This is a genomic window from Kitasatospora sp. NPDC059160 (genome assembly GCF_042755465.1).
Lineage (GTDB): Bacteria > Actinomycetota > Actinomycetes > Streptomycetales > Streptomycetaceae > Kitasatospora.
Genome location: NZ_JBHZCN010000015.1, coordinates 1 through 57671 on the forward strand (window position 1 = coordinate 1; position 57671 = coordinate 57671).

A 57671-nucleotide genomic window follows, 5' to 3' on the forward strand; every position below is an offset into this window, starting at 1 on the left:
ACGGCAAGATCGTCGACGAACTCCACAACCCCACCGCCGACACCGTCCTGGACCGCATGCGCCGCTTCGACGCCAAGGGCCGCACCAGCTGAGCCAGCGAGCCGACCGAAGCCCTCGAACCTCCCCAGGACACCTCATGTATCGCACCGCACTGCGCAATGTGCTGGCCCACAAGGGCCGACTGCTGATGACGGCGCTGGCCGTCATGCTCGGCACCGCCTTCGTCGCCGGCACCATGGTCTTCTCCGACACCTTCGGCAAGGCCCTGCGGGACAGCAACTCCAAGAGCTACTCGGACGTCGCCGTCCAGGTCGTGGACCGCGCGGCCGGCTCCGGCGCCTCGGCCAAGCAGAAGAGCGAGGCCGGCGCCGGCCTCACCGACGACACCGTCCAGCAGTTGGCCGGACTGCCCGGCACGGCGAGCGCGCGCGGCGTGGCCGGCGGCTTCACCGGGGTCGCCGACAAGAAGGGCAACCTGATCGGCCAGGTCTGGTCGGCCAAGGGCGCCAACTTCGCCCCGGGCCAGGACGGCCGGGACCCGCGCTACCCGATGACCGAGGGTCAGGGGCCGAAGAACGCCAAGGAGGTCGCCCTCGACCGCAGGACCGCCGACAAGGCGGGCTACAAGGTCGGCGACACCGTCCGGGTGGCCGCCAACGGTCCGGTGATCGAGGCGAAGCTCACCGGTGTCTTCACCACCGACGACCCGGTGGTCAACACCGGCGGCACCCTCACCCTGTTCGACCGGGCCACCGCCCAGCAGACGCTGCTGGAGCCGGGCCGCTACAGCAGCGTCGTGCTCACCGCCAAGCCCGGCACCTCCCAGGACGCGCTGCTCGCCCAGGTCGAGTCGAAGCTCCCGGCCGCCCAGCACTTCGACGTCGAGACGGGCGCCAAGCTGCAGGCGGACGAGCAGGCGCAGATCACCAAGGGCACCGACAGCATGCGCACCATGCTGCTGGTCTTCGCCTTCATCTCGCTCTTCGTCGGCATCTTCATCATCGCCAACACCTTCACCATGCTGGTCGCCCAGCGCACCAAGGAGCTCGCGCTGCTGCGGGCGATCGGCGCGAGCCGCAAGCAGGTGACCCGCTCGGTGCTGATCGAGGCGCTGCTGATCGGCACCGTCTCGGCGGCGGCCGGCCTGCTGGCCGGGGTCGGGATCGGCGCCGGGATGCAGTCGCTGATCGGCTCGCTGGACGAGAACATGCCGAGCGGCGCGCTGGTGATCAAGCCGATGACCGTCGTGGTGACCCTCGTGGTGGGCGTCCTGGTGACGGTCCTGTCCGCCCTGCTGCCGGCCGTGCGGGCCGCCCGGATCGCGCCGGTGGCGGCGATGAGCAGCGGCGACCAGCCGACCAGTCAGAAGAGCCTGGTGGTCCGCAACAGCATCGGTTCGGTGCTCGCCGGCGGCGGCCTGGCGCTGATCGCCTACGGCGCCTCCACCGGCAACGACAGCGGCCGGATGCCGGTCGGCGCGGGTGCCTTCCTGGCCCTGATCGGCGTGTTCGTGCTGCTTCCGCTGCTCTCGCGCCCGGTGGTCGCCCTGGTCGGCCCGCTGCTGCGGGGGCTGGGCGGCACTCCCGGCAAGCTCGCCCAGCAGAACGCGGTGCGCAACCCGCGCCGCACCGCGGCCACCGCCGCCGCGCTCACCATCGGACTGACCCTGGTCACCGGTCTGACCGTGATCGGCACCTCGGTCGGGGACACCATCGACCGGGCCGTCACCAAGTCGATGAAGGCCGACTACCTCGTCTCGGCCGCCAACCGGATGGGCCTCTCCGAGCAGGTGCCCGCCCAGATCGCCAAGGCCCCCGGGGTCGCCGCCTCCTCGCCGATGACCTCCACCGACTGGAAGCTCAACGGCACCTACAAGGAGATCACCGGCCTCGACCCGGCCGTCCTGGAGCAGGTCGTCGACATCAAGCTGAGCAGCGGTTCCACCGCCGGCCTCGGCCAGGGCCGGCTGCTGGTGGACCAGGACGTCGCCACCACGTTCAACGTCACCACCGGCTCGACGATGGCGGTCTCCTACCCGGACGGCTCCACCGGTCAGCTCACCGTCGGCGGCGTGTACGAGAAGGGCGGCATGCTCGGCCCGGTCCTGCTGGCCAACAGCGAGATCGCCAAGCACGAGCCGAAGCCGTACGTCCCCCAGGTCCTGGTCAAGGGCAAGGACGGCGCCACCGCCGGGCTCAAGCAGTCGATCAAGGACGCCACGGGCGCCAACCCGGTGATCGAGGTCAAGTCCAAGCAGGACGTCCGGGACCAGTTCAGCCAGGTCATCACCTTCGCGCTGAACCTGATGTACGGCCTGCTGGGCATGGCGGTCCTGATCGCCGTCCTGGGCGTGATCAACACGCTGGCCATGTCGGTCTTCGAGCGCAAGCGCGAGATCGGGATGCTGCGGGCGATCGGCCTGGACCGGAGCGGCATCAAGCGGATGGTCCGGCTGGAGTCGGTGGTGATCTCGCTCTTCGGCGCCGGGATCGGCCTGCTGCTCGGCTGCTTCATCGCCTGGGCGATCAACGGGACTCTCAAGTCCAGCCTGAGCGGGCTGACCACCGTCCTGCCGTACGGCCAGCTGGCGCTCTTCCTGGGCCTGGCCGGGCTGGTCGGCCTGGTGGCCGCGATCTGGCCGGCCCGCCGGGCCGCCAAGCTGGACATCCTGTCGAGCATCAAGACCGACTGACGCCCCGTCGGCCGGCTCCGCCCGCCCCCGGTCGCACCCGCGGCCGGGGGCGGGCGCACGCACCGCGGGGGAACGGCAGGAGCCCCTGCCGGAGGGTTCTCGGCAGGGGCTCCACTACTGCTGTACTCCGCCCGGTCGCACGGCCGGCTGAGCACCACGGAGGTCGTGGTCCGGCGACACTGCCGGGCGGAGGGCCTCCGACTCATACCCCGGCGCTCCCACACCGGGGTCCAGTCGCTTACTTGCTGGCGAGCTCCTTGTCGGCGGCCGGCTTGGCGGCCTCGACGGGCTTGGTGGGCGGCGTGACCTCCTGGATCGGAAGCTGCGGCTTCTCCATCTGGGAGAGGCCGACCGCCTCGCGCTTGAGGAACATCGCGAGGGTCCAGTCGGTGAAGACGCGGACCTTGCGGTTGAAGGTCGGGACCATCGCGCCGTGGTACAGGCGGTGGAACCACCAGGCCGGACGGCCCTTCAGCTTGTACTTGCCGAAGAGGATCGCCACGCCCTTGTGCAGGCCGAGACCGGCGACCGCACCCAGGTTCTTGTGCTTGTACTCCTTCTGCGGGAAGCCCCGCATGCCGGAGATCACGTTGTCACCGAGGACGACGGCCTGGCGGCAGGCGTGCTGGGCGTTCGGCGGGCACCAGGCGCCCTCGCCGGCGGCGAGGTCCGGGACCTGGGCGTTGTCGCCGGCGGACCAGACGTAGTCGAAGCCCTGGACCTGGAGGGTCGGCGCGGTGTCGACGTGGCCGCGCGGGCCCAGCGGCAGGCCGAAGTTGGCCAGCACCGGGTTCGGCTTCACGCCGGCCGTCCACACGATGGTGGCGGCGTCCATCTCCATGCCGTTCTTCAGCACGACGTGGCCGTCGACGCAGGAGTCCATCGAGGTCTCGATGTAGACCTCGATGTCGCGCTCCTCGAGCTTCTCCTTGGTCCACAGACCGAGGTCCGGGCCCATCTCGGGGAGGATGCGGTTGGCCGCCTCGACGACGACGAAGCGCATGTCGTCGCGGCTGACGGTCTTGTACAGCTTGGCCGCGTCGCGGGCCATGTCCTCGACCTCGGCGACCGTCTCGATGCCGGCGAAGCCGCCGCCGATGACGACGAAGGTCAGGGCCTTGCGGCGGACCTCCTCGTCCGAGGTGGACTCGGCCTTGTCGAGCTGGGCCATGACGTGGTTGCGGAGGCCGATGGCCTCCTCGACCGTCTTCATGCCGATGCCGTTCTCCGCCAGACCCGGGATCGGGAAGGTGCGGGAGACCGAGCCGGTCGCGACGACCAGGTACTCGAAGGGCAGCTCGTAGCTGTCGCCGGCCGCCGGCTGGATGGTCGCGACCTTGCGGGCGTGGTCGATGCCGGTGACGGACCCGGTCAGCACCTCCGCCTGCTTGAGGGTCTTGCGCAGCGGCGCGACGAGGTTGCGGGGCGCGACGTTGCCGCCGGCCGCCTCGGGGAGGAAGGGCAGGTACGTCATGTACGACCGCGGGTCGACGACCGTGACGGTCGCTTCGCCGTAGCGCATCTTCTTGAGGATGCGCATCGCGGCATACAGGCCGACGTAACCACCGCCGACAATGAGGATGCGAGGACGCTCCGTGGTGCTCATATCCGAAAGTATCCAGCACCGTCCGGAGCAGCCTTCGTGAGCCCGGTCACAAACTCATGGACACCCCGTGCTACACTGCGCGCCCGCAAAAACCGGCCCGGCGCACCGGCTCACGGGCCCCGGGGGCCCCTCGTGAACGTGCGCCGGAGCACTACCCGGCTGAGCAGCAACGATCCGTACAGCGCCCGGGTTCCCGCTCGTGATTTCGATTTTCAAACCCTGAACGAGGCCTGACCTGCGATCCAAGGGGCCGTACGACCGAAGGGCCTTCGGTCTCACAATTCGGGCGTAGCGGGCCACGGGGTGCGACGAAAGACTGGATCGCCATGTGAAGAAATTCACGAAGGTTCTCGCACGCACCCGGGCGCGCCCCGGCCCCGGCACCCCGAAAGGGGCGCCGGGGCCGGTGGAGTAAGGCCTGCGGACGGTCAGGAGGCCGTACTCCAGGCGATGCCGTCCAGGATGTCGTGCTCGCTCACGACCACCTCGGCGGCGCCGGTGCGGTCCATGATCTCCAGCAGTTCCAGCGCGCCCGCCGCGATCACGTCCACCCGGCCCGGGTGCATCGACGGGATGGCCGCGCGCTCGGCATGGGTGGCGGCCAGCAGCTCGCGGGCGATCTCGGCGACCCGCTCGCGGCTGATCCGGGAGTGGTGGATCCGCTCCGACTGGTAGGCGGGCAGGTCCTGGGCGATCGCGGACACCGTGGTGACCGTCCCGGCCAGGCCCACCAGGGTGGCCGCACCGGTCAGCGGGACGACCTCCTCGGCCTTGTCCAGCTCGGCCCGCACGTGCGCCCGGGCCTGCGCGATCTGCTCCGGCGAGGGCAGTTCCGCGCCGTCGAAGTGCCGCTCGGTCAGCCGCACGCAGCCGATGTCCACCGAGCGCGCCGCCTGGACCTGCGCCCCGCCGAGCACGAACTCGGTGGAGCCGCCGCCCAGGTCGAAGACCAGGTAGGGGGCGGGGAAGGGCCCGCCGGCCAGCTCCTTGGTGGCGCCGACGAAGGACAGGTGCGCCTCCTCCTCGCCGCTCACCACCTCCGGCTCGACGCCCAGGATGTCGCGCACGCCCTTGACGTACTCGTCGCTGTTCTCGGCGTCCCGGGAAGCGCTGGTGGCGACGAAGCGGGTGCGCTCCGGGCCGACGCCGAAGCCCGCGATGACCTCCCGGTACTCGCGGCAGGCGGCGAAGGTGCGCTCCAGCGCGTCCGGGTGCAGCCGGCCGGTGCGGTCCACGCCCTGGCCCAGCCGGTTGATGATCATGCGGCGGTCGAGGTCGGTGATCTCGCCGGTCTCCGGGTCCAGGTCGGCGACCAGCAGCCGGATCGAGTTGGTGCCGCAGTCGATCGCGGCCACACGGGTCGTGCTCACTCGGACTCCTGCTCCGCCGTCGCGTCCTGCCCCGCCGTGCCGTCCTCGGCGGCGCGCTTCTTCGCGGCCCGCTCGGCGGTCTTCTGCTGCTTGGCCGCGATCACGGCCTCGTGGTCCTGGTCCTTGGCGCGGTTGCGCAGCACCCGGTCACCGGCCGCCTCGACCTCCGCCGGGGAGACGCACGGGCCCTTGGCCCACCAGTCCTCCAGCATGCCGATCGCCTCGTCACCGAGCGGGTTGACGCCCTCTCCGGCCGCCAGCGAGTGGCCGACCAGCACGTGCAGGCACTTCACCCGGTCCGGCATGCCGCCGGCGCTCGGGAAGCCCTCCAGCACCTCGATCGCGTCGCGCCGGGCGATGTAGTCCTCGTGCGCCTTCTGGTAGGCGGCGGCCAGCTCCGGGTCCTCGGCGAGCCGGGCCGTCTGGTCCTTCATCACGCCCTCCGCCTCCAGGGTGCCGATCAGCGAGGCGGCCTTGGGGCAGGTCAGGTAGTACAGCGTCGGGAACGGCGTGCCGTCCGGCAGCCGGGGGGCCGTCTCCACGACGTCGGGGTTGCCGCAGGGGCAGCGGTGCGCCACACCGCGCAGGCCGCGCGGCACCCGGCCGAGCTGGGCGGCGATGGCCGCGACGTCGGCGTCGGAGACGGCGGGGTGGTTCTCAGTGGTCATGGGGGGTGGGGTCTCCAACGGAGGACGGGGGGAGCGGACGGGGTGCGGCGGGGGCCAGCGCGACGGTGTCGGCGGCGTCCACCGAGTCCCAGATGCTGGTGTACCAGGGCTTGTCGGCCTTCGCCGGGCCGGCGGCCGCGTCGGCGGCGGCGGTGGCCGAACCGGCCGGCGCGGAGGGCCGGGCGGCCGGCCCGGCCGGGTCCACCGCGATGTACGGGGTCTCCCCCGGCACCGCGTAGTGCAGCCGGGCGCGGGCCTGCGCCTTGACGTACTCCGGGTCCTGCCAGCGCGCCTTGTCCCGGCGCAGCTGGTCGACCTGCTGGCGCGCGTGGTCGGCCTTCGCCCGCTGGGCGGAGATCTCGGCGCGCTGGGAGATGAACTGCCGCGTGGGGTAGGCCAGGATCGCCACCAGCGAGCAGAGCACCAGGACGAGGACGGTCGCCCGGCTCGTGAACCGAGGCCGGGCCGCCAAGCCCGGGATCCTCCAGCCAGCCATCTCCCGTATCCCCTCCTGGTCGCGACGGTGCCCCGCCGTCCACCCTACGGGGTGAGCGGCGGGGCACCGGTCAGGCGTGCGCTACCGGGGGCCGCGGGCCCCCGGGATCAGGGCCGGACGCCGCCCGGCCCGGGCGCGCTCAGCCCTCGTGCTTGAACCGCGGGAAGGCGCCGCGGCCGGCGTACTCGGCGGCGTCGTCGAGGATCTCCTCGATGCGCAGCAGCTGGTTGTACTTGGCGACGCGCTCGGAGCGGGCCGGGGCACCGGTCTTGATCTGGCCGCAGTTGGTGGCGACGGCCAGGTCGGCGATGGTGACGTCCTCGGTCTCGCCGGAGCGGTGCGACATCATGCAGCGGTAGCCGTTGCGCTGGGCCAGCTCGACGGCGTCCAGGGTCTCGGTCAGCGAGCCGATCTGGTTCACCTTCACCAGCAGCGCGTTGGCGGTGCCGGTCTCGATGCCCTTGGCCAGGCGGGCCGGGTTGGTGACGAACAGGTCGTCGCCGACCAGCTGGACCTTGTCGCCCAGCTTGACGGTCATGGCCTTCCAGCCGTCCCAGTCCGACTCGTCCAGCGGGTCCTCGATGGAGACCAGCGGGTAGGAGGCGACCAGCTCGGCGTAGTACTCGATGAGCTCGGCGGCCGACAGGGCCTTGCCCTCGAACTGGTAGGCGCCGTCCTGGAAGAACTCGGAGGCGGCGACGTCCAGGGCCAGCGCGATGTCGCGGCCGGGCACGTAGCCGGCCTTCTGGATGGCCTCGGTGATGAGGTCCAGGGCCTCGCGGTTGCTGTCCAGGTTCGGCGCGAAGCCGCCCTCGTCGCCGAGGCCGGTGGACAGGCCGCGCTCCTTCAGCACGCCCTTGAGGGTGTGGTAGACCTCGACGCCCCAGCGGACGGCCTCGGAGAAGGACTCCGCGCCGATCGGAGCGATCATGAACTCCTGGATGTCGACGTTGGAGTCCGCGTGCGAGCCGCCGTTGAGGATGTTCATCATCGGGACCGGCAGGACGTGGGCGTTCGGGCCGCCCAGGTAGCGGAACAGCGGCAGGTCGCTGGCCTCGGAGGCGGCGTGCGCGACGGCCAGCGAGACGCCCAGGATGGCGTTGGCGCCGAGCGAGGACTTGTCCGGGGTGGCGTCCAGGTCGAGCATGGCCTGGTCGATCAGGCGCTGCTCGGTGGCGTCGTAGCCGACCAGCTCCGGGCCGATCTGCTCGATGACGGCCAGGACGGCCTTCTCCACGCCCTTGCCGAAGTAGCGGTTCTTGTCGCCGTCGCGCAGTTCGAGCGCCTCGAAGGCGCCGGTCGAGGCACCCGACGGAACAGCGGCACGACCCGTGCTGCCGTCGTCGAGGCCGACCTCGACCTCGACCGTGGGGTTGCCGCGGGAGTCGAGGATTTCACGGGCTACGACGACATCGATGGACGGCACGAAGCATCTCCTTGCGGAAGCAGGGTCCGGCTGCGGGTGGTGCTGTCGGCCGGACGATTGCGGAGTCGTTACGACCAGAGCCTAACCGCCCGGGCTCCCGGGGCCACCTCGGCCCGGGCTGCGTCTCACCGTGTGGCCCGGCTACCCACCGGTAGTTCACCTGCTCGTCCCGGTGCGTCCCACCGGGGCGTCCATCGGGGCGGGCGAACGCGGACGTAGGGGGCCGCCGGGCGCGGCCCCCTACGTGTCCAGCGTGTCGTTCTCCGTGGAACGGTCCGGCTCAGCCCAGGTGCAGGACCTGGCCGGGCACGATCATGTCCGGGTTGCCGCCGACCGTGGTGCGGTTGCCGTCGTAGAGCGCCTGCCAGCCGCCGGACACGCCCTGGGCGGTGGCGATGCCCGACAGGGTGTCACCGTCCCGGACGGTGTAGTCGTGGCCGGTCGTGGCGGCCGGGGCCTGCGCGGCCCGCGGGGCGGCGTGCTTGGGGGCGTACTGCTGCGCCGACGGGGCGGCGGGCTGCTCGGCCTGCTTCGGCGCGGCGTGCTTCGGCGCGTACTGCTGGACCGGCTTCGGCTGGGCGGGCTTGGCGGCGGCCTTGGGGGCCTGCTGCTTGGGTGCCTGCTTCTGGGCCTGCTGCTTCTGCGGCTTGGCGTCCGAGGAGGTGTCCACCTGGGCCGGGGCGCCGCCCTTGCTCAGGCCCGCCTTCTGGGAGCAGACCGGCCAGGCGCCGGGGCCCTGCGAGGCGAGGACCTTCTCGGCGACGGCGATCTGCTGCCCCTTGCTGGCCTGGTTGGCCTGCGCCGCGTACGCGGTGCCGCCGTACGCCTTCCAGGTGCTGGGGGTGAACTGGAGGCCGCCGGAGAAGCCGTTGCCGGTGTTGATGCTCCAGTTGCCGCCGCTCTCGCACTGGGCGACGGAGTCCCAGACGGAGGCCGGGGCGGCGGAGGCGCCGGTGGCGGAGAGGAGCGGCAGTGCGAGTCCGACGCCGGCCACACCGGCGACGGCGATGGCCTTCTCGGCCTGGGTGCGACGGCGATGACGGCCGGTTCCAACGAACAGCATGAAGGTCCCTCTCCGCACGCCTGCGAGGTGAGCTGTCGGGTTCGGACCGGGAGGTGGCCCGGCCGCCGTCTGCGGAATCGATTCCGCGCGGGCGGCTTCACCCCGAGCCGTGGAGGAACGGCAACAAACCTGGTTCCCCCGCCCCTGCCCAGGGTTCTGGTCGGTTTCCCGTGACGCGGCGGGCAGGATTCGGCGTCCGCGCACGAGGTCCGCAGCTGCGAACTCCACGGAGACTAGACAGATCCTCAGACGAATCACAAGCTCATATCACCGACATCACACAAGAATTACGGCCCGTGTTCGATCGCCTACCAACGGCGGGGCTTTGTCCGGTTTGATGAGCGTTCATACCACCGCCGGTGGCCGGTTCCGGATGCTTCGTCAGCGTGTCGTGGCCTCAGGACGACTGTGCGGCGACCGGGGCTCCGGACTGAATTCGACCGGAAGTTCGCGCAATCCACGCATGATCAGGCCACCCCGCCAGCGCAGATTCTCCGGGCTTTCGGCCAGCCGCAGATCCGGCAGCCGGGAAAGCAGCGTGGCCAGCGCGGACCGCCCCTCCAGCCGGGCCAGCGGGGCTCCGATGCAGTAGTGGATGCCGTGCCCGAACCCCAGGTGCGGGTTGTCGCTCCGGGCCAGGTCGAGGGTGTTCTCGTCGGAGAACCTGGCCGGATCGCGGTCCGCCGCCGCCAGCACCACCAGCACCGGGTCCCCGACCGGGATCTCCACCCCGCCGATGGTCAGCGGAGCGGTCGCGAACCGCCAGGTCGCCAACTCCACCGGCCCGTCGTAGCGCAGGAGTTCCTCGATCCCGGTCTCCAGCAGCGCGGTCTCGCCGCGGGCCACCGACTCCTGCAGCAGGGCCCGCTGCCCGGGATTGCGCAGCAGCGCGTACGTCCCGTTGCCGATCAGGTTCACCGTCGTCTCGAACCCGGCGAAGAGGAGGATGAAGGCCATCGCGGCGGCCTCGTTCTCGGTCAGGTGCTCGCCGTGGTCGCTCGCCCGGATCAGGCCGGAGATCAGGTCGTCCCCGAGGTCCGCCCGCTTGCGGTGGATCAGCTCCAGCAGGTACGCCCGCATCCGCTTCACCGCCCGCCCCACGCCGCCGCGTTGGCCGCCCCCGTGCCGGATCATCATTCCGGCCCAGTCCCGGAAGTCGTCCTGGTCCTCGGAGGGAACGCCGAGCATGTCGCAGATCGCGTAGATGGGGAGCGGGAACGCGAACTCGTGGATCAGGTCCGCCGAACCGCGCTGCGCGAAGCCGTCGATCAGCCGGTCGGTGAGCTGCTGCACCCGCGGCTCGAACTCCGCCACCCGGCGCGGCGTGAACGCCTTCGACACCAGGCGGCGCAGCCGGGTGTGGTCCGGCGGGTCGATGTTCAGCAGGTGGGTCATCAGGTCCGCCTGCCGCTCCCCCGGGATGCCCACCCGGCCGGTGCGGTGCGCCTGCCCGCTGTGGTGCGCCGGGTTCTTCGAGAGCCGGCCGTCCGCGAGCGCCTGCCGGGCGTCCGCGTAGCGCGTCACCAGCCAGGCCTCCACCCCGCTCGGCAGCGTGGTGCGGTGCACCGGGGCGTGCTCGCGCAGCCAGGCGTAGGCGGGGTACGGGTCTGCGGCGAACTCCCAGGTGAAGAGCTGCGGGTCGGGCTGGGCGGCGGGCTGGGCGCCCTCGGGCTGAGCTGGCATGGGTCGACCGTAACCGCTGGACCGGAGGGGCCCGGACCACCGGCGCACGCGCCCCCGCGGCCGGCCGGAGGCCACCGCCGCGCGAACCGTCCGTGACCGGCGCGCGAGCGGAACGCCGACACTCCGTGGACGGCCCGTGGACGGTGCGTGGACGGGCCTTGGCCAGCTCTTGGCCGGGCGGCAGGCGTGAGCCTGGTCACCTGAGGGGTAATCCCTGTTGCGGAGGGTCAGGACCTGCCTACGATCCTCCGAAGTACGCGCGGGCGCCGGTGCGGTGTCGCCCGCAGGGAGGAGCTGGACCAATGACGGTCAGCGGAGCAGTCGTCGTCATCGCGGTACTCGCGGGCGGTTCGGGGGCCGACCTCGCCCGCCGGTTCACCGCGGCCGGCACCGCCGGGATGCTGATCGCCGACACCCACGTCGGCATCGCCGAGGACCTCGCCTCCGAACTCGACCGGCCGGGCTGCCCCGTGGTCGGCGTCTCCGGCGACATCCGCCGGCCCAGCGACGTCGCCGCGCTGGTCGACACCGCCGAGAAGCACTTCGGTCCGATCGACCTCTTCTGCGTGGCGGGGCCGAGGGGCGAGCGGATCGTCTCCCTCGCCGACCTGCCCGCCCACCTCGACCTGGAGCGCCTCGCCGAACTGGTCGTCCTGATCGGCGAGGCGATCGGCGAGCTCGTCCCGCCGCAGCGGTGCGCCACCGAGCGCACGGCGACGGCGGCCTGAGCCGCCCCGCCACCGAGGTCTACTCCGGCCGGAGCCCCTCGGCCGCGCGCACCGCGTCCCGGTAGCCGCGCGCGGCCGAGCGCAGCGCCGCGTCCACGTCCACCCCGGCGTCGTGCGCCCGCTGCGCCACCGCCAGCAGCAGCCGGCCCGCCGACTCGGCGGTCAGCTCGCGCGGCAGCTCGTACGGCTCGTCCGGCACCCCCGCGAAGCCCGCCCGGCGCACCCGGGACACCAGCTTCGCCGCGTACGCCAGCGCCGGCAGCCCGGCCGGCACGCCGTCCAGGACGGACTCCCGGTCCGCCTTCTCGGCCGCCTTCAACTGCTCCCAGTTCGCCTCCGCCTCGTCGGCGCCCGCCACCTCGACGTCCCCGAACACGTGCGGGTGCCGGTACAGCAGCTTCTCGACCATGTCCCCGGCCACGTCGTCGATCGTGAACGGATCGGTCGGGTGCTCCTCCGCGACCCGGGCGTGGAAGAACACCTGGAACAGCACGTCGCCCAGCTCCTCGCGCAGCGCGTCCCGGTCCCCCTCCTCGATCGCCTCGACCAGCTCGTAGGCCTCCTCGACCAGGTACTTCACCAGGCTCTCGTGGGTCTGCTCGGCGTCCCACGGGCAGCCGCCCGGCGAGCGCAGCCGGTCCATCACCGAGGCGAGGTCCAGCAGCCGCGCCCCCGGCAGGTCGTACGAGCCGGGCAGCACCTCGATCTCCGGCACCTCCCCGGCGTGCTCCACCGCGAGCCGGGCCAGCGCGTCCGTCAGCCCCGGGTCCCCGTCCGGGCCGCCCAGCCACACCGTCGCCCCCGCCCCGGCCGGCTGCCCGGTCAGCAGCCGCGCCAGCGCCGGCGCCGACCCGGCCGGCGCCACCTCCACCGCCACCCCGGCCTGCCGCACCGCCGGCACCTGCGGGTGCCCCTCGTCCCCGACCAGCACCCGCCCGGCCGACCGCAGCGCCTCCCAGGCCGGCCACGCCAGCAGGCCGGGGGCCACCCGGTGGGTGGTGGTCAGCAGGATCAACTTCGCGCCCGGAGCGTCCGTCGGCACAGCATTCGTCGTCACCCCTCGAACCTACCCGCCGCGGGCACCCCGGGCCCGGCCGGTGGCCGGCGGCCGAACGGCGGCCCCGGGCCGGGCCCGGAACCGCCGTGAACCGCCGTGGACGGCCGCCGACCTGAACACCGCCGGCCGCCGGGGGCTACTTCTTCGTCCCCGCCAGGTCGTCGAACATGGCCGACAGGAACTCGGTGCACCAGCCGAGCAGTTCGCGCCCGACCAGCGGCTTGCCGCCGATCCGGCCGGTGCTCGGCCGGGGCACCAGGAGCTGCTGGGCCGCCGCCTTGACCTGGCTGCGCGGGTAGAGCCGGTTCAGCCGCAGCTGCTGGGACTCCCGCAGCTCCACCGGGCCGAAGCGGACGTTGGAGCCCTGGAGGGTGATGTCCGAGATCCCGCAGCGGCGGGCGTACAGCCGCAGGCCGGCGACCATCAGCAGGTTCTCGACCGGCTCGGGCAGCTTCCCGTAGCGGTCCGCCAGCTCGTCCCGGACCTGCTGGATGTCCGCCTCCGAGTTGACCGCCGCGATCGAGCGGTAGGCCTGCAGCCGCAGCCGCTCGCCGGGGGCGTAGTCGTGCGGCACGTGGGCGTCGACCGGCAGCTCGATCTTCACCTCCAGCGGCTCCTCCTCCGGCTCGCCGCCGTTCGCCAGCGACTCGCGGAACTCGGCCACCGCCTCGCCGACCATCCGCATGTAGAGGTCGAAGCCGACGCCCGCGATGTGCCCGGACTGCTCGCCGCCGAGCAGGTTGCCGGCGCCGCGGATCTCCAGGTCCTTCATGGCGACGTACATGCCGGCGCCCATCTCGGTGTGCTGGGCGATGGTGGCCAGCCGCTCGTGGGCCGTCTCGGTGAGCGGCTTCTCCGGCGGGTACAGCATGTACGCGTAGCCGCGTTCGCGCCCGCGCCCGACCCGGCCGCGCAGCTGGTGCAGCTGCGACAGGCCGAAGGTGTCGCCGCGCTCGACGATCAGGGTGTTGGCGTTGGAGATGTCGATGCCGGACTCCACGATCGTGGTCGACACCAGGACGTCGAACTCCTTCTCCCAGAAGTCGACGACGACCTTCTCCAGCTGGTTCTCCCCCATCTGCCCGTGCGCCGTGGCGATCCGCGCCTCGGGGACGAGGTCCTTGAGCCGGGCGGCCGCCTTGTCGATCGACTCGACCCGGTTGTGGATGTAGAACACCTGGCCCTCGCGCAGGAGTTCACGCCGGATCGCGGCCGAGATCTGCTTCTCGTCGTACGGCCCGACGAAGGTCAGCACCGGGTGCCGCTCCTCCGGCGGGGTGGTGATGGTGGACATCTCGCGGATGCCGGTGACGGCCATCTCCAGGGTGCGCGGGATCGGCGTCGCGGACATGGTGAGCACGTCCACGTTGGCGCGCAGCTTCTTCAACTGCTCCTTGTGCTCGACGCCGAAGCGCTGCTCCTCGTCGACGATGACCAGGCCGAGGTCCTTGAACCTGGTCTCCGAGGAGAACAGCCGGTGGGTGCCGATGACGACGTCCACCGAGCCCTCGAACAGCCCCTCCAGGACGGCCTTGGCCTCGCTGTCGGTCTGGAAGCGGGACAGCGCCTTCACGGTGACCGGGAAGTTGGCGTACCGCTCGGCGAAGGTGGAGAAGTGCTGCTGCACCAGCAGGGTGGTCGGGACCAGCACGGCGACCTGCTTGCCGTCCTGCACCGCCTTGAACGCGGCCCGCACCGCGATCTCGGTCTTGCCGTAGCCGACGTCGCCGCAGATCAGCCGGTCCATCGGGACGGACTTCTCCATGTCCGACTTGACCTCGGCGATGGTGGTCAGCTGGTCCGGCGTCTCCGCGTACGGGAAGGCGTCCTCCAGCTCGCGCTGCCACGGGGTGTCCGGGCCGAAGGTGTGGCCGGGGGCGGCCATCCGGGCCGAGTACAGCTTGATCAGGTCGGCGGCGATCTCCTTGACCGCCTTCTTGGCCCGCTGCTTGGTCTTGGCCCAGTCCGCTCCGCCGAGCCGGTGCAGCGTCGGGGCCTCGCCGCCGACGTACTTGGTGACCTGGTCGAGCTGGTCGGTCGGCACGAACAGCCGGTCGCCGGGGTGGCCGCGCTTGGCGGGGGCGTACTCCAGCACCAGGTACTCGCGGGTGGCGCCCTGGACGGTGCGCTGCACCATCTCGACGTACCGGCCGACGCCGTGCGCCTCGTGCACCACGTAGTCGCCGGCCGCCAGGGCCAGCGGGTCGATCGCGTTGCGGCGCCGGGACGGCATCCGGCGCATGTCCTTGGTGGAGGACTTCTGGCCGGACAGGTCGGTCTCGGTGATGACGGTGAGCTTGAGCCGCTCGTCCACGAAGCCGTGCTCGATGGAGCCGCAGGAGACGTACACGACGTCCCGGGTGGGCGCCTCGGCGAGGTCGGCGACCAGCCGGGCCGGGATGCCCTCGTTGCCGAGCACCTCGGCCAGCCGGGAGGCCGGGCCGTGGCCCTCGGTCACCATGACGACCCGCCAGTCGGCGGCCAGCCGCTCCTTGGCGTCGGCGATCGCCCGGGCGGTGTCGCCCCGGTAGGCCTCGACGGCGTGCATGCCGAGGGTCAGCGTGTTGACGTCGAACTCCAGGATGCCGTCGACCGTCGACTCGCTGGTCGCGAACGGGCTGACGGACCACCAGGGCAGGCCGATCTCGTCGGCGTGCTCGCGCACCTCGGCGAGCGAGCGCAGCGAGGCGGCGGAGACGTCGATGGCCTCCAGGTCGATCGGCCGGTCGCCGCCGGCGGCCGCCGCGACCCAGGAGGCCTGGAGGAACTCCTGGCTGGTGGCCACCAGGTCGGCCGCTCTGGTCCGGACCCGCTCCGGGTCGCAGACCACCGTGACCGAGCCGAGCGGCAGCACGTCGAGCAGCAGCTCCATGTCGTCCACCAGCACGGGTGCCAGCGACTCCATGCCCTCGACCGCGATGCCCTCCGCGATCCTGTCCAGGATCTCCGCCAACCCGGGCTGCTGGGCCGACAGTTCGGCGGCCCGGGCGCGCACCTGGTCGGTCAGCAGCAGCTCCCGGCAGGGCGGCGCCCACAGGCCGTGCTCGGCGATCTCCAGCGAGCGCTGGTCGGCGACCTTGAAGTAGCGGATCTCCTCGACCTCGTCGCCCCAGAACTCCACCCGCAGCGGGTGCTCCTCGGTCGGCGGGAAGACGTCCAGGATGCCGCCGCGGACGGCGAACTCACCGCGCTTCTCCACCAGTTCGACCCGCGCGTAGGCGGCCGCGGCGAGCCCGCGGGCGACCTCCTCCAGGTCGTGGGTCTCCCCGCGCCGGACGGCCACCGGCTCCAGCTCGGCCAGCCCCTTCACCTGCGGCTGGAGCACCGAGCGGACCGGGGCGACGATCACCTGCACCGGCCCGGCCGCCGGGTCGTCCGCCCGCGGGTGCGCGATCCGGCGCAGCACGGCCAGCCGGCGGCCGACGGTGTCCGAGCGGGGCGACAGCCGCTCGTGCGGCAGGGTCTCCCAGGCGGGGTACTCGGCGACCGCGTCGGCGGGCAGCAGCGAGCGCAGCGAGGCGGCCAGGTCCTCGGCCTCCCGCCCGGTCGCGGTGACGGCCAGCACCGGACGGCCCCGCTCACCGGCCGCCCGGCCGGCCAGCGCGCGGGCCAGCGCGGCGACGGCGAACGGCCGGGCCGCGGGCGGTCCGACCAGGTCCAGGTGCCGGCGGCCGCCGGCCGCGGCTCCGGTGGCGGTGGCCGCCTCGATCGCCTCGGCGAGCGCCGCGTCCCGCGCGACGACATCGAGCAGTCCGGTCAGACTCATCTGGGGTCTCTTCTTCGTGCCGTGGCTGGTGCTGCCTCCGGGCGGCGAACGGCCCACCGGGGCAACGCGAACGGCCCGGCACGCCGAGCGGCCGGGGGTCTCCAGCCTACGCCGCGGCACGGACGGGCACGCGGCGTAGGAGCCCGGCGGGGCCGCGCCGTCCGGGCGACCGGCCGCGCGGGGATGATCCGGCAGCCGCCGGGGCGTTCCTGACAGGGACACGACCGCAGGCGAACCACTGGACGGAACACCGGACCGACCGGTGGACGAACCGCTCGGACGCCGGCCCCGACCGGGCTCCGCCATCCGCCACGAACTGGACATACTCCTGTCACTGGCCGTCCATGGAGATCGCGCACCATGGTGAATGTGCCCGCCGCACCCAACCGTGGGGGATGGCTGTGGCGGCACTGTCGCACCCCCGATGGGGGTCGGAGGTGCGAGGCCGGGCGACCCTGGGTGGGGGCGCCCGCCCAAGCGCCGGGAACCGTGGCGCCCTTTCCTGGAGGGCGCCACGGGTCTCGGCCTCTTCGCGTTGCGCCCGCCTGCTCCGGCCCTACCAGCGGGACAGGTTGATGTCGTACATCATCACCTGGCGGCCCTGGTTGGCGTTGAAGTCGTAGCGCTCCCAGGTGAAGACGGTCCAGGAGCCGAGTCCGCCGCCCAGATAGGTGATGACCTTGTTGTTGCCCGCGTCGATCCGGTCGACGTTGTAGACCCGCAGGGACATCCAGCCGTCGTTCGCGAAGCAGAGCTGCCCGCTGTAGCCGTAGTTCCAGACCTTCGCGAAATCGTCCCGGTTCCCGCAGTCGACCCGTTCCACGGCCCGCGCCGCGGTCGTCGGCAGCAGGGTCGCGGCGGCGGCCGTGAGAACCGCCAGAACGCCGACGCGACGGGCCTTGCCCATTCCGTTCCGAACGGTGGAGCGGGGATCGGTGCGGCGAATCATGTAACCCCTCCCTCGACAACGGCTCCGTCGACAACGGCCGGGTTCCCGAGATTTGCACGGCGGGCCCGCACCGCACAGGTGTTTTCCGGCCAAGCCGGGATTCGCCCGGCGACCGGGGAACGTACCCGGACGACATGAGCTATGGTCCCAACACGCCTGCCGTGCTTGAGGATCGGAGCAGAAGCTTGGCACCTCCCGCCCGATTCGGACGATTCACCGCCGCCACGCTCGCGGCCACCCTTTCGGTATTGTCCACGGGCTGTTCGAGCGAATCCGGAAAGGCCTCCGCCGATTCCGCGCCGACCCCGCCGGTGCTCGGTTCCACGGCCGCTCCGGAATCCGGCCGGGGCGGATTGACCGGACTTCCGCTGTCCGCTTATCAGGCCGACGACCGGTCCGCGGTCAAGGAGATCCAGGCCCGGAACGCGCTGACCGTCTCGTGCATGCACCGGGCCGGCTTCGCCGGGTTCACCGGGGACGGGCTGCAGGCCGCCCAGCCGCCGGACAACGCGACCGCACTGCCGGCCGGCGCCTGGGGCTACCTCGGCGCGGAGGCCGCCGCCACCCTGGGCTTCCACCCGCCCCGGCGGACGGCCCCCCGGCCGGACCCCGCCCCGGCCGGTTCCGGCGAGGCCTACGACGGCGCCCGGGTGGACTGCGACCGGCAGACCGCCGAACGGATCGGCTCGCCGCCGGCGGCGGGCAGCCGACTGGTCGACCGGCTGTTCCAGGAGTCGACGACGGCCACCGCCCGGGACGCCCGGGTGGTGGCGGCCACCGGGCAGTGGACCGCCTGCATGACGGCCGCCGGCTTCCGGACCACCTCCCCCGAGGAGCTGGCGCACGGGTACTCGACCACGCCGGAGCCCACCCCGGCCGAGCTGGCCGCCGCCCGCGCCGACGCGGACTGCACCGCCCGCTCCGGCCTGGCCGGCCTCTGGTTCGCCGTGCTGGCCGGCTACCAGCGGCAGCTGATCGACCACAACGCACAGGCCCTGACCGCCCAGCAGGAGGCGGTCAGGGCCCAGGACGCGAAGCTCACCCGGCTGATCGCGGGCGAGGGCGGCTGAGGACTACTTGCGGCGGTAGGACACCGTGTTGGGGGGTGCGTAACCGGCGCCGTCGTCCACGATGATGATCTTCGGGATGACCCGGGTCTCCTCGGCGCCCGCGGCACCCACGGCGCCTGCCGCACCGTTCACGCCCTCCGCCGCGTCCACGTCGGCCACGGGCCCGGGCGGCGTCGCGGGCTTCGGCGGCACCGCGGCCGGGACGACCGGACCGGTCACCACCGGGTCGACGGCGCCCCCGGCCTCGGCTTCGACGGGCTTGGCGTCGACGGGCTTGGCGTCAGCGGTCCTGGCATCGGCGGTCCTGGCCGCCACGGCGCCGCCGACCACCGGCTGCCGCAGCAGCGCCGTCGCACCGGGCCGCGCACCGCTGGGCCGGGCACCTCCGGGAGCCTCGGCGGGGGCAGCCGCCGGGGCAGCGGCGGGAGCGTCGGCCGGTCCGTCGGCCGGGGTCGCGGCGCTGCGCAGGTCCGGCAGCGGGATCTCCCCGGTGTCCGCCTCCGAGTCGACCGGAGCCTTGTCCGCCACCGCGTCCACGACCGCGTCCGCCGGTCCGGCCGCGGCTGCCGCGGCGGCCCCGGCGGCGGCCGCGGCCAGCCGCTCGGGCTCGATCTGCCCGACCGCCGCGCCGGTGAGCGAGGCCAGCGTCGCCTTGATGTGGTCCAGGTGCTGCTGCACCGTCTCCAGCCGGGCGTCGAAGGCCTGCTGCTCGCGCTCGCTCTCCGCGTTGATCTTCTCGGCCTCCCGGCGGGCCTTCTCGACCAGCTGGTCAGCCTTGGCCTGGGCGTCGGCCTCCAGCTGCTTGATCCGGTTCAGCACCGTCTCCCGGTGCTGCTCGGCCTCCTTGACCCGGCGCTCGGCCGTCGCGGAGACCTCGGCGTCCTCGGCGTCGGCCTTGGCCTGGGCCTCGGCGAAGGTCTCGTCGGCCTTGCGGCGCCTGGCGGCCAGCTCGGCCTCGGCGTGCTCGCTGGCCTCGGCGGCGGCCACCCGGACCTTGGCGGCGTAGGCGGTGGCACCGTCCCGGGCGGCGCGGCTCTCCCGGTCGGCCTCGGCGCGGATGCCCTCGGCCTCGGCGCGGGTGCGCTCGTCGGTGCGGCGGGCGGCGGCGTCGGCCTCGGCGCGGGTGGTGGTGGCGTACTCCTTGGCGGCCTTGTCGGCCTCCTGGCCGGCCTCGTAGACCTCGTCCCGCAGGTCCTCGGCGAAGCGCTGGGCCTTCTCCTTGACGGCGCGGGCCTCGTTCCGGGCCATCTCGGCCAGGCCGGCGGCCTGCTCGCTGAGCACCTCGTAGTCCGGCTCCGGGGCCTCCTCGGCGGCCTGGCGGATGTCGTCGAGCCTGGTCTCCATCTGCCGGATCCCGGCTCCCAGGACGCTCAGCCGCTCCCAGGCCTCGTCACGTTGTGCGGTCAGGGCGACCAGCGCCCGGTCGACCTGCTCGGGCGCGTAGCCGCGCCGGGCCTGGGTGAAGCCGTACTGGGGGACGGCGTCGCTCATGGGCTCTTCCCCTCGTTTCGCGGGCTGCGGAGCCCATGATCGGACGGACTGGACGGATCCGGAACCGGTTGGGACACCGGGGCCGAATCCGGTCGTCGTGCGGACCGGAATGTGTCGAGGACGGGGCGATGAGACCCATCCTCTTGACCTATTTTGCGCAGATCCGGACGAAACCCCAACGAGGCACAGCTGCCGGGGCACGCCGAAGGGGTCGTTCCGGACACCGGAACGACCCCTCCCACCTGCGAGGATCCGCGACGGTCCGCTACAGCAGACCGTCCCAGAACTGCTCCAGCAGCACGGCCCACCAAGTGTCCGCGGTCTGCAGGGCCGCCGGGTCGATCGCGGCGAGCTGGGCCTGGAAGTCGGTCGTCCAGCGACCGGCCTGCTCCGGCGTCAGCCCGTACCGCAGCCGCCACATCCGGCCCAGCAGGGCCAGCGCGCGGACGAACTCCGGTACACCGGCGTTGACGAAGCGCGGCGGCTGGCCGGTTCCGTCGACGTCCACGGCGACCACGTTCGCGGTGCCGTACTGGACGCACAGCTGACGGCCGTAGTCGTTGCCGAGCACCAGGTAGCCGCCGAAGTCCGGGCCCTGCTGCAGGCCGCGCTCGGCGGCCAGCTCGGCCAGCGTCGGGATCGGCCGGCCCTCCTGCGCCTGGGCCCAGAAGAACGGCCCGAAGTCGCGCGGCAGCCCGGCCCACGTCAGCGTCTGCGACACCGGCTCCGGCACGCCCTGGCGGGAGACGGCGCGCTGCTCGTAGCGGAACAGGTTCTGGCCGAAGGCCGTCCCCAGCTCCTGGGCGAGCTGCTGCGGCGGCGCCGGCGGCAGCGCCTGGACCGTCCCCGGCGCGGGCAGCGGAACCCGGAACGGGCGGACCCGCTGGGCACCGGAGGCCAGCTGGTGCAGCTCGTCCAGGTGGTCCAGCAGCTCGGCCATCCCGGCCTGCCGGGAGGCGTGGTCGCGGCCGTACGGGGCGGTGTGGGTCAGCCGCACGTTCGGCCAGGAGGCCGCGATCATGCGGTTGCAGTAGCCGCCGGGCAGATCACACGACTCCAGCTCGGTGTAGAGCTCCAGCACCTGCTCCGGCGGCACGTTCAACCGCCGCAGGTCCTGGAGGATCTTCCACTCCGGGTGCGGGGTGCCCGGTTCGCTGCGGTGCAGCAGCTTCTGCTCCGAGCCGTCCGGGCCCCGGTAGCTGAGCGCGGCGAAGTAGCCCGGGCCCACCGCGGGCACCCCGGGCGGCACCGGCGCGCCCGGCGGCGGGCCGGTGACCGGGGTCGGCGGGACGACGCCGGGCGCGGCACCCGCGTTCGGGTAGCCGTACCCGGCCGCGGGCGCGGCCGGAGCCGCCGGGCCGCCGGGCGGCGGCGGGACGGCCGGACCGCCGGACGGCGGGGTGCCCGGGTCCGCCGGGCCGCCGAGCAGCGCGGGGTCGATCGCGCTCGCCAGCTGGGTCGCCTCGTACGCCACACCGGCGGCGGCCGGGGCGGGCCCGCCCTGCGGCGCGGGAGCCGGGGCCTCACCGGAGCGCAGGCCCGCCGGCGGCGGGGGCGGCGGGACCGAACCGCCCGACCGGCCGCCCGCAGCGGCGGCGGGCGTGCCCGACCCCGGGGTCTGCCGCAGCCCGGCGGGCGGGGGCGGCGGCGGGGCCGAGGCGGGGTTGCGGCCCAGCCCGCCCGAGCCGGAGGCACCGGACGGTCCGCCCGGAGCGCCGCGCAGCGCGGCCGGCGGGGGCGGCGGCGGGGCCGAACCCGGGCCGCGGCCGAGACCGGCGCCCTGGGCCGGCGGAGCCGCGGGCGGGGCGGCCGGGCTGGGGGCGCCGGGCAGGCCGGCCAGCCCACCGGGCGAGGCCAGCATGGTGGGCGCCTGCTCCACCGGGGCGGCGGGCGGGGCGGCCGGGGCGCCGGGCAGGCCCATCAGGCCGGGCACGGCGTCCGGCGGCGCGAGCAGCGTCGGCGCCGGCTCGGCGGCCGGGGCGGGCACCGGGACCGGAGCGGGCGGGGCGACGGGCGGCGCGGCCGGGGCCTGGGCCTGGGCCTGGGCGACCGGCGGCTGGGCACCGACCGGCGGCAGGCCGTGGCCGCCGCCCGGGGGCATCAGCATCGTCGCGGCCTCGGCCCCGGCCGGGGCGGGCGCCTCGGGCAGGTCCGAACCGGAGGTACGCAGGCCCTCCGGCATCAGCACGGTCGCCGCCTCGGCCGCGACCGGCGCGGGCGGCGGCGTCGAGGCGCTCGGCGGCAGCGGGGCGGCGAACGGGTCCTCGCCCGGCGGCGGCGCGAGCATGGTCGGCGCGTCCCCGGCGGGCCGCGCGGAGACCGGCGGCTCGGTCAGCACGGCGGGCGCCACCGGTACGGGCGCGGGCGGCAGCGGCGCGGGCGGCACGTCGGCAGGCGCGGGCGCGGCGACCGGTACGGGCGCGGCAGCCGGGGCCGGGGTCGGAGCCGGGGCCGCGGCACCGGCCAGCTTCTCGGCCTCCGCCGCGATCGCCGCCGCCCCCGCCTCCTGCAGCCACTGCGGCGGGCTGAGCAGGAAGGAGGTCGCCTCCACCGGCCCCGGTGCGGGCTTCGCCGCCCCGGCCGGGTTGGCCGCGACCGGCCGCCCGTACACCTCCTCGAACTGCCGGACCACCTCGTTGACGGGCAGCGCGGGCCACAGCGTGCTGGCGCCCGAGTCGCGGGCGATCACCAGCCGCGCCCCGCCCGCACCCGCGCCGCCGTCGGCACCGGCACCGGGCCCACCCGCCGTGTCCGCGGGCGAGACCGCCCAGCAGACGAAGCCGAGGTCGAACTCCCGGACCCGCACCTCGCGCTGCTGCCCGTGCGGCACCCCGCCGTTGACCCACTCCTCGGCGAGCTCCTGCGCCTGCGCGTACGTCACCACGCCCGGTTCACCCCTGTCCCCGTCGTCCCCACTCGTTCCCTCAACGCCGTTCCCGCGCTCACGTCAGTCCACCGGGACGGCCCGGGCGAACCCGCCGTCCACCATCAGCTCCGCGACCGTCTCCAGCTCCGGCGGGCTGCCGGCCAGCCGCAGCAGGAAGGCGTCGAAGTCGTCCCCGCAGGGCAGCAGCAGCCGGGCGCAGCGCTCCTCGGGGGCCTCCGGCCCGCCGGAGTCCCGGGCGTCGTCGTACAGGTGGAACCAGACCGAGCCGATCCGGTCGCCGCGCACCTTGAGCGCGATCAGGCCGCCCTGCGCGTAGGCGATGCCCAGGTAGTCCTTGGTGAGGTGGTCGCGCAGGCACTTGTTGGCGTAGACGACGTCCTCGGTGCCGTACTCCTCGGTGAGGGTGAGGAACGGCTGGTCGAGCAGCATGCCGAGCTCGGTGTCCAGCGCGACGCCGACCGGGCCGCGGCCGCCGCCGAGCTTGAGGAAGGTGCGGTAGGCACCGGGCAGCTGGTAGCCGAGGCGCTCCTCGGCGCGCTGCACCAGGTCCTCGGGGACGCCGATCGGGTCGCCGCCGTCCTTGGCCAGCGAGAAGTGGACGGGCCGGCGCTCCTGCAGCGGGCGGGTGCCCCGGCGGGTGTGGTCGGCGGGCGAGGTGGCCAGGCCGCCGTGGTGGCGCAGCAGGGACTTGACCTCGACCGGGACGAGCTCCATCCGGCGCCAGCCGGGGGCGGCCCGGCCGACCGCGTGGTGCCAGGTCCAGCCGGGCGGGGTGGCCACCGCGGTCTCCAGGTCGGCCCAGAGCGGGTGGCCCTGGGTGAACAGGGCGGCGTTGGCCGAGACGTAGTCGGTCAGCCGCAGTTCGTCCACGCCGAAGCCCTGCGGCGGGTCGGCGACCTCGGCCGCCGCGGCGGCGTACGGACCGAAGTCCGGGTAGCCGGCCTCGTCCACCCGGACCCCGGCCGGGTGCCGCTCGGCACGGACCGGGTCCGGGAACTGCACCACCTGACCTGCGTACGCCGCGTTCGGTGCGGCGGTGACGCCGGGCCGACCTGTCGTCATCTGGGAGCCCCCACTGGCTGCTGCAAAATGCTCGGTGCGCTTGCTGGGCACCAGCCTATTGGGTCACCCGCCCGGCCGACCCCTCGCACCCGGGGCCCGCCGCAACACCTCCACGACCCCTACCTGCCGGGCCTGTGTGACTCGTCGCGGGCGCCGTGGCCGCCGATCGGCCGTACGGGGGCGGCGAGTTCGTCGTCGTCGGTGAGCACCGCCCCGGCGTCGCCGTTGCCACCGGGGCCCGCCCGGGGCCCTCCCGGGGCTCGCTGCCGGAACCGTACCGGGCGGGGTCCGGACCGGGGGCGGTTTCGGTAAATCGACGGACAAGTCATGACGATGCTGTGCGGGTCCGGCCGGTGGGCGGCCAGGATGCGGGTGGGACGGGTGCCCGGCCGGCCGGTGGCCGTACGGGTGTTCGGTCCGCCCCGCACCCCGGTTGTGCGGTTGTCGGTACCGAATGACAGGCTTGCCCCGGGACCGACCGGAGCCAACGGGAACCGGACCGCCAGGAACGAGGAGGAGGACACCGCATGACCACCGGTGAGCCGGCGGGCCCGCCCGTGCTGCGCCACCACCGCGACAGCCTGCTGCCCGCCGTCGCCGCCGCGCTGTCGCCCAAGGGCGGCGAGGTGCACACCCTGGCGGGCGACAAGGACGACCGGCGCCCGGTCCTGCACCCGCTGGTCGGCGAGTTCCTGGACACCCTGCCGGTCGAGGCCCGCGAACGGTTCACCGGCCGCTGCCCGGAGGCCGTCCTGCTCTCCCAGTACCTGACCACGGTCGACGGGAAGCGCTCCAAGCGCGCCGCCCGCAAGCCGATGAGCCTGCAGGAAGCCCGCAAGGCGCTCAAGGGCTCCCGGATGACGACGCTCCGGATCCGCGAGGAGGGCGACCCGGCCCACGGCACCCACGCCCCGCCGTGCCGCTCCTGCGCACCGATGCTGGAGCACTTCACGGTGCAGAGCGTCGCCGTCGGGCCGCCGGCGCGCTGAGCGTCCGCACGCCGGACGCCCGCGCCCGCCCGCCTCCCGTACGCCTCTCGTACGCCCCCTGTCCCCGAGCCCCGGAGCACGCCCTGAACCCGCCCAGCCCGCCCCCGCCCCCGCCGGCCACCCTCGCCCCGGGCACCCCGCCCCCGGCCGGCCCCACCGGGCGGACCCGCCCGCGCTTCCCCGCCGACGTCGCCGCCGAGCTCAAGGCGGCCGGCTGGCACCCCGGCCGCTGGCAGATCCGGCAGGCCGAGGAGTGGGCCGACGCCCTGGTCGGGCACGGCGGTCCCGGCGGCGTCCCGCACGCGGTGTTCCCGGCGGCCGTCGAGGCCTGGGCGGAGTTCGGCGGCCTCGCCTTCGACCTCTCCGGCCCCGGCCGCCAGTTGGCCCGCACCTCGTTCCTGATCGACCCGATGTGCGGGCTGCACCAGCCGCGCACCCTGTTCGACCTCGGCCGGGCCCTGGGCAGCCGGCTCGCCCCGCTCGGCGAGGAGGCCTACGGGCAGGCGCTGCTGGCCGTCGACGAGGAGGCCCGGGTCTACAGCCTGGACCACACCGGCGAGTGGTTCCTCGGCCACGGCATCGACCAGGCGATCAGCACCCTGGTCCTGGGCACCGCCCCGGAACGGCTGCGCACCGCCGAGGAGTACGGCCGCGCGTACGGCCAGGGCCCGTCCACGCCGGGCTGAGGCGCCTCCCGTGGATCAGGCCGGACCCGCGGCGCCCGGCCGGCCGAGCCGGTCCGCGCGGACGGCCAGCCGGGACGGCAGCACCGCCTCGACCCGGAAGCCGCCGTCCGCCTCCGGCCCGGAGGAGAAGGTGCCGCCCAGCGCGATCACCCGCTCCCGCATCCCGACCAGCCCGTTGCCCCCGCTGGGCAGCTGCGCCGCCCCCCGCTCCCCGCCCGGGCAGGCGTTCACCACGCTCACCCGCACCCCGTTCGGCGCGTACGCCAGCAGCACCGACACCTGCGCCCCGCCCGCGTGCTTGTGGGCGTTGGTCAGCCCCTCCTGGACGACCCGGTAGGCGGTCTGCTCGGCCTCGCCGGTGAACTCCTGCCGGCTGCCGCTGACGGTCAGCGTCACGGCCATCCCGGCCGCCCGGGACTGGTCGACCAGCCGGGGCAGCACGGCCAGCGAGTCCGGCTCCTGCGGCCGTTCGTCGTCCATCCGCAGCACGCCGAGGATCTCGCGCAGCTCGTTCAGCGCCTGCCGGCCCACCTCGCCCATCAGCCTGGCGCTCTGCGCGGCCTTCTCCGGGTCCTTGACGGCTATTCGCTCCAGCGCCCCGGAGTGCACCACCATCAGCGAGACCCGGTGGGCGACCACGTCGTGCATCTCCCGGGCGATCCGGGTGCGCTCCTCCAACCGGGCCCGGCGGGCGCGCTCCTGGGCCTGCTCGGCGAGCAGGTCCAGTTCGGTCTCCAGGCCGTGCGCACGGTCCTTGAGCGACTCGATCAGCCGCCGCCGCGCCCCCACGTACAGTCCGGTCACCACCGGGGCGACGGTCAGTCCGACCGCGACCAGCAGCGACAGCACGACCAGGCCCCACAGCGGGGTCCGCTCCGCCGCGACCGAGTCGTCCGGGGTCATCAGCTGGAGCGCCATCACGGCGCCGGCCTCGGCGAAGGCCAGCCCGGACAGCGCCACCACCCGGCGGCGCCGGGACGGCCACTCCCAGGTCTCCGCCAGCGTGTACAGCGACACCACCAGCAGCAGCACGCCCAGCATCCCGGGCAGCACCAGCAGGGTCGCCACCACCGGCACGGCCGGCCACCGCCGGCGCACCACCAGCGAACCGCCGGCCAGCGTGCCGAGCAGGGCGATCCCGGCCATGCCGAGGACGCTCACGTGCATCCGGGCGGAGAGGAAGGCGATCGTGCTGGCCGAGCACTCGACCGCGGCGAGCAGCGCCAGCCCGACGTCGAGGAGGGCGCTGCGCCGCCGCTTCCACCACCAGAACGACCGGACCGGCACGCGCTCCCCAGGCGACTTGCTCATGCGTGACAGGTTAAGCGGCAACCCCCGCCCTTCCCCACCCGGATTGCCCGGCACACCCCCTACCCCCCTCAAGTGGTCCAGACCACAGGTGGTTTTCGGCAGCCCTGTCCGCCATCCGGCCACCTCGCGGACAGCGACCGCCCCGACACCTATGCTGGTCGCGTCGGACAGCGCGGTCCGCACGCGTCACACCCGCCACACTGCGCGTGGACCTGTGACGATGAGCCGTTGCCGAACCCCACCACCAGAGGGAGCCAGCCGTGACCGCTCCGGTCCCCACCCCGGCGGACAGCCCCACCGTCCTCGCCGCCGGCGCAGCCGAGGACAACTCGGCCCTGCGCGCGGACATCCGCCGCCTCGGCGACCTGCTCGGCGAGACGCTGGTCCGCCAGGAGGGCCCCCAGCTGCTGGGCCTGGTCGAACAGGTCCGCCTGCTCAGCCGCACCGACGGCGAGGCCACCGCCGAACTCCTCTCCGACATCGACCTGGACACGGCCGCCAAGCTGGTCCGGGCCTTCTCCACCTACTTCCACCTCGCCAACGTCACCGAACAGGTGCACCGCGGCCGGGAGTTCGCCACCCGCCGCGCCCGCGAGGGCTCGCTGCTGGCCCAGACCGCCGACCAGCTCGCCGAGGCCGACCCCAAGCACCTCCAGGACACCCTGGCCAACCTCGCGGTCCGCCCGGTCTTCACCGCCCACCCCACCGAGGCCGCCCGCCGCAGCGTGCTCAACAAGCTGCGCCGGATCGGCGAACTCCTCGACCGGATCCACCGCGAGGAGCTCAGCAACGGCCTGGCCGCCGCCGACCCGGCCCGCACCAGCAGCGCCAAGCGCTCCGCCGACCGCCGCCTCGCCGAGGTCATCGACCTGCTCTGGCAGACCGACGAACTGCGCATCGCCCGCCCCGAGCCCACCGACGAGGCCCGCAACGCCGTCTACTACCTGGACGAGCTCTACCGCGAGGCCGTCCCCGAGGTGCTGGAGGAACTGCACGAGGAGCTCGCCCGGGTCGGCCTCAACCTGCCCGACGGCGTGCGCCCGCTGACCTTCGGCACCTGGATCGGCGGCGACCGCGACGGCAACCCCAACGTCACCCCGCAGGTCACCTGGGACGTCCTCAACCTCCAGCACGAGTACGGCATCCAGGACGCCCTCGCCGCGATCGACGACCTGCGCAACACCCTCTCCACCTCCGAGCGACTGGCCGGCGCCTCGGTCGAACTGCTCGCCTCGCTCAACACCGACCTGCACCGGCTCCCCGAACTCAGCCCCCGCTACAAGCGGATGAACGCCGAGGAGCCCTACCGCCTCAAGGCCACCTGCATCCGGCTCAAGCTGGAGAACACCCGCGAGCGGCTGGCCGGCGGCACCCCGCACGTCGAGGGCCGCGACTACCTCGGCACCCGCGAACTCGTCGCCGACCTGCGGCTGATCCAGGAATCGCTGCGCGCCCACCGCGGCGAGCTGATCGCCGACGGCCGGCTGGCCCGCGCCATCCGCACCATCGAGGCCTTCGGCCTCCAGCTCGCCACCATGGACGTCCGCGAGCACGCCGAGGCCCACCACCACGCCCTCGGCCAGCTCTTCGACCGGCTCGGCGAGGAGGCCTGGCGCTACGCCGACATGCCCCGCGAGTACCGGCAGAAGCTGCTCGCCAAGGAGCTCCGCTCGCGCCGCCCGCTGGCCCCCACCCCGGCCCCGCTGGACGAGGCCGGCACCAAGACCCTCGGCGTCTTCAACACCATCCGCCAGGGCTTCGAGCGCTTCGGCGACGAGATCGTCGAGAGCTACATCATCTCGATGTGCCAGGGCGCCGACGACGTCTTCGCCGCCACCGTGCTGGCCCGCGAGGCCGGCCTGATCGACCTGCACGCCGGGATCGCCAAGATCGGCATCGTGCCGCTGCTGGAGACCACCGACGAACTCCAGCAGGCCGACCGCATCCTCGACGAGATGCTCTCCGACCCCTCCTACCGGCTGCTCGTCTCGCTGCGCGGCGACATCCAGGAGGTCATGCTCGGCTACTCCGACTCCTCCAAGTTCGGCGGCATCACCACCTCCCAGTGGGAGATCCACCGCGCCCAGCGCCGACTGCGCGACGTCGCCCACCGCTACGGCATCCGGCTGCGCCTCTTCCACGGCCGCGGCGGCACCGTCGGCCGCGGCGGCGGCCCGTCCCACGAAGCCATCCTGGCCCAGCCCTGGGGCACCCTGGAGGGCGAGATCAAGGTCACCGAGCAGGGCGAGGTCATCTCCGACAAGTACCTGCTCCCCTCCCTCGCCCGGGAGAACCTGGAGCTGACCATCTCCGCCACCCTCGCCGCCTCCGCGCTGCACACCGCCCCGCGCCAGGCCCCCGAGGAACTGGCCCGCTGGGACGCCGCGATGGACCGGGTCTCCGAGGCCGCCCACACCTCCTACCGCGCCCTGGTCGACCAGGAGGACCTGCCGAAGTACTTCTTCGCCTCCACCCCGGTCGACCAGCTCGCCTCGCTGCACCTGGGCTCCCGCCCGTCCCGCCGCCCCGACTCCGGCGCCGGCCTGGACGGCCTGCGGGCCATCCCGTGGGTGTTCGGCTGGACCCAGTCCCGCCAGGTCGTCCCCGGCTGGTACGGCGTCGGCTCCGGCCTCGCCGCCGCCCGCGCGGCCGGCCTCGGCGACGTGCTGGACGAGATGCACGGCCAGTGGCACTTCTTCCGCAACTTCCTGTCCAACGTCGCCATGACGCTGGCCAAGACCGACCTGCGGATCGCCCGCCACTACGTCGAGCAGCTGGTGCCCGGCGAGCTGCGGCACATCTTCGACCAGATCGTCGCCGAGCACGACCTCACCCTGCGCGAGGTGCTGCGGCTCACCGGCGAGAACGAACTGCTGGAGCACAACCCGGTGTTGAAGCAGACCTTCACCGTCCGGGACGCCTACCTCGACCCGATCTCCTACCTCCAGGTCGCGCTGCTGCGCCGCCAGCGCGAGGAGGTCGCGACCGGCCGCCCGGAGGACCCGCTGCGCGCCCGCGCGCTGCTGCTCACCGTGAACGGCATCGCCGCCGGCCTGCGCAACACCGGCTGACGCCCGGCCGAACGACGCAGGGCCGGTGTCCACGTCCCGTGGACACCGGCCCTGCGTACGTACGTTCCTACTCCGCGGGCTCGCCCGCGCGCCGGCGCTTGAGCCACAGGGCCGCCCCGCCGGCCACGACCACCAGGCCGCCGCCGACCGCCAGCAGCCCCGCGTCGGGGCCGACCGACTCGCCCAGCAGCGGGGCGAACTGCGCCGCCGCGGGCTCCGGCGTGATCGCCGGATCGGGCTCGGCCACCGGATCGGCGTGCGCCACCGCGCCGCTGGACAGCAGCATCCCGGCCGCCCCCAGGGCACCGGCGGTGCCGACCCGTCGTCCGAACTGCTTGAGCCGGACCACCCGGAGCCGCCGGAGTCGGCGGACCGGACGCAATCTGCGCATCGAGAACTCCCCAGGACCCGTTCGCGTACCGGGCCGACGCTATCCGATCCCGCACAGGGTTCTCACACGGATTCAGGTTTACCGGGCAAGCGTTGTACGACTGTTGTGTACCCGGCACACCGTGCGCATGACGTCACGTCAGACGCCGCCCGTTTCAGGAGTTGTACGTGCCCTGCGCCCGCTCCAGCCCCTCGGACAGCAGCGCCTCCACCGCGTCGGCCGAGCGGTCCACGAACCACTCCAGCTCCTTGCGCTCGGTCGAGGAGAAGTCCTTCAGCACGAAGTCGGCGACCTCCATCCGGCCCGGCGGCCGGCCGATCCCGCAGCGCACCCGGTGGTAGTCCGGGCCCAGCGACTTGGTGATCGACTTCAGCCCGTTGTGGCCGTTGTCCCCGCCGCCCAGCTTGAGCCGCAGCGCCGCGTAGTCGATGTCCAGCTCGTCGTGGACGGCGATCAGCGCCGAGGCGGGCACCTTGTAGAAGTCCCGCAGCGCCGTCACCGGCCCGCCGGAGAGGTTCATGAAGGACATCGGCTTGGCGAGCACCACCCGCTTGCCCGCCAACCGCCCCTCGGCCACCTGGGCCCGGCTCTTGTGCGCCTTGAACCTGGCACCCATCCGCTGCGCCAGCAGGTCGACCACCATGAAACCGATGTTGTGCCGGTTCCGGGCGTACTGCTCGCCCGGGTTGCCCAGCCCCGCCACGAGCCAGGGCCCGTCGTACTCCTCCGCCATGTTTCCCTTCTCCCTCGCGCTCGACTCCGCGCTCGACGCCGCGCCCGACGCCGTCATCCCGATCATCCTGGACGCACCGCTGCCCCGGCCGCTCCAGGGGAGCGACCGGGGCAGCGTTCGAAAGCTACGGGGTACCGGAGGCTCAGGCCTCGGTGCCCTCGGCCTCGGCGGCCTCGGCGTCGGCGTCGGCCTGCGAGGCCTGGGCGCCGATGACCTGCAGCACGACGGCGTCGGCGTCGACGGCCAGGGTGACGCCGGCCGGCAGGGCGATGTCCTTGGCGTGGATGGAGGCGCCGGCCTCCAGGCCCTCGACCGAGACGGTGACGGACTCGGGCAGGTGGGTGGCCTCGGCCTCGACCGGCAGCGCGTTGAGGACGTGCTCCAGCAGGTTGCCGCCCGGGGCCAGCTCGCCCTCGGTGTGGACCGGGATCTCGACGGTGACCTTCTCGCCGCGCTTGACCAGCAGCAGGTCGACGTGCTCGATGGTGCGCTTGATGGCCTCGCGCTGGACGGCCTTCGGCAGGACGTACTCGTCCTTGCCCTCGATCGGAACGACCAGCAGGGCGTTCGGGGTCTTGAGGGCCATCATCAGGTCATGGCCGGGCAGGTTCAGGTGAACCGGGGCGTGGCCGTGGCCGTAGACGACACCGGGGACGAAGCCGGCGCGGCGGGCGCGACGGGCGGCACCCTTGCCGAACTCGGAACGGGTCTCAGCGGCAATGCGGATCTCGGACACGACTGCACTCCTCGTGAAGAATGGCGCGGGGGTGCAGGCAACGCGAAAAACCGCCGGGACCACACCCTCAGTACGTTCGGGGGTCACTCGGCGGCAACGACTTCTGCCGGCGGACGGAATCCGTTACGGCAGCGCGTCGATCACGGAGTCGGTGTCCGTCGAGCGGGCACACGACATCCCTCGCCGAGCAGTTTCACGAGTCTAACCGCACCGGCCCGCTGCGACGAAATCGGGCCCCCGGCCGACGCCCCCGCCGAACCCGGCGCCCCCCGCCGAACCGGCAGCGGCCCCGAACCGGCGGCGGCCCCGGACCGGGGTGGTCCGGGGCCGCCTGCGCGGGGCTTCGTCAGTGCACGCCCTCGAAGAGGCTGGTGACCGAGCCCTCCTCGAAGACCTCGCGGATCGCGGCGGCGATCGACGGGGCGATGGACAGCGTGGTGATCTTGTCCAGCTGGAGCTCGGCCGGGGTGGGCAGCGTGTTGGTGAACACGAACTCGCTGACCCGGGAGTTCTTGAGCCGGTCCGCGGCCGGGCCGGAGAGCACGCCGTGGGTGGCGGCCACCAGGACGTCCGCGGCGCCGTTCTCGAACAGCGCGTCGGCGGCGGCGCAGATGGTGCCGGCGGTGTCGATCATGTCGTCGACCAGGACGCAGACCCGGCCGTCGACGTCACCGACCACGTCGGCCGACAGGATGGTGTTGGCCTGGGTGATGTCGCGGCGCTTGTGGATGATCGCCAGCGGGGCGTCCAGCCGGTCGCACCACTGGTCGGCCACCTTGACCCGGCCGGCGTCCGGCGAGACGACGGTCAGCTTGGAGCGGTCCACCTTCTCGCCGATGTAGTCGGCCAGCAGCGGCAGCGCGAACAGGTGGTCCACCGGGCCGTCGAAGAAGCCCTGGATCTGCGCGGTGTGCAGGTCGACGGCCATCAGGCGGTCGGCACCGGCCTGGCGGAGCAGGTCGGCGACCAGACGGGCCGAGATGGGCTCGCGGCCGAGGTGCTTCTTGTCCTGGCGGGCGTACCCGTAGAACGGCAGGATCGCGGTGATGCTCTTGGCGGAGGCCCGCTTGAGAGCATCGATCATGATCAGCTGTTCCATGATCCACTGGTTGATGGGAGCCGTGTGGCTCTGCATCACGAAGCAGTCCGCGCCACGCGCCGACTCCAGGAAGCGGACGTAGATCTCGCCGTTGGCGAAGTCCAGGGCCTTGGTCGGGACCAGCTCGGTCCCCAGCGCCTCGGCAACCTCCCTCGCCAGCTCCGGGTGGGCACGGCCGGAGAAGAGCTTGAGCTTCTTCTCACCCGACGTCGTGATCCCGCTCACTGCACCGTCTCCTCGTGTTGCGGACGCTGAACCCCGCTCCCGAGGAGGGCAGGCGCAGCCCGCACTCACGAGGGGATCGGGGAATGTCGGTACGCCTGGACACGGGCGGTAAGCCCAGTGGCGCACGTATGTCCCCCAGGTTACGCGCCCGCGCAGAAACCGTCCGCCCCGGGGACCGGCCGACCGGTCCCCGGCGGGCGCGTCAGACCTCGGCCGCGCCGTCGGTCGCGGCCCGCGCGGCCTGCGCGGACACCGTGCCCGGGCGCTTGCGCTCCACCCAGCCCTCGATGTTGCGCTGCTGCGCGCGGTTCACGCCGAGTGCGCCGGGCGGAACGTCGGTGGTGATCACCGAGCCCGCGCCGGTGTAAGCGCCGTCACCGACGGTCACCGGGGCGATGAACATGTTGTCCGAGCCGGTGCGGCAGTGCGCCCCGATGACGGTGCGGTGCTTCTTCACCCCGTCGTAGTTCACGGTGACCGAGGCCGCGCCGACGTTGGTGCCCTCGCCGATCGTGGCGTCGCCGATGTAGGAGAGGTGCGGCACCTTGGCGCCCTCGCCCAGCTCGGAGTTCTTGACCTCGACGTAGGTGCCGACCTTCGCCTTGCGGGCCAGCTTCGCCCCCGGCCGCAGGTAGGCGTACGGGCCGGTGGAGGCGAGCTCGCCGATCTCGGCGCGGTCGGCCGTGGTGTTGCTCACACGGGCGCCGGCGCCGACCAGGGTGTCCCGGAGGGTGGAGTTCGGGCCCACCTCGCAGTCCTCGCCCAGGTGGGTCGCGCCCTGCAGCTGGGTGTTCGGCAGCACCACGGCGTCCGGCTCGTACGTCACCTGGACGTCCATCCAGGTGCTGGCCGGGTCGACCACGGTGACGCCCGCGCGCATCGCCCGCTCCAGCAGGCGGTCGTTCAGCAGCCGGCGGGCCTGCGCGAGCTGGACCCGGTCGTTGATGCCCAGGATGTCCCGGTGGTCCTCGGCGACCACGGCGCCGACCCGGTGCCCGGCCTCGCGCAGGATCTCCAGGGTGTCGGTCAGGTACTCCTCGCCCTGCGAGTTGTCGGTGGTCAGCTCGGCCAGCGCCTCGGTGAGCAGCTTGGCGTCGAAGGCGAACACGCCCGAGTTGATCTCGGCGATGGCGCGCTGGGTGTCGCTGGCGTCCCGCTCCTCGACGATCGCGGCGACGGTGCCGTCCTCGTCGCGCAGGATGCGGCCGTAGCCGAAGGGCTCGGGGACGACGGCGGTCAGCACGGTGACGCCGTTCTGCTGGGCCTCGTGCGAGCGGGCCAGCCGGCGCAGGGTGTCCCCGGTGAGCAGCGGCGAGTCCCCGGCGGTGACGATCACGGTGCCGTCCAGCGTCACGCCGTCGGCGGCCAGCGACTCCAGCGCGGTGCGGACCGCGTGGCCGGTGCCGTTCTGCTCCTCCTGCACGACCGGGCGCACGGCCGGGTAGTGCGTCGCCAGGTGCTCCTCGACCTGCTCGCGCTGGTGGCCGACCACCACGACGAGCTGCCCCGGCGTCAGTTCCCCGGCCGCCGAAACCGCGTGACCCACCAGCGAGCGCCCGCACACCTCGTGCAGCACCTTGGGCACCTTGTTCGACTTCATCCGGGTCCCACCACCGGCGGCGAGCACGACAACGGCGGCAAGCGAATTGGCACCCATGCGGGGAGGCTCCTCATTAGGTTCAAAGAGAGGGCAGAGCAGGCCAGAACGCGGTCCGCACATGTGCTCTGGCAGTTCGAGGATAGTGCGGGGCGGCGAGCCGAAACGCCAGACGCCCGGCCCGCGCATGCCCGCCCGCGGCCGTACTCAGTGCTCCCGGAGGAGGATTCGAACCCCCATAAGCTGGACCAAAACCAGCTGTCCTGCCCTTAGACGATCCGGGACCGGAGCTCCACCGCCGGAGGCCCGGCGGCGCGCTGGGCCAAGACTACGGGGTAGCGCGCCTCACATCTACCACCAATGCCGACCCTCCTGGCCCGTCCGATCCGGGCACGGGAGGGGTTCCGGGTTCATCCATCCAGTCGGGTGAATTCACTCAAGCGCCGCGCGGGGGTGTGTTCCCCTGGACACGGAGCGCAACCTACGATGCCGTAGGTTACGCCAACGTAGGTCCGCTCTGTCCCGTTCCGGGACGCCGCGAAGGGACGCCCATGACCATCCAGGCCGACGAGGCGCACGCGGGGGCCACCGCCCTCCCCGACCCCTCCCCCGATCCCTCCGCCGACGCCGCGACCCGGCTGTCCGCCACCCGCGGCGGCGAGAAGCAGGGGGCCGCCGAGCGGATCGCGCTCGGCCTCTTCATCCTCGTCCCGTTCGCCGCGCTGGTCGCCGCCGTACCGGTGGCCTGGGGCCGGGGGCTCGGCTGGACCGACGTCGCGGTCACCGTCGCCATGTACTTCCTCACCTGTCACGGCATCACCGTCGGCTACCACCGCTACTTCACCCACGGCTCCTTCAAGGCCCCCCGCCCGATGCGGCTGGCCCTCGCCGTCGTCGGCAGCCTCGCCGTCGAGGGACCGCTGGTGCGCTGGGTGGCCGACCACCGCAAGCACCACCGGTTCAGCGACAAGGACGGCGACCCGCACTCGCCGTGGCGCTACGGGGAGAGCGTCCCGGCCCTGGTCAAGGGCCTGTGGTGGGCCCACATGGGCTGGATGTTCGACGAGGAGCAGACCCCGCAGCTCAAGTACGCCCCGGACCTGGTCGGCGACCCGGCGCTGCGGCGGATCTCCCGGCTGTTCTGGCTCTGGACCACCATCTCGCTGCTGCTGCCCGCGCTGGTCGGCGGCCTGGTGAGCCTGTCCTGGGAGGGCGCGCTGTCCGCCTTCTTCTGGGGCTCGCTGGTGCGGGTCGCCCTGCTGCACCACGTCACCTGGTCGATCAACTCGATCTGCCACGCCATCGGCCGGCGCCCGTTCCGCTCCCGGGACCGCTCCGGCAACGTCTGGTGGCTCGCGGTGCTCTCCTGCGGCGAGTCCTGGCACAACCTGCACCACGCCGACCCGACCTCGGCCCGGCACGGCGTCCTGCGCGGACAGATCGACTCCTCGGCCCGGCTGATCCGCTGGTTCGAGCTGGCCGGCTGGGTCCGGGACGTCCGCTGGCCGGACGCGGAGCGGATCGCCGCCCGCCGCGCCGCATGAGGCGGCGCTTCCAGCATGATGTAGGGGTGAACGGGAGCAGCGCAGACAGCACAGGCGGTCACCACAGCACGCGGACGGACCCGGCGCCCGGAACGGCGCCGGCCCGTCCGCGGGCCGCTGCGGCGCCGGGCGCGGCTCCCGACGGCGGTGCCGACCGGACCGCGGACGGCGCCGCCGACCGGTCCGCGGCCGCCCCGGCCCCGCGCCGCCGGGGCGGCCGGGTCCGGATGACCGGCAAGCAGCGCCGGGAACAGCTGCTGGAGATCGGCCGGACGGTCTTCGCGGAGCGCGGCTACGACGGCACCTCGGTGGAGGAGATCGCCGAGCGCGCCGGGGTGTCGAAGCCCGTGGTGTACGAGCACTTCGGGGGCAAGGAAGGGCTCTACGCGGTGGTGGTGGACCGCGAGATGCAGCTGCTGCTGGACATGGTGACCGGGGCGCTGACCGGCGGGCACTCGCGCGAGCTGCTGGAACAGGCCGCCTTCGCGCTGATGGACTACATCGACACCTCGACGGACGGCTTCCGGATCCTGGTCCGGGACTCCCCGGTGGCCCAGTCGACCGGCACCTTCGCCTCGCTGATCAGCGACATCGCGACCCAGGTCGAGGACATCCTGGGCCTGGAGTTCAAGTCCCGGGGCTTCGACGCCCGGCTGGCCCCGATGTACTCGCAGATGCTGGTCGGGATGGTCGCGCTGACCGGCCAGTGGTGGCTGGAGGTCCGCAAGCCGGACAAGGCCACGGTGGCGGCGCACCTGGTGAACCTCGCCTGGCACGGGCTGGAGGGCCTGGAGCGGCACCCGAGGCTGGTCGGCGACCGCCTGACCTGACCGTCCGCCCGTCCGCCCGTCCGCCCGCCCGTCGTCACGCCGGGCGACGGGCTACCGCCTGACCCCGACCGCGAAGATCCGCCGGAACGGGAAGACCGTCCCGTGCGGCCCGGCCGGGTAGGCCTCGCGCAGCAGCCGCCCGTACTCGGCGAGGAAGGCGGCCCGGTCGGCCGGGTCGGCGAGCCGGCCGAGGACGGGCCGCAGCGCGGTCCCCTTGACCCACTCCAGCACCGGGTCCGGCCCGGGCAGCAGGGTGCTGTAGGTGGTCTCCCAGACGTCGGCGGCGCAGCCGGCCCCGGCGAGGACGTCCAGGTACCGCCCGGGCGGGTGGACACCGCCCCGGACGGCGTCGGCGCCGAGGGCGTCGCGCCAGCGGGCGCTGCGGCGCAGTTCGGCGAGCAGGGTGTGGCTGGGGGCCTCGAAGTTGCCGGGCACCTGGACGGCGACCACCCCGCCGGGCTCCAGGGCGTCCGCCCAGCGCGCCAGCACCGCCAGGTGGCCGTCCACCCACTGGAGGGTCGCGTTCGAGGCGATCAGGTCGGGCGCGGCCGGGGCCGGGTCGTAGTCGCGGGCGTCGGCGAGCAGGTAGTCGGCGGTGGGCTCGCCGTCGGTGCGGGCGGCCTCCAGCATCGGGGCGGAGCTGTCGAGGCCGGTGAGCCGGGCCTTCGGCCAGCGTTCGCGCAGGACGGCGGTGGAGTTGCCGGGGCCGCAGCCGATGTCGAGGACCGTCGGGGCGGGCTCGTTCGGCAGGGCGGGGACGCGGGCGAGCAGGTCGCGCAGCGGGCGGGTGCGTTCGTCGGCGAAGCGCAGGTACTGCGCCGGGTCCCAGACGGGGCTGGTCATGGTTCACCTCGCAGGTATCTCGACATCAAGATATCGCCGAAAAGCCTCGCTGGCACATTTCTCGATGTCAAGAGACTTCACATCGACACATCCACCGATACACTGATCGTCATGGAGGACGAGGTCGACAGGCTGGTCGCGGCGTGGCGCCGGGAGCGCCCCGACCTCGACGTGGAGCCGCTGGAGGTGCTCAGCCGGGTCAGCCGGCTCGCCCGCCACCTCGACCGCGCCCGCCGCACCGCCTTCGCCGAGCACGGGCTGGAGCCCTGGGAGTTCGACGTCCTGACCGCCCTGCGGCGGGCCGGCTCCCCGTACCAGCTCTCCCCCGGCCAGCTGCTCACCCAGACCCTGGTCACCTCCGGCACCATGACCAACCGGATCGACCGCCTCACCGGCAAGGGCCTGGTCAAGCGCCTGCCCGACCCCGACGACCGGCGCGGCGTGCTCGTCCGGCTCACCGACGACGGCCGCGACCGCGCCGACCAGGCCCTGGCCGGCCTGCTCGCCCACGAGCGCGAACTGCTGGCCCAGCTCAGCTCCGGCCAGCAGGGCGAACTCGCCGGCCTGCTGCGGCTGCTGGTCGCCCCGTTCGACAACATCCCGGGCTGACGACCACCGCTGCGGCGTCCGGCCCCGACGCTCCGCTACGGCTTCCCGCTACGGCGTGGAGGCGATCGACGGCGGCGCGGCCGGCTCCGCCGGACTGACCCCGGCCCGGCGGGCCACCGCGACGGCGGCCAGCGTGGAGTGCACCCCCAACTTCCCCAGCACGTTCTGCATGTGGGTGCGGACGGTGTGCGGCGACAGGTACAGCCGCTCCGCCACCGCCTGCCGACCCAGGCCCGCCACCATGCAGCGCAGGATCTGCTTCTCCCGCGGGGTCAGGGTGTCCACCAGGCGCTCGCTCTCGGTGCGGTCCCGCCGGGCCGTCGTGAGCTCGCGGATCACCCCGGTGAGCAGCGCCGGCGGCAGGTGGGTCTCGTCCCGCAGCACCCCCCGGACCACCGCGAGCAACCGGGCCAGCGAACTCTCCTTCGCCACCCAGCCGGTGGCACCCGCGTGCAGCGCCCGGGCGGCGCGGTGCGGATCGTCCGCGGTGGCCAGCACCACCCCGCGCAGCCCCGGATGCGCCCGGCGGAGCCGGCCCAGCAGGGTGATGCCGTCCGGCGGCGGGGCCGTGGGCCGCAGCTGCTCGGCGCGGAGCTGGTCCGGGGGACGGGCGGCGGCGGTCGCCGGGACGGGCGGGGCGAGCGGGGCGGCACCCGGCCTGCGGGCGGCGGGCACCCCCGGGGCCGGGCGGCGCCGGGCCTCCTCGGCCGCCTCCGGACCGGGCCGGGCCCGGGCCGCCGGACCGCCCGCTTCACCCCCCAGGTCGGCGTCGATCAGCGCCACGTCGTAGGCCCGCCCCTCGGCCGCGGCCCGCTCCAGCGCCCGCTCGGCGGCGGCCGCGCTACCGGCCGCGCCCACCTCCACATCGGGCTCGGCGGCGAGCGCCGCGGCCAGTGCCTCGGCGAAGATCCGGTGGTCGTCGACCACCAGGACCCGGATCCGCCCCATCGTCACTACCCCCTGCTCAGAGCGCCCGAGCCCGGGGACGGGGGCCGGTCCGGCGTCCGCGTTCCGGACCCGCCGTTCCGCCCGCCCACCGGTGGCCGGTGAAGCCGAAAGGACGCCGGCCCCCACCGGTACCGCACTCAGCGTACGGGCCGGGAAACGCTCCCGTGGCGGTTCGGTGAAGTTTCGTCAGGTGGTGCGCGAGGGGCCGGACTTGACCGGGCGGACGACCCCCGGGGGTGCGCTCGCGGTGGAGCGCGCCCCGGGAGCCGTCCCGTTCCGGCCCGGCCGGCGGGGCCGTCGCCGGACTGCCCGCCGGTCTGCTCGCCGACCTACTCGTCGGACTGCTCGCCCGACTACTCGCCGGTCTGCTCCAGGGTGAACTTCCAGGCGTCGGCGACGATGTCGTCCAGGTTGGGGCGGCGCGGCGTCCAGCCCAGCTCCTGGTGGGCCCGCTCGGCCGAGGCCACCAGCACGGCCGGGTCGCCCGCGCGGCGGCCGACGACCTGCACCGGGATCTCCCGGCCGGTGACGCGCTTGACCGACTCGATCACCTCGCGCACCGAGAAGCCGCTGCCGTTGCCCAGGTTGCAGATCAGGTGCTCGCCCGGCTTGGCGGCGTCCAGCGCCAGCAGGTGCGCGTCGGCCAGGTCCGCGACGTGGATGTAGTCGCGGATGCAGGTGCCGTCCGGGGTCGGGTAGTCGTCGCCGAACACCGCGATGTGCGGGCGCCGGCCGAGCGCGGCCTGGAAGACCAGCGGGATCAGGTGCGACTCGGGGTCGTGCCGCTCGCCGTAGGCGCCGTACGCGCCGGCCACGTTGAAGTAGCGCAGCGAGACGGCGGCCAGGCCGTGCGCGACGGCCTCGCTGGTGATCATGTGGTCCATGGCGAGCTTGCTGGCGCCGTAGGTGTTGGTCGGCGAGGTCCGGGCGGTCTCGGCGATCGGCACGACCTCCGGCTCGCCGTAGACGGCCGCGGTCGAGGAGAACACCAGCTTGCGCACGCCCGCGGCGCGCATCGCCGTGATCAGCTCCAGCGAGCCCGCCACGTTGTTGCGCCAGTACTTCTCCGGGTCCACGACCGACTCGCCGACCTGCGAGGAGGCGGCGAAGTGCAGCACGCCGTCGAAGGAGCCGTCCAGCACCCGGCCGGCCTCCTGGATCCGGCCCTCGACGAACTCGGCGCCGGCCGGGACGCCCTCGCGGAAGCCGGTGGAGAGGTCGTCCAGGACGGTCACCTGGTGACCCGCCTCCAGCAGGTGCGCGGCCACCACGCTGCCGACGTAGCCGGCGCCACCCGTGACCAGGTACTTACTCATGATGAGACCTCCAGCGGGCGATGGTCCGCGCGGTCGGCGGCGCCATCGACGGAATGCGTACGACTGCGCTCAATTGTCCCTGCCCGCCGGGGTGCTCCGGACCACCGGGGCGGTCGCTCCCCGGCATTCTCACCCACTCCTCAGCCGACCTCCACGGCGCTGCCGCGCCGCCGCCCCGCGGGCAACCCGGCAACCCGGCAGCCCGCTCAGCCGTCGGCGGTCCGCCGGCCGTCGGCCATCCGCTCCAGCAGGCCGGTGCGCGCGGCCACCGCGGCCGCCTCCAGCCGGGTGCGCGCCCCCAGCTTCATCAGCACCCGCTGCACGTGGGTGCGGGCGGTGCTCGCGGCGATCCGCATCCCGGCCGCGATCGCCGCGGTGTCCTCGCCGTCCGCGATCCGGGCCAGCACCTGCACCTCACGGCGGGTCAGCAGCCGCAGCAGCCGGACCGCCTCGTCGTCCGGCTCGGCCACCGGGCGCAGCAACTGGTCGAAGGCCCCGCGCAGGACGTCCACCGTCACCGCGGCCTCGCCCGCCCGGGCCCGCCCGATCGCCCGCTCGACCACCTCGATCCGCTCGTCGCTGGGCACGTACCCCGCCGCCCCGGCCGCGAACGCGCAGGCCACACCCCGGAGTTCACCCACCGGCCCGAGCACGATCACGGCCACCTCGGGCCGCTCCCGGCGGATCCGGCGCAGCCCGTCGAAAGCCCCCGGCTCGCCCGGCGCGGACACCCCCAGCAGACACACCTCGGGCCGCCGCCCGACCACCAGATCGGCCGCCACACCGGCCGGCGAGCCGACCGCGAGCACCCGGTGCCCGCGCAGTTGCAGCGCGGTGGCCAGCGCCTCGGCCAGCAGCCGGTGGTCGTCGACCACCACGAGTCGAACACCCATGACGCCCTCCCGGTCGGGGTCCGGCTCGCGCCCGCACCCCGCGGGCGGGCGGCCGATGACGCACCATCACAACGCATTCCGTACCCGACCCGCTAGGCCACCGAGGATCGCGGGACCAGCGGCGGAACGGGGCGGAGCCCGGTGCACAGAACGCGAAAGACCCCCGCCGCGAGGCGAGGGTCTTTCAGTGGAGCCCCCATGCGGAATCGAACCGCAGACCTTCTCCTTACCATGGAGACGCTCTACCGACTGAGCTATAGGGGCTTGGCCTTGCGTTTCCGCCTGGCCGGTCGAACAAGGAAGACATTACACGGCCGTCGGCCCGGAAGGGAAATCGGCTCCACCCCGGGCCCCGTGGGCCGTCAGCCCCCGGCGTGCGCCGCGTCGAACTCCTCGCGGGCCGCAAGCATCTGCCCGGCGCGGCGCTCCGTCCAGCGCCCGAGCGGGGCGACCAGCGCGGCCAGCTCGCGGCCGAGCGGCAGCAGGTCGTAGACCACCCGCGGCGGCGTCTCCGGGAAGACCGTGCGGAGCACCAGCCCGCTGCGCTCCAGGCTCCGCAGCGACTGGGTGAGCATCTTGCGGCTGACCCCGCCGACCCCGCGCTGGAGCTCGGAGAAGCGCTGCGGCCCACAGGCGGACAGGCTCATCAGGATCAGCATCGACCACTTGTCGGCGAGCTCGGCGAACAGCTCGCGACTGGGGCAGAGCTGGGCGAAGACGTCCAGCTCCGGTCCCGGCTCCGGCTCCGGTCCCGGCCCCGGCTCCGGCTCCGGCACCCGGCCTTCGCCTGCCGGCTGCCGGCCTCCGCCTTCCGGCTCCCGCCCGACCCCGGCGTCTTCCGCCCGTCGCTCGACCTCGACCCGGGCCGCTTCCTCCGTCGTCATACGCCCAGGGTAGACCTGCGGTCTCCGATCCGCACCTGGTCTCTACTGGAGACCTGGTCTATATTGGAGACCGTTCGACGGAGCGGGCCCGCCCCGCTCCGTCCTCCTTGCCCTCCCCTGCTCACGCCGTCCCGTCCCCAGGAGTGCCCGCATGACCGCCATCCGCCCGACCGTCGCCCTCGCCTACCACTCCGGCTACGGCCACACCGCCGTGATCGCCGAGGCCGTCGCCCGAGGCGCCGCCGCAGCGGGCGCCGAGGTCGTCACGATCGCCGTCGACACCATCACCGAGGAGCAGTGGGCCCAGCTGGACGCCGCCGACGCGATCGTCTTCGGCTCCCCCACCTACATGGGCACCGCCTCCGGCGCCTTCCACGTCTTCGCCGAGGCCAGCAGCAAGCGCTGGTTCACCGACGCCTGGAAGGACAAGCTCGCGGCCGGCTTCACCAACTCCGCCTCCAAGAGCGGCGACAAGGCCGGCACCCTCGGCTTCTTCCAGACCCTCGCCGCCCAGCACGGCATGAACTGGGTCAACCTCGGCCTCAAGCCCGGCTGGAACGCCACCACCGCCTCCGAGGACGACCTCAACCGCCTCGGCTTCTTCACCGGCGCCGCCGCCTCCTCGCCCGCCGACGCCGGCCCCGAGGCCGTCCACAAGGCCGACATCGCCACCGCCGAGCACCTGGGCGAGCGCGTCGCCCGGCACACCGCCGTCGTGCTGGCCGGCCGCGCCGCCCTGGCCGGCTGAGCCCTGGCCGACTGCTGGGCCCTGGCCGACCGAGGCCGCACCGCCGCACCGCCTCGCCGCCGCACCGCACGGCTACGCCGCCGGATCCGCCCCCAACACGGGCGCCCGGCGGCGTCCGCCGTCCACCGCCGCCAACTCCGCACCCGTGGTGTCCGGCAGCAACCACAGGCAGCCCAGCGCCACCAGCCCCAGCACCCCCAGGTACCAGCCGACCGGCTGCGCCGTCCCGTACACCCCGGTCAGCCGCGTCGCCACCAACGGCGTCAGCGCCCCGCCGACCACCCCGCCCAGGTTGTACGTCAACGCGGCACCCGTGTAGCGCACCCGGGTCGGGAACAGCTCCGGCAGGAACGCCGCCACCGGGCCCATCAGGCACCCCAGCACCACCATCGCCCCGGCCAACGCCAGGAACATCAACGGCCGGCGCACCGTCTCCAGCAGCGGGAACAGCACCAGCGACCAGCCCGCCGCCAGGCCCGCCGCCCAGCGCAGCGTCCGCCGCCGCCCCCACCGGTCACTGTGCGCCGCGCTCAGCCACACCGTCACGGCCCCGCCCACCGCACCGACCAGCAGCATCGCCAGCACCACCGTGCTCGCCACCCCCAGGCCGGACGTCGCGTACGCCAGCGCGTACGTGGTGGTCAGGTAGAACAACGCGTACCCGAGCGTGATCGCCCCACCCCCCGCCAGCACCGGCCGCCAGTGCTCCCGCAGCACCTCCACCACCGGCGGGCGGTCCCGCCGCTCGTCCGCCCGGAACAACGGCGTCTCCGCCAGCCGCAGCCGCACGAACAGCCCCACCGCCACCAGCACCAACGAGGCCAGGAACGGCACCCGCCAGCCCCACGCCCGGAACGACCCCTCGTCCAGGGTGAGTTGGAGCACCAGGAACGCCCCGTTCGCCAACACGAACCCGCCCGACGGCCCCAACTGCAGGAACCCGCCGTACCGCCCGCGCCGCCCGGCCGGCGCGTTCTCCGCGATCAGCAGCGCCGCCCCGCCCCACTCCCCGCCCAACCCGACGCCCTGGCACACCCGCAGCACCACCAGCAGCACTGGCGACCACCACCCCCACACCGCGAACCCCGGCAACAACCCCACCGCCACCGTCGCCAGACCCATCAGCAACAGCGACACCACCAACGTCGCCTTCCGCCCCACCCGGTCCCCGAAGTGCCCGAACACCACCGCCCCCAACGGCCGGGCCAGGAACGCCACCGCGTACACCGAGAACGCCGCCAACAACGCCCCGGCCCCACCCAGCCCGGGAAAGAACACCGGCCCGAACACCAGGGCCGCCGCCGTCCCGTACAGGAAGAAGTCGTAGAACTCGATCGCCGTCCCGATCAACGCCGCAGCCGCGGCCCGCCTCAACTGCCCGGCCCGCCGGGCACCCTCCGCATCCATACCACCACCCTCGCCACCCCCACCCCACCCCCGCCAGCACCCACCCGAGTGACCCCGGCGCACACCCCACCCCCAGCGCCCACCAAAAAGCCCGAGCGCCGCCACCGCGACACCCGGGCCCACCTGCCCCAACCCGCCTACTGCGCGTACGGATTGCCCCCCGGAGGCCCCGGCGGCACGGCAGCCCTCCGCCGACGCACCACCGCGAACACCACACCCGCCACCACCAGCAGCCCGGCCACCACCCCACCCACGACCGGCAGCACACCACCCGACCCGGACGACGCCCCAGCCTTCGGCTCCGCAGTCGGCGCACCCACCGCCACATCGGACGGACTTCCACCAGGGCCCGCAGCCGACGACGACGGAGCCTTGGAGACAGCGGACGCGGACGGGCTCTTCGAGGGCACGGGATCCGCCACCGGCACCGGAGACACATCCGCTGGACCAGGATCCCCGGGCTCCGTCAGAGCGATCCGCGGCCGTACGACTCCGTATCCGACATCATTGCTGCGGGCGGACCCGTCAGTCGGCTTCCCCGCCGTGTTGATGAGAACTCGGAGAACCTGATTCGCGGTCCATTCCTTGTGCACCGACCAGACCAGGGCTGCCGACGCAGATACCAATGCGGCTGCGTCGGACGTGCCGTGGCTCTTGCAGTACCCGGTATCAGCTGTACAGGCCGCGATGATGTCCATGCCGGGCGCGGCCAGGATCACTTGCGGCCCCTGCTCGGATTCGGACGTTGCGATGACATCGTGATCAACTGCACCGACGCCAACCACATTGGGGAGACCGCCTGGATAGGAGACAGGGTTCCCCGACTGTGCCTCGTTCCCAACGCTCGCCACAACCAGGGATCCCTTGGCCCTTGCCTGGGCAATAATCCGCTTCAGTTTGTCGACGTCGTCCGAAGCAAATCGGACCGCATCCAAACCTTGCGAGATATTGATGACCTTGGCCCCTTGGTCGACCGCATAAGTGACGGCCTGACCGATCTGGTCGAGGAAGTCGGACGGGGAAATCGCTGAGCCCGAGCCATTGTTGATCTTCAGGGGGAGGATCTTGGCTCCTGGAGCCAGGCCGTATGCACCCGTCCCCCCGACGCTCTTCCCGGTCCCAGCGATCAGGCTCGACATCTCCGTACCGTGCCCGTCGGTGTAGGTCCCTACGCCGTCGGAGCCACCGCTGAAGTCCTTTCCTGGCAGGAACTGCCCCACGAGATCGGGGTGATCCAGCTTGAATCCACCGTCAATGACCGCAACAGTGATGCCCTGTCCCTTGGAGGTCGTCCACATCTCCGACGCATGCATGGCATCCAGATGCCATTGCTTCTCACGGATCGATCCCTCTGCCACTGCAGGCACTGTCATCGGGCCGACTACGGCTCCCGCCGCCAGAAGCGCCGCAACCGCAGCCCGGCAACGCCCACGCGCGTTCGTCCGCCCCATCACCACTCCTCGTCTGCCTCCCCACAGGCCGGGAAAGCGTGCCCCGAACAGATCTGCCCGGCCACTGGGCAGGCCCAGTGGCCGGGCAGACGATGCCGTCCTACTCAATCACGTCCGGGTTGCTGTGCGGCGTACCGCTGGTCCACGTCTCTTCGTCCTCGTGGAGGTAGTCCGCGCGGTTACGGCGGTCGCGGTCCTTCTTACCGCCGTGACCGCCCGCACCCGGGGCCACCATGCCGTTCTGCCCGGGCCGTGCACCGCCCTCGGCAGCTTCCGCCGCAGCCGCGCGGTTGCGCAGGCCCGTGCCGCCAGGGGTGAACTCCCCACCGGCAGCAGGGCCCTTGCGGCCGCCGACCGTGCCGCCCGGGGTCGAGGTCAGACCCCGGCCGCGCGCACCACCGGCACCGCCGACGACGCCGTGGCCGCCGCCCATGCCCGGGTGCATGCCACCCATTCCGCCGCCCATGGCCGAACCGCCGACCCGGCCGCCGCCCGGCGCGCCCTCACGGCCGAAGACCGTTCCGCTCGGGAGTCCCGGGGTACCGGCCTTGCCGGGGACCGAACCGCCGCTGAACGGGCCGGTACGGAGGGGAACCGAGCCGCCGCCCTTGCCGGGGATGCCGCCGATGCCCGCCGGGAAGCCGGAGATGGGGCCGCTGCCCGGCGTGCCGGGCAGCCCGCCCCGGCCATCGGGACCGCCGGGGTAGCCGGGAGTTCCACCCGGACCGCTCGGCAGCACCGGGCCGCCCCCGGGACCGACCGGAGTGGTCTGGTCCGGCAGGGTCGGGATGCTGTCGAGACCGGTGCCGGGACGGGTGACCGGGTCCGACGGGTGGGACGGCGGGGTCGGGGTGCCCGGGTCCTGCGGCGGGGGCGGCAGCTGCCCGCCGCCGTAGGGCGGAGTCGGGCCGGGGTGGGTCGGGTTGTACGGGTCCTGCCAGCCTGATCCCGGGTCGCGCTGCCGCATGGTGGGGCCGTCATAGGAACCCACGGACGGGTTGGAGCTTCCGCCACTCCTGCTACCCGCTGAACGAGGGGCGCGCACGGACCCGCCGTAGCTGCCGCTGGTGCTCCCACCGTCGCGGGAGACCGCAGTGGAATCGTTCTGGTTCGCCCCGGGCGTCCCGGGCAGCACCACGTTGTCGCCCAGCCCGTTCAGCGTCGTCGTCGCAGCGGCGTAGGCCTCGCCCAGCTTCTCCATCTGGCGGATGGCTTCCTGGTGTGCGTCGTAGACTTCCTTCGTTCCGGCCATCGCCTGCGTCTCGGAGACCCAGTTCGGGTTCTTCCGCTTCATGGCTGCGTCGATGTCCCCGGTGGAAGGGCCGTTCGGGTTCCAACCGACTGTATTCAGCTGCCTGATCACATCGGGGTCGGGGTTCCCCTGGTTCCTCCGCCCGCTCACCCAGCCGAGGGCTTCCGTCGGCACCTTGGGCATCGCGGCCTTGGCCGTGCTGAGCGCCTCACCGGCCTGGTTCATGGCATCGCCCGCGCCCACCGAGTAGGTTCCCAGCTTCTCGGCGGACTGCTGCAGATTCCCGGCCCACGTCTTGAAGTTCTCCGCGGCTTGGCCTTCCCAGGTGACCTTGGAGAGGTGCGACTTGAGTGCCTCACTCAACTCCTTGAGGACGCCGCCGGCCTGTTGCAGCTTCCCGCCGCGGCTCAGGACCGTCGCGGGATCGGTTCCCCCGACCATGTCCGCGAGGACTTGATGATCCATGCCTTCGAACTTCGACTGGACTGCCACTACTCTCTCCCCGTTCCCCGTGAACCGTCTTCGTCGACCGCCATCAGAAGTCCTTGGCGCCGGTCCGCTTCGACCCCGGGCCACTCGTTCCCGTCAGACCCGCACTCTGCGCGACCGCGTTCTGATCGGCTGTCGCGTTGTCCTCGTTGGTCGAGTAGTTGTGCGCCGTGGACGCGACCGCGCTCTGCATCGCCTTGATCTGGGACGTGAAGTCCTTGTGCAGCTTGACGAGCTGGGTGTGGACCTTCTCATAGGTCGAGGACAGCGCGACCGCTTCCACGAACTGGTGAGCCTGGCCCCCGCTGACGAAGCTCTTCTGGGACACCTTCTGCGCCTCGAGCTTGTACGACGCGGCCTCCGAGCCCTCCATCGCCGCGAGCAGGGCCTCGACCTTCTTGGCGAACTCAGTGAGGGTGTTGATCTCGACCTGGACGTCGTGCTTGCCGAAGGCCGCGACCAGGTCGCCGGCGCTGACGTTGGTCTGCACGGTGCTGACCACGGGGGCGATCTTGATCCCGTGCCCCCACGGCAGCGGGATCGTCGGCCCGTCCAGCATGAACGGCGTCGCGTCCGGTGCCCCCGGTGTCCCCGGTGCCGGCGTCGTTCCCGCGCTCGGCGTGGTCGTCGGCTCTCCCACAGCAATCCACCTCTCCCCCGTACGGCCCGCGCGTCCCGGGCGTGTCCCGGGCCCCGTCGCGCCGCAACGCACCGTCAACTTCCAAGACGTACCGTCCTGGTCGGTTCGGCCGCCCGCCCTGGGGGCGGCCCCCGCCTCTGTCATGGTAGCCACCGCCTCTGTCGGCCCGGCAGGGCCCTTGGTCCGCGCGGGCGCGATCGGTACGAACTTGACACGTCCAGTCCGGGGTCGGGCCGCTGGGTAGACTGCCCCGGTACGCCCCATCTGCCGTGCAATGTCGCTCAGCAGCGAGCCGTGGCCGCAGAACGGACGTGTGACGACATGCCTGAGCAGAGGACGCCCTGGTGGGCCCGGGCGGTGCGGCCGGAGCGGCCGCCGCTGCCGGTGGTGTTGATGGTGCGGGCCGCGGTGGGGATGGCGGTGCCGCTGGTGCTGGGGTTGTGGGCGCACCGGCTGGACCTGGGGGTGTTCGCCGGGCTGGGGGCGATGCACGCGACGATGAACGACCGGGTCGAGCCCGCGGGGCTGCGGACGGCGCGGATCGGGTCGGCGGTGGCGGCTTCGGCGGCGGGGATGCTGATCGGCACGGCCTTGCAGCACGTCCACGCGGGTGTGGTGGTGCTCGGTGCCGGGCTGACGCTGACGGCGTTCGTGTCGGGTGCGTTGAGTGCGACGGGTCCGCGCGGGTCGGCGGCGGGGATGCTGCTGCTGGTGTCGGCGGCGTTGGGCAGCGGGATGCCGTTGCCGGGGCCGTGGTGGGCGGCGGCGCCGATGATGCTGGCGGGTGCGGCGTTCGTGGTGCTGCTGGGTCTGCCCGGTCGTGCGGCCGACCCGCGCGTCCGGGCGCTGGCGGCGGCGTACGAGGCGCTCGGCCGGACGCTCGGCGATCTGGGGACGCCGCGGGGCGCGGGTTCCCGCCGGGTGTTGACGGCCCGCCTGAACCAGGTGCAGGACCTGTTCCCCGGGCACGGCCGGACGGCCCTGCGCCCGGTGTACGAGGCGGCGCTGGCGGCGACCGAGGCGGCGACGGGCCTGCTGTGGGCGTGGCGGCCGGTGCCGGCGGAGGTGGCGGCGGTGCCCGGGCAGCTGGCGGCCGCGGTGCGGCGGGGCGGCGGCGAGGTGGTGGTGCCGCGGTGGCGGCCGGACACCCCGGCCCGGCAGGCCCTGGACGTGGCGCTGCGGGCCGCCGCGGACGCGGTCGCGGGCCGGCCGGCCCGGATCGACGCGGTTCCCGCGCCGCCGCCCGACCCGTGGCGGCTCCGGGGGCGGCTGTGGTCCGCCGCGTCGGCGCGGTACGGGCTGCGGGTGGCGCTGTGCATCGCGGCGGGTTCGGCGGTGACGGCCAACTACCCGCTGAGCAAGAGCTACTGGGTGCCGATGACGATCGCGTTCGTGGTGAAGCCGGATCTGGGTTCGGTGTTCCTGCGGGCGGTGAGCCGGGCGGTCGGCACGGTGCTGGGCGTGGTGGTGACGGCGGCGCTGCTGGCGTCGACCACCGAGGAGTGGGTGCTGACGGCGGTGGCGGCGCTGTGCGTGGCGCTGCTGCCGTACGCGACGGCGGCGCACTACGGGCTGACCACGGTGGCGATGACGCCGATGGCGCTGGTGCTGCTCCAACTCGGCGGGCAGAGCAGCGCGGCCGAGTTCTGGCCGCGGGTGCTGGACACGGTCCTGGCGAGCGCGATCGTGCTGCTCTTCGGCTACCTGCTGTGGCCGGAGCGCCCGCGGCACCGGATCGAGCCGCGGCTGGTGACCGCGACGACCGCCCTGCGCTCCTACCTGGACGCGGTGACGGAGCACCGGACCGGAGAGGTGTGGCTGCGCCGGACGGCCTACCGGTCGTTGGCGGACGCCCGGCAGGAGGTCCGGCAGGGGCTGGCCGAGCCGCCGCCCACGGGCCGGCTGGCCGAGCAGTGGCTGCCGGCCACGGCGGCGCTGGAGCGGCTGGGCGGGGCGGTGGCGGCGTTCGCCGCGCAGATCCGGTACGGGGGCCGGGTGCCGGATCCGGGGGAGACCGAGCGGGTCCGGCGGGCCCTGGACGAGCTGACGGCCGCCGCCCGGGAGCACCGTCCGCCGGTCGGTCCGGCGGCCCGGCCGGACGCACCGCACGACCCGGCGCTCAGTGCGCTGGGCCGTGCGGCGGACGAGTTGGAGCTCCTGCTCAGGCAGCGGTCGTGACGAGTGGGAGCTCCTGCTCAAGCGGCGGTCGTGACGAGTGGGAGCTCCTGCTCAAGCGGCGGTCGTGACGAGTGGGAACTCCTGCTCAAGCGGCGGTAGTCGAGAAGGCGGGCGGTCAGACCTGCTCGGCCAGCTCCAGCCAGGTCAGCTCCAGCTCCTCCTTCTCCTCCCGGACGGTGCGCAGCTGCCCGTCCAGTTCGGCGACCTTGGAGAAGTCCGCGGCGTGCTCGGCGAGTTGGGCGTGCAGCTTGGACTCCTTCTGGTCCAGCTTGGAGATCTGGCGCTCGATCCGCTGCATCTCCTTCTTGGCCGCCCGGAGGTCCCCGCCGGAGAGCCCGGCGGCGGGGTCGGCGGCCGGGGCCGCGGCGACGGGGGCGGCCTGCGCCGCGGCGGCGGCCATCCGGGCCCGCCGCTCCAGGTACTCGTCGACGCCGCCCGGCAGCATCCGCATCTTCTGGTCGCCGAGCAGCGCGTGGACGACGTCGGTGGTCCGCTCGATGAAGAACCGGTCGTGGCTGATGACGACCATCGAGCCGGGCCAGCCGTCGAGCAGGTCCTCCAGCTGGTTGAGGGTCTCGATGTCCAGGTCGTTGGTCGGCTCGTCGAGGAACAGCACGTTGGGCTCGTCCATCAGCAGCCGCAGCAGCTGGAGCCGGCGCCGCTCGCCGCCGGAGAGGTCGCCGACCGGCGTCCACTGCTTGTCCTTGCCGAAGCCGAACTGCTCGCACAGCTGGCCGGCGCTCATCTCCCGGCCCTTGCCGAGGTCGACCCGGGAGCGGACCTGCTCGACGGCCTGCAGCACCCGGGTCGTCGGCTCCAGTTCGGCGACCTCCTGGGACAGGTAGGCCAGCCGCACGGTCTTGCCGACCTTGATCACGCCGGAGGTGGGCTGGACGTCGCCCTCGCTGGCGTAGGCGTCGCGCATGGCGCGCAGCAGCGAGGTCTTGCCGGCGCCGTTGACGCCGAGCAGGCCGATCCGGTCACCGGGGCCGAGCTGCCAGGTGAGGTTCTCCAGCAGCAGCTTGGGGCCGGCCTTGACGGTGACGCCTTCCAGGTCGAAGACGGTGCGGCCGAGCCGGGCGTTGGCGAACTTCATCAGCTCGCTCTTGTCCCGGGGGTCCGGCACGTCGGCGATCAGGGCGTTGGCCGCCTCGATCCGGTAGCGCGGCTTGGAGGTGCGGGCGGGGGCGCCGCGGCGCAGCCAGGCCAGCTCCTTGCGGGCGAGGTTCTGGCGCTTCTGCTCCTCGACGGCCTCGATCCGGGAGCGCTCGGCGCGGGAGAAGACGTAGTCGGAGTAGCCGCCCTCGTACTCGTGCACCTCGCCGTGCTGGACGTCCCACATCCGGGTGCAGACCTGGTCGAGGAACCAGCGGTCGTGGGTGACGCAGACCAGCGCGGAGCGGCGCTTCTGCAGGTGCTGGGCGAGCCAGTTGATGCCCTCGACGTCGAGGTGGTTGGTGGGCTCGTCGAGGATGATCAGCTCGGGGGAGCCGAGCAGCAGCTTGGCGAGGGCGATCCGGCGTCGCTCGCCGCCGGAGAGCGGGCCGATGACGGTGTCGAGGCCGTCGGCGAAGCCGGGCAGGTCGAGGCCGCCGAAGAGGCCTTCGATGATGTCGCGGATCCGGGCGTCGCCGAGCCACTCGTGGTCGGCGCGGTCGGCGATGACCTCGTGCCGGATGGTGGCCTTCGGGTCGAGCGAGTCGTGCTGGGTGAGGACGGCCGGTTCGAGGTTGCCGCTCCAGGTGATCCGGCCGCCGTCGGGCTCCTCCAGCTTGGCGAGCATCCGGATCAGGGTGGTCTTGCCGTCGCCGTTGCGGCCGACGACGCCGATCCGGTCGCCGTCGCTCACGCCCAGGCTGACCGCGTCCAGCAGGGTGCGGGTGCCGTAGACCTTCGTGACGGACTCGATGGTGGCGAGGTTGACGGCCACGTGTGCTGCGCTCCTGGGTTCGGCGGTCGGGGGCGGGCCCAGCCCGCCCCTCTCTCGGGGACGACCCGATCACCCCAGCCTAATGGGCGGGCCGCGACGCCCTCACCGCGTCGAGCGCCCCCACCACGCCGCCCGAGCGACGCCCCCGGCACACCGGAGGACCGACGCCCCCACCGCACCGGACGCGCCACCCCACCCCGTCGGAGTCAGACGACCGAGGCCCCCGGCACCGGCCCGTAGGTGGCGTGCGCGGCCCGGCAGGTGCCGGAGGCCAGCAGCGCCCGGGCGACGGTGGCCGCCGCCTCGGCGTCCTTGGCCAGGAAAGCGCAGGTCGGTCCGGAGCCGGAGACCAGGGCGCCGAGCGCACCGGCCTCGGTGCCGGCCCGCAGGGTGGCGGCCAGCGCGGGGCGCAGGGAGAGCGCGGCGGCCTGGAGGTCGTTGGTGAGCGCGCCGGCCAGGGCGACGGCGTCGCCGTCGGCGAGGGCGGCGAGCAGGGCCCGGTCGGCGTCGGGGGTGGGCACCTGGAGGTCGCTGGAGCCGGTGCCGGCCTCCTCGCGGAGCCGGTCGCACTCGCGGAAGACGGCGGGGGTGGACAGGCCGCCGTCGGCGACCGCGAAGACCCAGTGGAAGGTGCCGTCGACCGGCAGCGGTTCCAGGATCTCGCCCCGGCCGCGGCCCAGCGCGACACCGCCGAGCAGGGCGAAGGGCACGTCGGAGCCCAGTTCGGCGGCGAGGTCCAGCAGCACCGGGAGCGGGGTGTCGAGCTGCCACAGCGCGTCGCAGGCGACCAGCGCGGCGGCGCCGTCGGCGCTGCCGCCGGCCATGCCGCCGGCGACCGGGATGGCCTTGGCGATGTGCAGGTGGACGCCCGGGTCGGCGATCCCGTGGTGGGCGGCGAGCAGCCGGGCGGCGCGGGCGGCGAGGTTGCTGTCGTCGAGCGGGACGGCGTCGGCGTCGGGGCCCGAGCAGGACAGCGTCACGCCGTCCGCCGGGGTGGCCGTGACCTCGTCACCGAGCGCGACCGCGAAGAAGACGTTGGCCAGGTCGTGGAAGCCGTCGGCGCGCAGTCCGCCGACCCCGAGCTGGGCGTTGACCTTGGCCGGTACCCGTACGGTGATCACTCGCCGTCCTCAGCAGGCTCGTGTCCGGCGGGCTTGTGCTCCACCGGCTTCTGCTCCACCGGCGGCTTCTGCTCCACCGGCTTGTGCTCGGCGATCGCGGCGAACTGCTCCACCGTCAGCATCTCGCCGCGCAGCTTGTGGTCGATCCCGGCGGCCGCGAGCGCCTGCTCGGCCCCGGCGGCGGAGCCGGCCCAGCCGGCCAGCGCGGCGCGCAGGGTTTTGCGGCGCTGGGCGAACGCGGCGTCGACCACCGCGAACACCTGCTCGCGGGTGGCGGTGGTCCTCGGCGGCTCGCGGCGGATCAGCGAGACCAGCCCGGAGTCGACGTTGGGGGCGGGCCAGAACACGTTCCGCCCGATCGCGCCGGCCCGCTTCACGTCGGCGTACCAGTTGGCCTTGACCGAGGGAACGCCGTAGACCTTGTTGCCGGGCTTGGCGGCGAGCCGGTCGGCGACCTCGCTCTGCACCATCACCAGGGTCCGCTCGATGCTGGGGAAGGTCGCCAGCATGTGCAGCAGGACGGGCACGGCCACGTTGTACGGCAGGTTGGCGACCAGCGCGGTGGGCGCCGGCCCGGGCAGCTCGGTGACCTCCATGGCGTCGCTGAGGACCAGCGCGAAGGCGTCCGCCTTGCGGGGCATCCGGCCCGCGACGGTGTCCGGCAGGTGCCGGGCGAGCACCGGGTCGATCTCGACCGCGGTGACGTGCCGGGCGACGTCCAGCAGCGCCAGCGTGAGGGAGCCGAGCCCCGGCCCGACCTCCACCACCGCGTCCTGCTCCGTCACCTCGGCGGCGCGGACGATCCGCCGCACGGTGTTGCCGTCGATGACGAAGTTCTGCCCGCGCTGCTTGGTCGGCTTCACGCCGAACGCGGCCGCCAGTTCGCGGATGTCGGCGGCGCCCAGCAGGTGGCTGTCAGGGGTGGGGTCGGTGCTGCTCACGCGCCAAGGATACGGGCGCGGGCGGCACTCAGAGTTCGACCACCGCGGCGAGGTCGATCTCCACGGGGTACGGGACCGAGGTCCGGAGCACCCCTTCGTGCTGGGCGACGGGCAAGTAGACGCCCTTCTCCTCGTCCCGGTGGAACTCGTGGACGATGGGCAGGTCGTCGATGCCGCGCTCGACCCGCCAGTAGTGGGGGATGCCCTTCTCGGCGAACTGCCCGGGCTTGCCGAAGCGGTCCCTGGCCCGGGTCCCGGGCGACACCACCTCGACGGCCAGAACCACGGACTCGACCGGCAGACAGTCCAGCTCGAAGACGTCGAGACCGGTCTTGTCGAACACCACCACATCGGGCTTGGCCGTGTTGCTCTCGTCCAGCAGCATGCACCGCTCCGGCAGGACCGCACAGGGCTCGACGCGCGCAGCGAACAGCCCTCGCTCCAGCCCCGAACGCACCAGGTCATGCCAGAAGTTCGTCTGCCCCCGGACCACAATGACTCCGTCCACCAGATCCCACTCGAACGGCAGGTCGAAATCCTGAGCCTGCTCGTACGTCCAGCCCTGGGCTGGCGGAAGGAACCATTCGACGCGATCGTCCACGGGTTCGCTGATCGGCTCGGCGGTCATTGCCACCTCCCTCACTGCACTCATGCTAACCAGCCTAGGAAGAAGCCGGGAGTGCCGAATCGTTCCTTCGAAACCCGAAACCCGTTCGACCCGCTCAGTACCCGAAGGCCCGTGCCGTGTTCGCCGCGATCGCCGTCGACAGCTCGTCCTCGTGCAGCCCCAGGGTCGCTGCCATCGACCGCACCGTGACCGGGATGAGGTACGGCGCGTTCGGCCGCCCCCGGTACGGGTGCGGGGTGAGGAAGGGGGCGTCGGTCTCGACCAGGATCCGGTCGAGCGGGGTGGCGAGCAGGGCGTCGCGCAGCGGCTGGTTGGCCTTGAAGGTGACCGGGCCGGCGAAGGAGAGGTACCAGCCGTGCTCGGCGCAGACCTTCGCCATCCCGGCGTCGCCGGAGTAGCAGTGGAAGACGGTCCGTTCCGGGGCGCCCTCGGCCTGCAGGACGGCGATGACGTCCTCGTGGGCGTCGCGGTCGTGGATGACCAGGGCCTTGCCGTGCCGCTTGGCCATCTCGATGTGGCGGCGGAACGACTCCTTCTGGATCTCCACGCCCTCCGGCCCGGTGCGGAAGTAGTCCAGCCCGGTCTCGCCGACGGCGCGGACCTGCGGCAGCGCGGCCAGCGCGTCGATCTCGGCGAGCGCCTCGTCCAGCGCCGCCTGCCCGCCCGCGAGCCGCTGCTGCCCGGACCACCCGTCGGCGTCGCCGAGGAAGATCCGCGGCGCCTCGTTGGGGTGCAGGGCGACGGCCGCGTGCACCTGCTCGTACTGCGCCGCCAGCTCGGCGGCCCAGCGCGAGCCGGGCACGTCGCAGCCCACCTGGACGACCGTGGCGACCCCGACCGAGGCGGCCCGGGCGAGCCCCTCGGCCGGGGTGCCGGCCTGCATGTCGAGGTGGGTGTGCGAGTCGGCCACCGCCACGGCCAGGGGTTGCGGCAGCGGCGGCGGGGTCGACCGGTCGTCGTCCTTGCCGGCCATCAGGAGGCCGGCTTCTCTTCGAGGCGCGGGAACAGGATCTCGCCCTTGGTGACGGTGGCGCCGACGGGCAGCCGGCCCCAGTCACCGGTGGTGGCGATGCGCTGGTCGGCGAGCGCGCCGAGGCCCTCGGCGGCGCCCAGCGAGGCCCACAGCTTCTCGGCGGTGGACGGCATCACCGGGTTGAGCAGCACGGCGGTGCCGCGCAGCGCCTCGGCGGCGGTGTAGAGGATGGTGGCGAGGCGGGCCTGGCCCTCCTCGGACTCGTCCTTGGCGACCTTCCACGGCTCCTGCGTGGTGAGGTAGCCGTTGACCTGCTTGACGAACTCGAAGATCGCCGCGAGGCCGCCGGCGAAGTCCAGCTCCTCGCCGATCTTGGCGTCGGCGGCGGCGACGGCGGCGGCCAGCCCGTCCGCGACGGCCTGCTCGGCCTCGCCCGCGGCGGTGGCGACCGGCAGCGTCCCGCCGAAGTACTTGCCGACCATCGCGGCGACCCGGGAGGCCAGGTTGCCGAAGTCGTTGGCGAGCTCGGAGGTGTAGCGGGCGGTGAAGTCCTCCCAGGAGAACGAGCCGTCCGTGCCGAACGGGATCGCCCGCAGGAAGTAGTAGCGGTACGCGTCGACGCCGAAGTGCGAGGTGAGGTCGGTGGGCGCGATGCCGGTCAGGTTGGACTTGGACATCTTCTCGCCGCCGACCATCAGCCAGCCGTTGGCGACGACCCGCTTGGGCAGCGGCAGGCCCGCGGCCATCAGCATGGCCGGCCAGATCACCGCGTGGAAGCGCAGGATGTCCTTGCCGACCAGGTGGACGGAGGCCGGCCAGAGCTCGGCGAAGCGCTCCGGGTCGCTGCCGTAGCCGGCCGCGGTGATGTAGTTCTGCAGCGCGTCGACCCAGACGTAGAGGACGTGCTTCTCGTCCCAGGGCAGCGGCACGCCCCAGTTGAAGGTGGAGCGGGAGATCGAGAGGTCCTTGAGGTCCTGCTCGACGAAGCGCAGCACCTCGTTGCGGGCCGAGGCCGGCTGGATGAAGCCGGGGTTGGCGGCGTAGAACTCCAGCAGCCGCTCGGCGTAGGCGGAGAGGCGGAAGAAGTAGTTCTCCTCCTCCAGCCACTCGACCGGCTTCTTGTGGACGGAGCAGAGCTTCTCGTCCTCGGTGGCGCCGTCGAGCAGTTCGGCGGGGAGCTTGAACTCCTCGCAG

At 73.3% G+C, this 57671-nt stretch carries 44 protein-coding genes, 2 tRNA genes, 2 pseudogenes and 1 riboswitch (1 of these 49 running past the window's edge); of the genes and pseudogenes, 12 read left to right on the top strand and 36 right to left on the bottom strand.

What is annotated here, in order from left to right:
- Positions 1-92: pseudogene (locus ACFXOZ_RS08850) on the top strand (ABC transporter ATP-binding protein); the annotation flags it as partial.
- Positions 93-136: 44 nt separating this feature from the next.
- Complete coding sequence (locus ACFXOZ_RS08855; RefSeq protein ID WP_380588698.1) at positions 137-2692, top strand: ABC transporter permease; 2556 nt, start codon at positions 137-139, stop codon at positions 2690-2692.
- Positions 2693-2930: 238 nt separating this feature from the next.
- On the opposite strand, the gene ACFXOZ_RS08860 is transcribed toward ACFXOZ_RS08855, so the two are convergent.
- The 7 genes and pseudogenes from ACFXOZ_RS08860 to ACFXOZ_RS08890 all read right to left on the bottom strand — a co-directional run bounded on the left by ACFXOZ_RS08860 (position 2931) and on the right by ACFXOZ_RS08890 (position 11004).
- Positions 2931-4298 carry an NAD(P)/FAD-dependent oxidoreductase gene (locus ACFXOZ_RS08860; RefSeq protein ID WP_350509113.1) on the bottom strand — a complete coding sequence of 456 codons (1368 nt, stop codon included), beginning with the start codon at positions 4296-4298 and terminating at the stop codon, positions 2931-2933.
- 428 nt (positions 4299-4726) lie between these two features.
- On the bottom strand, positions 4727-5668 hold the full coding sequence (locus tag ACFXOZ_RS08865; protein ID WP_380397637.1) for an exopolyphosphatase: 942 nt from the start codon (positions 5666-5668) through the stop codon (positions 4727-4729).
- Between the two features lie 149 nt (positions 5669-5817).
- Positions 5818-6354, bottom strand: a pseudogene (locus ACFXOZ_RS08870) (DUF501 domain-containing protein); the annotation flags it as partial.
- A complete protein-coding gene (locus ACFXOZ_RS08875) occupies positions 6326-6808 on the bottom strand; it encodes a septum formation initiator family protein (protein WP_375884516.1) in 483 nt (160 codons plus the stop codon). The gene ACFXOZ_RS08875 and the pseudogene ACFXOZ_RS08870, both read right to left, overlap by 29 nt.
- A gap of 163 nt (positions 6809-6971) precedes the next feature.
- A complete protein-coding gene (gene eno, locus ACFXOZ_RS08880; RefSeq protein WP_375884514.1) occupies positions 6972-8258 on the bottom strand; it encodes a phosphopyruvate hydratase in 1287 nt (428 codons plus the stop codon).
- Between the two features lie 280 nt (positions 8259-8538).
- Positions 8539-9321 (bottom strand): transglycosylase family protein, encoded by a 783-nt coding sequence (locus ACFXOZ_RS08885; RefSeq protein ID WP_380588701.1) that lies wholly within the window; start codon positions 9319-9321, stop codon positions 8539-8541.
- Position 9322: 1 nt separating this feature from the next.
- Positions 9323-9493, bottom strand: a riboswitch (cyclic di-AMP (ydaO/yuaA leader).
- 209 nt (positions 9494-9702) lie between these two features.
- Complete coding sequence (locus ACFXOZ_RS08890; protein WP_375884508.1) at positions 9703-11004, bottom strand: cytochrome P450; 1302 nt, start codon at positions 11002-11004, stop codon at positions 9703-9705.
- Between the two features lie 302 nt (positions 11005-11306).
- Between ACFXOZ_RS08890 and ACFXOZ_RS08895 the strand changes: the two genes are divergently transcribed.
- On the top strand, positions 11307-11732 hold the full coding sequence (locus ACFXOZ_RS08895) for an SDR family NAD(P)-dependent oxidoreductase (protein ID WP_375884505.1): 426 nt from the start codon (positions 11307-11309) through the stop codon (positions 11730-11732).
- Positions 11733-11751: 19 nt separating this feature from the next.
- On the opposite strand, the gene ACFXOZ_RS08900 is transcribed toward ACFXOZ_RS08895, so the two are convergent.
- From ACFXOZ_RS08900 to ACFXOZ_RS08910, 3 genes are all read right to left on the bottom strand, one after another.
- Positions 11752-12789, bottom strand: a complete 1038-nt coding sequence (locus ACFXOZ_RS08900; protein ID WP_375884502.1) for a MazG family protein — start codon at positions 12787-12789, stop codon at positions 11752-11754.
- 136 nt (positions 12790-12925) lie between these two features.
- Complete coding sequence (gene mfd, locus ACFXOZ_RS08905; protein WP_375884500.1) at positions 12926-16555, bottom strand: transcription-repair coupling factor; 3630 nt, start codon at positions 16553-16555, stop codon at positions 12926-12928.
- Between the two features lie 556 nt (positions 16556-17111).
- Positions 17112-17504 (bottom strand): beta/gamma crystallin domain-containing protein, encoded by a 393-nt coding sequence (locus ACFXOZ_RS08910; RefSeq protein ID WP_380531560.1) that lies wholly within the window; start codon positions 17502-17504, stop codon positions 17112-17114.
- 353 nt (positions 17505-17857) lie between these two features.
- Here ACFXOZ_RS08910 and ACFXOZ_RS08915 point away from each other — a divergent pair, with 353 nt between their 5' ends.
- Positions 17858-18574 carry a hypothetical protein gene (locus ACFXOZ_RS08915; RefSeq protein WP_380588704.1) on the top strand — a complete coding sequence of 239 codons (717 nt, stop codon included), beginning with the start codon at positions 17858-17860 and terminating at the stop codon, positions 18572-18574.
- A 3-nt stretch (positions 18575-18577) separates the two neighbouring features.
- Here the strand turns inward: ACFXOZ_RS08915 and ACFXOZ_RS08920 are convergent, their stop codons facing one another.
- From ACFXOZ_RS08920 to ACFXOZ_RS08930, 3 genes are all read right to left on the bottom strand, one after another.
- Positions 18578-20065, bottom strand: a complete 1488-nt coding sequence (locus tag ACFXOZ_RS08920; RefSeq protein WP_380588707.1) for a hypothetical protein — start codon at positions 20063-20065, stop codon at positions 18578-18580.
- 265 nt (positions 20066-20330) lie between these two features.
- Positions 20331-22949 (bottom strand): SUKH-4 family immunity protein, encoded by a 2619-nt coding sequence (locus tag ACFXOZ_RS08925; RefSeq protein ID WP_380588710.1) that lies wholly within the window; start codon positions 22947-22949, stop codon positions 20331-20333.
- A 63-nt stretch (positions 22950-23012) separates the two neighbouring features.
- Positions 23013-24014 carry an SMI1/KNR4 family protein gene (locus tag ACFXOZ_RS08930; protein ID WP_375892692.1) on the bottom strand — a complete coding sequence of 334 codons (1002 nt, stop codon included), beginning with the start codon at positions 24012-24014 and terminating at the stop codon, positions 23013-23015.
- Positions 24015-24541: 527 nt separating this feature from the next.
- Here ACFXOZ_RS08930 and ACFXOZ_RS08935 point away from each other — a divergent pair.
- Positions 24542-25003: a YwqJ-related putative deaminase gene (locus tag ACFXOZ_RS08935; protein ID WP_375892694.1), complete on the top strand. Its 462-nt coding sequence runs from the start codon at positions 24542-24544 to the stop codon at positions 25001-25003.
- 83 nt (positions 25004-25086) lie between these two features.
- A complete protein-coding gene (locus ACFXOZ_RS08940) occupies positions 25087-25689 on the top strand; it encodes an SUKH-3 domain-containing protein (protein ID WP_380531677.1) in 603 nt (200 codons plus the stop codon).
- Between the two features lie 15 nt (positions 25690-25704).
- On the opposite strand, the gene ACFXOZ_RS08945 is transcribed toward ACFXOZ_RS08940, so the two are convergent.
- Positions 25705-27000, bottom strand: a complete 1296-nt coding sequence (locus tag ACFXOZ_RS08945) for a sensor histidine kinase (RefSeq protein ID WP_375892695.1) — start codon at positions 26998-27000, stop codon at positions 25705-25707.
- 260 nt (positions 27001-27260) lie between these two features.
- On the opposite strand from ACFXOZ_RS08945, the gene ppc reads away from it, so the two are divergent.
- Positions 27261-30071, top strand: a complete 2811-nt coding sequence (gene ppc, locus ACFXOZ_RS08950; RefSeq protein ID WP_380531668.1) for a phosphoenolpyruvate carboxylase — start codon at positions 27261-27263, stop codon at positions 30069-30071.
- A 67-nt stretch (positions 30072-30138) separates the two neighbouring features.
- Here the strand turns inward: ppc and ACFXOZ_RS08955 are convergent, their stop codons facing one another.
- The 6 genes from ACFXOZ_RS08955 to ACFXOZ_RS08980 form a co-directional block, all read right to left on the bottom strand.
- Positions 30139-30462: a hypothetical protein gene (locus ACFXOZ_RS08955; protein ID WP_375892699.1), complete on the bottom strand. Its 324-nt coding sequence runs from the start codon at positions 30460-30462 to the stop codon at positions 30139-30141.
- Positions 30463-30616: 154 nt separating this feature from the next.
- Positions 30617-31195 (bottom strand): aminoacyl-tRNA hydrolase, encoded by a 579-nt coding sequence (gene pth, locus ACFXOZ_RS08960; protein ID WP_380588713.1) that lies wholly within the window; start codon positions 31193-31195, stop codon positions 30617-30619.
- A 142-nt stretch (positions 31196-31337) separates the two neighbouring features.
- On the bottom strand, positions 31338-31931 hold the full coding sequence (locus tag ACFXOZ_RS08965) for a 50S ribosomal protein L25/general stress protein Ctc (RefSeq protein WP_375892701.1): 594 nt from the start codon (positions 31929-31931) through the stop codon (positions 31338-31340).
- 346 nt (positions 31932-32277) lie between these two features.
- Complete coding sequence (locus ACFXOZ_RS08970) at positions 32278-33255, bottom strand: ribose-phosphate diphosphokinase (RefSeq protein ID WP_375892703.1); 978 nt, start codon at positions 33253-33255, stop codon at positions 32278-32280.
- A 202-nt stretch (positions 33256-33457) separates the two neighbouring features.
- Positions 33458-34912 carry a bifunctional UDP-N-acetylglucosamine diphosphorylase/glucosamine-1-phosphate N-acetyltransferase GlmU gene (glmU, locus tag ACFXOZ_RS08975; RefSeq protein ID WP_375892705.1) on the bottom strand — a complete coding sequence of 485 codons (1455 nt, stop codon included), beginning with the start codon at positions 34910-34912 and terminating at the stop codon, positions 33458-33460.
- Between the two features lie 153 nt (positions 34913-35065).
- Positions 35066-35136 (bottom strand) — tRNA-Gln (locus tag ACFXOZ_RS08980).
- A gap of 267 nt (positions 35137-35403) precedes the next feature.
- Between ACFXOZ_RS08980 and ACFXOZ_RS08985 the strand changes: the two genes are divergently transcribed.
- Together ACFXOZ_RS08985 and ACFXOZ_RS08990 are read left to right on the top strand one after the other, a co-directional pair.
- Positions 35404-36396: an acyl-CoA desaturase gene (locus tag ACFXOZ_RS08985; protein ID WP_375892707.1), complete on the top strand. Its 993-nt coding sequence runs from the start codon at positions 35404-35406 to the stop codon at positions 36394-36396.
- A gap of 227 nt (positions 36397-36623) precedes the next feature.
- Complete coding sequence (locus ACFXOZ_RS08990) at positions 36624-37226, top strand: TetR/AcrR family transcriptional regulator (protein WP_375892821.1); 603 nt, start codon at positions 36624-36626, stop codon at positions 37224-37226.
- 51 nt (positions 37227-37277) lie between these two features.
- On the opposite strand, the gene ACFXOZ_RS08995 is transcribed toward ACFXOZ_RS08990, so the two are convergent.
- Positions 37278-38069 carry a methyltransferase domain-containing protein gene (locus tag ACFXOZ_RS08995; RefSeq protein ID WP_380523994.1) on the bottom strand — a complete coding sequence of 264 codons (792 nt, stop codon included), beginning with the start codon at positions 38067-38069 and terminating at the stop codon, positions 37278-37280.
- A 111-nt stretch (positions 38070-38180) separates the two neighbouring features.
- Here ACFXOZ_RS08995 and ACFXOZ_RS09000 point away from each other — a divergent pair, with 111 nt between their 5' ends.
- Positions 38181-38678, top strand: a complete 498-nt coding sequence (locus ACFXOZ_RS09000) for a MarR family transcriptional regulator (protein ID WP_360231165.1) — start codon at positions 38181-38183, stop codon at positions 38676-38678.
- 48 nt (positions 38679-38726) lie between these two features.
- Here ACFXOZ_RS09000 and ACFXOZ_RS09005 read toward each other — a convergent pair whose 3' ends face one another.
- The 5 genes from ACFXOZ_RS09005 to ACFXOZ_RS09025 form a co-directional block, all read right to left on the bottom strand.
- Positions 38727-39626 (bottom strand): LuxR C-terminal-related transcriptional regulator, encoded by a 900-nt coding sequence (locus tag ACFXOZ_RS09005; RefSeq protein WP_380523996.1) that lies wholly within the window; start codon positions 39624-39626, stop codon positions 38727-38729.
- Between the two features lie 353 nt (positions 39627-39979).
- Positions 39980-40942, bottom strand: a complete 963-nt coding sequence (gene galE, locus ACFXOZ_RS09010; protein WP_375892711.1) for a UDP-glucose 4-epimerase GalE — start codon at positions 40940-40942, stop codon at positions 39980-39982.
- 206 nt (positions 40943-41148) lie between these two features.
- Positions 41149-41835, bottom strand: a complete 687-nt coding sequence (locus tag ACFXOZ_RS09015; protein WP_380588716.1) for a LuxR C-terminal-related transcriptional regulator — start codon at positions 41833-41835, stop codon at positions 41149-41151.
- Between the two features lie 188 nt (positions 41836-42023).
- Positions 42024-42099, bottom strand: a tRNA-Thr gene (locus tag ACFXOZ_RS09020).
- A gap of 98 nt (positions 42100-42197) precedes the next feature.
- A complete protein-coding gene (locus ACFXOZ_RS09025) occupies positions 42198-42719 on the bottom strand; it encodes a winged helix-turn-helix transcriptional regulator (protein ID WP_380588719.1) in 522 nt (173 codons plus the stop codon).
- 151 nt (positions 42720-42870) lie between these two features.
- Here ACFXOZ_RS09025 and ACFXOZ_RS09030 point away from each other — a divergent pair, with 151 nt between their 5' ends.
- Positions 42871-43467 carry a flavodoxin family protein gene (locus ACFXOZ_RS09030; RefSeq protein WP_380524000.1) on the top strand — a complete coding sequence of 199 codons (597 nt, stop codon included), beginning with the start codon at positions 42871-42873 and terminating at the stop codon, positions 43465-43467.
- Positions 43468-43539: 72 nt separating this feature from the next.
- On the opposite strand, the gene ACFXOZ_RS09035 is transcribed toward ACFXOZ_RS09030, so the two are convergent.
- The 4 genes from ACFXOZ_RS09035 to ACFXOZ_RS09050 form a co-directional block, all read right to left on the bottom strand.
- Positions 43540-44874 carry an MFS transporter gene (locus ACFXOZ_RS09035; protein WP_380588722.1) on the bottom strand — a complete coding sequence of 445 codons (1335 nt, stop codon included), beginning with the start codon at positions 44872-44874 and terminating at the stop codon, positions 43540-43542.
- Between the two features lie 137 nt (positions 44875-45011).
- Positions 45012-46232, bottom strand: coding sequence for a S8 family serine peptidase (locus tag ACFXOZ_RS09040; RefSeq protein ID WP_380588725.1), 1221 nt, complete (start codon positions 46230-46232; stop codon positions 45012-45014).
- A gap of 193 nt (positions 46233-46425) precedes the next feature.
- A complete protein-coding gene (locus ACFXOZ_RS09045; RefSeq protein WP_380588728.1) occupies positions 46426-48069 on the bottom strand; it encodes a WXG100 family type VII secretion target in 1644 nt (547 codons plus the stop codon).
- A gap of 43 nt (positions 48070-48112) precedes the next feature.
- Positions 48113-48706 (bottom strand): hypothetical protein, encoded by a 594-nt coding sequence (locus ACFXOZ_RS09050; RefSeq protein ID WP_375892723.1) that lies wholly within the window; start codon positions 48704-48706, stop codon positions 48113-48115.
- Positions 48707-49027: 321 nt separating this feature from the next.
- Here ACFXOZ_RS09050 and ACFXOZ_RS09055 point away from each other — a divergent pair, with 321 nt between their 5' ends.
- The gene (locus tag ACFXOZ_RS09055; RefSeq protein ID WP_380588731.1) at positions 49028-50884 is read left to right on the top strand and encodes an FUSC family protein; all 1857 of its coding nucleotides are present in this window, start codon (positions 49028-49030) and stop codon (positions 50882-50884) included.
- 115 nt (positions 50885-50999) lie between these two features.
- On the opposite strand, the gene ACFXOZ_RS09060 is transcribed toward ACFXOZ_RS09055, so the two are convergent.
- The 6 genes from ACFXOZ_RS09060 to metG form a co-directional block, all read right to left on the bottom strand.
- Positions 51000-52814: an ABC-F family ATP-binding cassette domain-containing protein gene (locus ACFXOZ_RS09060; protein WP_380524010.1), complete on the bottom strand. Its 1815-nt coding sequence runs from the start codon at positions 52812-52814 to the stop codon at positions 51000-51002.
- Between the two features lie 206 nt (positions 52815-53020).
- Positions 53021-53935 (bottom strand): 4-(cytidine 5'-diphospho)-2-C-methyl-D-erythritol kinase, encoded by a 915-nt coding sequence (locus ACFXOZ_RS09065; protein ID WP_375892727.1) that lies wholly within the window; start codon positions 53933-53935, stop codon positions 53021-53023.
- Entirely contained in the window at positions 53932-54876 is a 945-nt protein-coding gene (gene rsmA / locus ACFXOZ_RS09070; protein WP_380524013.1) for a 16S rRNA (adenine(1518)-N(6)/adenine(1519)-N(6))-dimethyltransferase RsmA, read from the bottom strand. The genes ACFXOZ_RS09065 and rsmA overlap by 4 nt, the downstream gene beginning before the upstream one ends.
- Positions 54877-54904: 28 nt before the next feature.
- Positions 54905-55504 (bottom strand): Uma2 family endonuclease, encoded by a 600-nt coding sequence (locus tag ACFXOZ_RS09075; protein WP_375892729.1) that lies wholly within the window; start codon positions 55502-55504, stop codon positions 54905-54907.
- 94 nt (positions 55505-55598) lie between these two features.
- Positions 55599-56477: a TatD family hydrolase gene (locus tag ACFXOZ_RS09080; RefSeq protein ID WP_380588734.1), complete on the bottom strand. Its 879-nt coding sequence runs from the start codon at positions 56475-56477 to the stop codon at positions 55599-55601.
- Positions 56477-57671, bottom strand: the 3' portion of a protein-coding gene (gene metG, locus ACFXOZ_RS09085) for a methionine--tRNA ligase (protein ID WP_380524018.1). It continues 425 nt past the right edge of the window; the window shows 1195 of its 1620 coding nt (coding positions 426-1620); its start codon lies off the right edge, out of view; the stop codon is at positions 56477-56479. Before metG ends, ACFXOZ_RS09080 begins: the two co-directional genes overlap by 1 nt.

What these genes read in the sequence shown, in the direction of transcription:
- ACFXOZ_RS08985 (WP_375892707.1), top strand. Translation starts at nt 35,404, where the DNA reads ATGACCATCCAGGCCGACGAGGCGCACGCGGGGGCCACCGCCCTCCCC.
- ACFXOZ_RS09080 (WP_380588734.1), bottom strand. Translation starts at nt 56,477, where the DNA reads ATGGCCGGCAAGGACGACGACCGGTCGACCCCGCCGCCGCTGCCGCAA.
- ACFXOZ_RS08945 (WP_375892695.1), bottom strand. Translation starts at nt 27,000, where the DNA reads ATGAGCAAGTCGCCTGGGGAGCGCGTGCCGGTCCGGTCGTTCTGGTGG.
- ACFXOZ_RS09030 (WP_380524000.1), top strand. Translation starts at nt 42,871, where the DNA reads ATGACCGCCATCCGCCCGACCGTCGCCCTCGCCTACCACTCCGGCTAC.
- ACFXOZ_RS08930 (WP_375892692.1), bottom strand. Translation starts at nt 24,014, where the DNA reads ATGACGACAGGTCGGCCCGGCGTCACCGCCGCACCGAACGCGGCGTAC.
- ACFXOZ_RS08990 (WP_375892821.1), top strand. Translation starts at nt 36,624, where the DNA reads ATGACCGGCAAGCAGCGCCGGGAACAGCTGCTGGAGATCGGCCGGACG.
- ACFXOZ_RS08860 (WP_350509113.1), bottom strand. Translation starts at nt 4,298, where the DNA reads ATGAGCACCACGGAGCGTCCTCGCATCCTCATTGTCGGCGGTGGTTAC.
- ACFXOZ_RS09035 (WP_380588722.1), bottom strand. Translation starts at nt 44,874, where the DNA reads ATGGATGCGGAGGGTGCCCGGCGGGCCGGGCAGTTGAGGCGGGCCGCG.
- ACFXOZ_RS08995 (WP_380523994.1), bottom strand. Translation starts at nt 38,069, where the DNA reads ATGACCAGCCCCGTCTGGGACCCGGCGCAGTACCTGCGCTTCGCCGAC.
- ACFXOZ_RS08855 (WP_380588698.1), top strand. Translation starts at nt 137, where the DNA reads ATGTATCGCACCGCACTGCGCAATGTGCTGGCCCACAAGGGCCGACTG.
- mfd (WP_375884500.1), bottom strand. Translation starts at nt 16,555, where the DNA reads ATGAGTCTGACCGGACTGCTCGATGTCGTCGCGCGGGACGCGGCGCTC.
- ACFXOZ_RS08890 (WP_375884508.1), bottom strand. Translation starts at nt 11,004, where the DNA reads ATGCCAGCTCAGCCCGAGGGCGCCCAGCCCGCCGCCCAGCCCGACCCG.
- galE (WP_375892711.1), bottom strand. Translation starts at nt 40,942, where the DNA reads ATGAGTAAGTACCTGGTCACGGGTGGCGCCGGCTACGTCGGCAGCGTG.
- ACFXOZ_RS09025 (WP_380588719.1), bottom strand. Translation starts at nt 42,719, where the DNA reads ATGACGACGGAGGAAGCGGCCCGGGTCGAGGTCGAGCGACGGGCGGAA.
- ACFXOZ_RS09005 (WP_380523996.1), bottom strand. Translation starts at nt 39,626, where the DNA reads ATGGGGCGGATCCGGGTCCTGGTGGTCGACGACCACCGGATCTTCGCC.
- ACFXOZ_RS08920 (WP_380588707.1), bottom strand. Translation starts at nt 20,065, where the DNA reads ATGAGCGACGCCGTCCCCCAGTACGGCTTCACCCAGGCCCGGCGCGGC.
- ACFXOZ_RS08895 (WP_375884505.1), top strand. Translation starts at nt 11,307, where the DNA reads ATGACGGTCAGCGGAGCAGTCGTCGTCATCGCGGTACTCGCGGGCGGT.
- ACFXOZ_RS09075 (WP_375892729.1), bottom strand. Translation starts at nt 55,504, where the DNA reads ATGACCGCCGAGCCGATCAGCGAACCCGTGGACGATCGCGTCGAATGG.
- ACFXOZ_RS09000 (WP_360231165.1), top strand. Translation starts at nt 38,181, where the DNA reads ATGGAGGACGAGGTCGACAGGCTGGTCGCGGCGTGGCGCCGGGAGCGC.
- ACFXOZ_RS08885 (WP_380588701.1), bottom strand. Translation starts at nt 9,321, where the DNA reads ATGCTGTTCGTTGGAACCGGCCGTCATCGCCGTCGCACCCAGGCCGAG.
- ACFXOZ_RS09015 (WP_380588716.1), bottom strand. Translation starts at nt 41,835, where the DNA reads ATGGGTGTTCGACTCGTGGTGGTCGACGACCACCGGCTGCTGGCCGAG.
- ACFXOZ_RS09055 (WP_380588731.1), top strand. Translation starts at nt 49,028, where the DNA reads ATGCCTGAGCAGAGGACGCCCTGGTGGGCCCGGGCGGTGCGGCCGGAG.
- ACFXOZ_RS08955 (WP_375892699.1), bottom strand. Translation starts at nt 30,462, where the DNA reads ATGCGCAGATTGCGTCCGGTCCGCCGACTCCGGCGGCTCCGGGTGGTC.
- ACFXOZ_RS08935 (WP_375892694.1), top strand. Translation starts at nt 24,542, where the DNA reads ATGACCACCGGTGAGCCGGCGGGCCCGCCCGTGCTGCGCCACCACCGC.
- pth (WP_380588713.1), bottom strand. Translation starts at nt 31,195, where the DNA reads ATGGCGGAGGAGTACGACGGGCCCTGGCTCGTGGCGGGGCTGGGCAAC.
- ACFXOZ_RS08910 (WP_380531560.1), bottom strand. Translation starts at nt 17,504, where the DNA reads ATGATTCGCCGCACCGATCCCCGCTCCACCGTTCGGAACGGAATGGGC.
- glmU (WP_375892705.1), bottom strand. Translation starts at nt 34,912, where the DNA reads ATGGGTGCCAATTCGCTTGCCGCCGTTGTCGTGCTCGCCGCCGGTGGT.